The following is a 56,522-nucleotide window of genomic DNA, read 5'->3' on the forward strand; positions in this document are numbered from 1 at the left end:
TGCAATGATCATAAAAGGTGTTACCTATGTCTCTAGACAAGTGTTACCTATGTCCCTGTGCTGAACAGGTATCGGTGCCCATCCATTTGACGATCTGGCCGGCGCCGTCGCGCACCGGCAGGGCGCGCGCCAGGATCCAGCGGTATTCGCCGCTGCGGTGGCGCAGCCGGTAAGTCATTTCGTAGGGTTCGCCGCGCGCCACGCTGCGGTTCCAGATCTCGCGGCCGGCCAGGCGGTCGTCCGGGTGCAGCACCGCCTCGGCCCAGGCCGTGCCCTCGGCCTCGTCCGGCGCCAGGCCGACGAATTCATGGAACTGGTCGTTGTGGTAATCGATGCTGCCGTCGGGCAGGGCGGTCCAGACCATCTGCGGCATCGCATTGGTGATGGTGCGGAAGCGCTCCTGGCTGGCCAGCAGCTCGTCCTCGAACTGCTTGCGCTCGGTGACGTCGCGGGTCGTGCCGGCCACCGCTTCGACTTCGCCGTCCAGCCCCAGCACCGGCACGAAGATGTAGTCGTAGATGCGGCGGCCGAAGGTGCCGTTGAAAGGCACCTCGCCGCGGATGGCCCGCCTGGTGGCCTTGACCTGCTCGATCTCGCGGCCGTGCATCTCGGCGTGCCAGGCCGGGTAGCCGAGTTCGAGGCAGTTCTTGCCGATCGCTTCATCCCACGATTTGCCCCACATCTGCAGCAGCACGGCGTTGGCGTAGACGAAGCGGTGGTCGAGTCCGAACACGTAGACCAGGTCCGGCGTGGACGACAGGACGGCCTCGTACAGGCGGTGCCGGCGCCCGGTGTCGGCTTCGCGCAGGTGGCGCTGCACGACCAGCGCGGCCAGGTCGGCGAAATAGGCGATGTCGTCGGCCAGGGCCGGGGCCGGCGCGCAGGGAGCGCGGTGATAGAAGGCCAGGGTGCCGATCACGCCGTCGCCGGGCGCATGCAGCGGATAGGACCAGCAGGCCTGGACGCCGTGCGCCGCCGCCAGCGGCAGCCAGGGCGCCATGCGCGGCTCGGCCGCGATATCCTCGACGATCACGGCCTGGCGCAGATGGGCGGCGCGGCCGCAGGCGGCTTCCCTGGCGCCGACCGGCACCCGCGCCAGCGCGGCGGCGAGCGCGCCGTCCATGCCGATCGAGGCCGCCAGTTCGAGCTCGGCGCCACCGCGTTCGGCCACGTAGATGGTGGCCATGGTCGCGTCGCCGGTCAGCCGGCAGGCCGCCTGAAGCAGGCTGGCCAGCAGGTCGTCGAAAGGGGCGCCGCGCGCGGCGAGCGACAGGACGTCTTTCAAATTCTCCAGGTTCAAGCGTTCCTGCATGTTCCCCATCGTGCCTTTGCCTCTGGTCGCATGGGCCACCTGTGCAATAGATAAAAGGAAAACATTTTATCCCTTAGCCAGCCTGGACGGCGCGCGCCCGGACAAAGCCTGCAGGAAAGAGCCGTTGCGGACGGGCGACACCGGAGCATGCGCCAAAACAATAGATCTGGATATGCTGAAGCATTCGTGTCGTGGGTTTAAGCGCGGGCGTATTATCATTTCGTAATTCAATGCACATGAAAGGACTGTCATGAACCACGATAAAGGCGTCCGCCTCTCACGTTTGTCGCAGCAGAAGCAGCGCGCCCGCCGTGTCCGTATCGGCGTGGTACTGGTGCTGTGCGCCCTGCCGGTGGCGATGGCCCTGGCTAAAACCGGCCTGAACCTGGTCCAGACCGCGCCGCTCTGAGCGGCCATCCGCGCCGGCGCGACTTTTCTTCCGAACCGTACTATGATGTCAAGACAACACATCATCCGTCCAGGAAAGAAGGAGACCACGCCATGCGCGCTTTGAACAATCACGACGATGCCCGAAACCAGGGCGGCCTTGCCAGAAGCCTGGGCCGGGTCTTGCTGGGCACGGGCGCGATCCTGACGATCCCGCTGGTGGCCATGCGTTTTACCCGCGAAGTGAACTGGGGCGTGTTCGATTTCCTCGTCGCCGGCATCTTGCTGGCCGGCATCGGCAGCCTCTACGTCCTGCTCACCCGCAAGCTGCGCACTGCAACCCAGCGCCGCGCCATCGGCGGCGGCCTGCTGCTGACCCTCCTGCTGACCTGGGCCGAGCTGGCCGTCGGCATCTTCGGCAGCCCGATCGCAGGCAGCTGAGCGGGCAGCTGAGCGGACAGCCCAGCGGCCCGGTCCTCCTTACGCCGCCGGCTGCAGGCCGAAACCCACCGCCAGCCGGTTCCAGCTGTTGATGGCCGAGATGGCCAGGCCCAGGTCGACCATCTCGCGCTCGCTGAAATGCTCCTTCAAGGCCGCATAATCCGCGTCCAGCGCCGGCTGCCCGGACAGGCGCGTCAGCGCTTCCGTCCACGCCAGCGCCGCGCGCTCGCGCGGGCTGAAGAAGGGCGTCTCGCGCCACACGGCCACCGCGTACAGGCGGCGTTCGGACTCGCCGGCCGCGCGCGCATCCCTGGCGTGCATGTCGACGCAGTAGCCGCAGCCGTTGATTTGGGAGGCGCGCAGCTTGACCAGTTCGAGCAGGCTGTGTTCGAGACCGGATTCGCGCACATAGTTTTCGACGCCCAGCAGGGCTTTGTAGGCGGCGGGCGAGGCTTTGGCAAAATCGAGGCGTTGCATGGTGTGCTCCTTCAGTTTGGTTGGCTTACCATGCCTAGTCGAATGAATACGCCGTTTTGTGACAGCCCGCACCGCTGTCACAAAACGCGGCCCGGCCTCGTCTAATCTTCATGGACACACAAACCGACATTTTCCAGGCCCTGCGCCCGCGCCTGTTCGGCATCGCCTACCGCATGCTGGGCGTGCGCGCCGACGCCGAGGACATCGTGCAGGAAGCCTGGCTGCGCTGGCAGCAGGGCGGCGGCCTCGAGGCCCGCATCCCCGAGGCCTGGCTGGTGACCGTGGTGACGCGCCTGAGCATTGACCGCCTGCGCAGCGCCATGGTCGAGCGCGAGCGCTACGTCGGCCCCTGGCTGCCGGAGCCGCTGATCGACGAGGCGGCGCCGGCGCCCGAGGCGGCGCTGGAAGCGGCAGGCGACATCTCGACCGCTTTCCTGCTGATGCTGGAACGGCTCGGCCCCGAGGAGCGCGCCGTGTTCCTGCTGCACCAGGTGTTCGAATTCGAGTACGGCGAAGTGGCGGCGATGGTCGGCAAGACCGAGGCGGCCTGCCGCAAGATCCTGCAGCGCGCGCGCGAGCGGGTGCGCGCCGGGCGCCCGCGCTTCGAGGTCGGCCGCGAGCAGCACCTGGCGCTGCTGGCCAGGTTCATCGAGGCTTCGCGTTCGGGGGTGCCGGCGCGCGTGCAGGAACTCTTGACGGCGGACGCCACTTATATGGGCGATGGCGGCGGCAAGGCCAAGACCACGGTGCGGGCGGTGCTGGGCGCGGACCGGGTGGCGCGCCTGGTGGTCGGCATCGAACGCAAGTGGACCGGACGCGGCCACCACGAAATGATCGAGGTGAACGGCGGCCCCGGCCTGCTGACCTGGCGCGACGGGCTGCCGGACTCGGTCACCTCGCTGGACGTGCGCGAGGGCCGCATCGCCGCCATCTACGTGGTGCGCAATCCGGACAAGCTCGCGCAGTTGCACCAACTGGCCGGCCGGCGCGGCGCTCAGTCGTCGTAGCTGCTCTCGCGCACGATCAGCTGCACCGGCAGGGTGGATTCGGCGGTCTGCTTTTCGAGCAGGAGTTCGACCCCCGCGGCGCCCAGCGCTTCCTTGTCGATGGCGATGCTGGACAGCGGCGGGATGGCCTGGGCGGCGGCGCTGATGTCGTCGAAGCCGACGATGGCGATGTCGGACGGCACCTTCAGGCCGGCGTCAAGGCAGGTCTGCATGGCCGTCAGCGCGGTGCTGTCGTTGTAGCAGAACAGCGCGTCCGGGCGCGGGTTCAGGGCCAGCAGGCGCCGGGTCGCCGCAACCACGCCCTCGGCCGGGTCGCCGCTGGCCGGGATGTGGACTTCCAGTTCCGGATCCGCCAGCATGCGCGCATCGAACAGGGCCTTGCGGTAGCCGCGCGCGCGCTGGTGGATGCTGAAGTGGGCCAGCGAGCCGGAGATCATGGCGATGCGGCGCCGGCCGGTGCGGATCAGGTGGCGCGTGGCCAGGTAGCCGCCCAGGTGATGGTCCGGATTGATCGAGCTGAAGCCCGGCAGGTGCATGTCGACCAGCACCAGCGGCTTGCCGCTGTCGCGCAGCACGGCCACCAGCTCGGGCTCGAAATAGCCGGCGCACAGGATGGCGTCCGGCTGCTGGGCGCGCAGCAGCTCGGCCACCGGCTCGGCCGGGTTCACCACGTAGAAGGACAGCGCCACGCCGGCGCGCCGGCAGGCCTGTTCCGCGCCCTGCAGCACCGGCGAATAAAAGGGGCTGGACGACAGGGTCTTGTGCTGCTGGTGCAGCAGGAAGGCGATGCGGCGGATCGCGCCCAGGCGCAGGCGGCCGAAGTCGTAGCCCAGCTCGCGCGCGGTGGAGAGGATGCGCGCGCGGGTCGGTTCGCCCAGCCCCGGCTGGTTCTTCAGCGCGCGCGACACCGTGCCGATCGAGCAGTTGGCGGCGCGCGCGAGGTCGCGGATCGTGACCGTCATTTCATTGCTTCTCCTCCGCGGCGGTCGAGAAGGAGTAGGGCGCGTCTTCTTCCTTCGTGCCGCGGGTCTGGTTGGGCTTGTCCGACATGCTGAAGTCCAGCTTCGCGCCACGCATCAGTTCCGCATGGCTCACCCAGTTGCGCTCCACCTTCTTGCCGTCGATGCGCAGCGCGTCCACGTAGCGCCGCGCATCGCTGTTGCCAGGGGCTTTGATGCTGACCTGGCGGCCGTTCTCGAGGTGCAGCACGGCTTCCGGGAACAGCGGCGCGCCCAGCGCGTATTGCGGGCGGCTCGGCGTGACCGGGTAGAAGCCCAGGCTGGAGAACACGTACCAGGCCGAGGTCTGGCCATTGTCCTCGTCGCCGCAATAGCCGTCCGGGGTGGCGCGGTACAGGCGGTTCATCACCTCGCGCGCCCAGTACTGGGTCTTCCAGGGCGCGCCGGCATAGTCGTACAGGTAGATCATGTGCTGGATCGGCTGGTTGCCGTGGGCGTACTGGCCCATGCCGGCGATCTGCATCTCGCGGATTTCGTGGATCACCTGCCCATAGTAGCTGTCGTCGAACACCGGCGGCAAGCTCCATACCGCGTCCAGCTTGCCGACGAAGGCCTTGCGGCCGCCCATCAGCTGGACCAGGCCGGCCACGTCGTGGAACACCGACCAGGTGTAATGCCAGCTGTTCCCCTCGGTGAAGGCGTCGCCCCACTTGAAGGGGTTGAAGGGCGCCTGGAAGCTGCCGTCGCGGTTCTTCCCGCGCATCAGGCCCGTCTCCGGGTCGAACAGCTTGCGGTAGTTGCGGGCGCGCTCCGCGTAGATGGCGATTTCCGACTGCGGCTTGCCGAGCGCCTTGCCGAGCTGGTAGATGGCGAAGTCGTCGTACGCGTATTCGAGCGTGCGGGCGGCGTTCTCCTTGATGCCGGCGTCGTAGGGCACGTAGCCGAGGCGATTGTAGTCCTCGACACCGGCGCGGCCCACGGCTTCCATCGGCCCGGCGTTGTTGGCGCCATGGACCAGGGCCTGCCACAGGGTCTCGATGTCGTAGCCGCGCAGGCCCTTCAGCCAGGCTTCCGCCACCACCGAGGCCGAGTTGTTGCCGACCATGACGTTGGCGTAACCGGGACTGGACCATTCGGGCAGCCAGCCGCCTTCCTTGAAGTCGTTGGCCAGGCCTTCCTGCATTTCCTTGTTCACCGACGGGTACATCAGGTTGAGGAAGGGATAGAGGGCGCGGAAGGTGTCCCAGAAGCCGGTGCCGGCGAACATGCGGCCCGCCATGACCTTGCCGTTGTAGGGGCTCCAGTGGATTGGCTGGCCGGCGGCGTCCAGTTCGTAGATCTTGTTCGGGAACTGCACCATGCGGTAAAGGCTGGAATAAAAGGTGCGCTGCTGGTCGATGCTGCCGCCTTTCACTTCGACTTTGCCCAGCACCTCGTTCCAGCGTTTCGCCGCCTTGGCGCGGGTGGCGTCGAAGTCGTCATTGCCGATTTCGCGCGCCAGGTTGCGCTCGGCCTGCTCCAGGCTGATGAAGGAAGAGGCCACGCGCGCGCCGACCTTCTCGCCGTCGCGGGTCGCGAAACCGACGATGGCGCCGGCGTGCTGCACTTCCGCCTCCTGCGCATCGGCGATCAGCTTGTCGCCGTCCCACACCTCGGCGGAGCTGAAAGGCTTGTCGAACTGGATCACGAACCAATTGCGGAAGCCCGGCATCGGCTTGCCCGCGTGGCGGGTCGAGTAGCCGACGATCTTGCGCTCGGCCGGGATCAGTTTGACGAAGGAACCCTTGTCGAGGGCGTCGATCACGACCCAGGCCTGGTCCGTCTTCGGGAAGGTGAAGCGGAACTGGGCCGCGCGCTCGGTCGGCGTCAGTTCGGCGGTGACGTCGCTGTCGGCCAGGTAGACGCGGTAGTAGTCCGGCTTGGCCAGCTCCGCCTTGTGCGAGAACCAGCTGGCGCGATCGTCCTGGGTGAAGCGCTTCTTGCCGGTCAGGGGCATGATGGCGAACTGGCCGTAGTCGTTCATCCAGGGCGAGGGCTGGTGGGTCTGCTTGAAGCCGCGGATGCGGTCGGCGTCATAGGTGTAGGCCCAGCCGTTGCCCATCTTGCCGGTCTGCGGGGTCCAGTAGTTCATGCCCCAGGGGATGCCGACCGAGGGGTAGGTATTCCCGTTCGAGAGCTCCGGCTTGCTGGCCGTGCCCATCAGCGGATTGACGTAATCCAGCGGCGCATGGTCGAGCGGCGCGGCGTGGGCGGCAAGGGCGGCAAGGCCGGCAAGGCCGAAGGCGGCGGTGAAGACGAGTCGTTTCATTGGTAGGCCGTTTGCGTGTAGGGACGGGCGCTCTTCGCCTTGCCCCAGTTGGTGTCGGGCGTTGCCTGCATGGTGAACACGAGTTCACCGCCCGCCAGGATGTCTTCGTGGCGCAGGTAGCTGCGCGCCAAAGGCTTGCCGTTGAGCGTGACGCTGCCGACATAGCCGTTGGCGTCAAGCAGGTTCACCGCGCGCACCGTGAAGCGCTTGCCGTTCGGGAGATTCAGCGTGGCGCGTTCGACGAAGGGGCGGCCGATCACGTACTCGTTGGTCCCCGGGGCCACCGGATAGAAGCCCATCGCGGTGAAGGCCAGCCAGGCCGAGGTCTGGCCCAGGTCGTCGTTGCCGGCCAGGCCGTCCGGCGCGTCCTTGTACTGGCTGGCGACGATCTGCGCCAGGCGGCCCTGGGTCTTCCACGGCGCGCCGGCGTAGTTGTACAGGTAGGCCACGTGGTGCGAAGGCTCGTTGCCGTGGGCGTAGTGGCCGATCAGGCCCGAGATGTCTTCCATGTGGGCGTAGACGTTGGCGTCGATCTTCGCATCGAAGACCTGGTCGATCTTGTTTACCAGGCCGGCGTCGCCGCCCAGGAATCTCACCAGGCCCGCGTTATCGTGCGGCATATACCAGGAATACTGCCAGGCGCTGCCTTCCGTATAGTCGCTGCCGAAGTTCGACTGCACCGGGTTGAAGGGCGTGCGGAACTCGCCGCTCGACTTGCGTGCGCGGACGAAGCCGGTCTTGGGGTCGAACACGTTGCGCCAGTTCTGCGCGCGCTTGTAATAACGCGCGGCCACGTCCTGCTTGCCCATCTTCTCGGCCATGCGCGCGATGGTCCAGTCGTCGAAGGCATACTCGACGGTCTTGGAGGCCGCTTCCGGTTCCAGGTCGATCGGCACGTAGCCGTACTTCATGTAGTGCTGCAGGCCGCCGTAAGGGCCGTACTCGGCGCTGGCCGTCATCGCGGCGAGAGCCTGCTCGGGTTCGAAGCCGCGGATGCCCTTCATGTAGGCGTCGGCGATCACCGGCACCGCGTGGTAGCCGATCATGCACCAGGTCTCCAGCCCGGCAAACTGCCACACCGGCAGGATGCCGTAGGGGCTGGCCTGCTGCGAGGCGATCAGCGAGCGCACGAAGTCGGCGTTGCGCTGCTCCGGCTGGATCAGGGTCAGCAGCGGGTGCAGGGCGCGATAGGTGTCCCACAGCGAGAAGGTCGAGTGGAAGCGGAAGCCCTCGGCCTGGTGCACCTGGTTGTCGGGGCCGCGGTACTTGCCGTCGCGGTCCATGAACAGGCTGGGCGCCAGCAGGCTGTGATACAGGCTGGTGTAGACCATGCGCTTCATCGGCGCGGGGGCATCGACGTCGACCGCGCCCAGCGCCTGTTCCCAGGCCTCGTGCGCGCGCTTGCGCTCGGCGTCGAAGTCCCAGCCCGGCATCTCGTCCAGGTTGGCCAGGGCGCCTTCTTCGCTGACGGCGGACACCGCCACCTTGACCAGTAGCGGCGTGTCGCCCATCTGTCCGAAGTCGAGCGCGGCTTCGAGCGCCTTGCCCTCGACCAGCACTTTTTCAGCGGGATTCTTGCCGGGCGAGGCGAAGCCGCGGTATTCGACGCCTTCCTCGCGGTTCATCAGCTGGTGGCCGTGGAGCGGCTTCGAGAAACGGATCGCGAAATAGAGCTGGCGGCCGGGCGCCCAGCCGCGCGTTTCGCGCATGCCGGTGATGGTGTCCTGGCCGCGCAGGCGCAGGCGCGACCACAGATTCTTGCCGCTCCAGTCGTAGATGCTGCTTCTCAGGTCGAGCACCACGCGGGCCTCCGCACCGGGCTTGAAGCGGTAGCGGTGCAGGCCCACGCGCTCGCTGGCGGTCAGTTCGACGTCGACTTCGTTGTCGAGCAGCTTGACCGCGTAGTAGCCCGGCTCCGCCTGCTCGTCCTTGTGCGAAAAGCGCGAGCGGTAGCCGCTGAAAGGGCGTTCCGGGTAGCCCGGTTCGAGTTTCAGTTCGCCGCTGGTGGGCATCAGCAGCACGTCGCCGAGGTCGGAATGGCCGGCGCCGGAAAAATGGGTGTGCGAGAAGCCGAGGATGGAATCGTCCTCGTAGCGGTAGCCGGCGGCCCAGGGGTAGCTCTGCTTGAAATGCCGGACCTGGGTGTCGGGGCTCAGCTGGATCATGCCGAAGGGGCGGGTGGCCCCGGGGAAGGTGTGGCCATCGCCCCCGGTGCCGACGAAGACATTGACTTCGGCGGTTCTGGCGCCCGGCGCGGCCTGCTGCGCCTGAGCGATGCCGGCGCACAGCAGGCCCGCGGCCAGGCAGAGGGCCGTCAGATGTTTTTGTTTACCCATGGTGTCTCCTTGGTGTAATTCAGGAAACATAGCCTGAAACTTATCAAGCAGCAATAGCGCTTCGGTCCAGCCTGCGCTGTTTATAGTGTTTACTAAACAAAATCGCAGCTGCATGGAAGTGGCCGCCGCAGGACTGATGAGTGGCATAATGCCGCCCCATGTCCAGTCGCCCGCCAGCCCACGCCACGATCCGCACCATGCGCGAAGCCGACCTGCACGCCGTCCTCGCGGTGCAGGCCGCATGCTATCCGCCGGCGATGCGGGAAGCGGCCGGGGTGGTGCTGGCGCGCCTGCGCACGGCCCCCGGCACGGTGCTGGTCGCCTGCGACGCGGAGGGCGTGTGCGCCTACCTGTTCGCCTATCACTCCCGGCTCGGCGCGGTGACGCCGCTGGGCGCCGGGTTCGACGCCGCGCCGGATGCCGATACCCTGTACCTCCACGACCTCGCGGTGGCGCCGCGCGCGCTCGGCCAGGGGCTGGCGCGCCGGCTCGTCGCCTCGCTGCTGGAGGCAAACGCGGCGCTGCCCTGGGCCGCACTGGTCGCGGTGCAGGATTCGCGCCGCTTCTGGGAAGGCCAGGGCTTTGCTGTACGGGAGGCCGGGGAAGGGGGCGCGCGCCGGCTGGCCACTTACCCCGGCGGCGCGATCTACATGGCGCGCGGCGCGGACCGGCCGGCGCCGCGATGACCGAAAGACATCACCCAATATTCGAACGACATTACCCAATAATCGATCGACATCGTTTCGGCCGCCCCGGCTGTTTCGGGGGCCGCATTGGCCCCGGATTTCGTTGTTTTTTGTCGGCTTCCAAGCCCAAAATCCATTGGCTTAGGCTAATATTGTCGTTGGGCAAGTATTTTTCGGGATTCCATATGTCGAGCTTCAAGCGAACCACCGTGCGGGAGCGCGGCTTTACCCTGATCGAACTGATGATCGTGGTGGCCATCCTCGGTATCCTGGGCGCCGTCGCCATTCCCGCCTACGGCAATTATGTGATGCGCGCGCGCCTGGCGGATGCGTATTCCGGCCTCGGCAGCGTGCAGACCGCCGCCGAGGAATACTGGTCGAACAACCGGACCTATGCCGGCTTCGACCGCCTGCCGGCCGCCAGCGCCAATTTCTCCTACACCCTCACCAGCGGTACCGCTTCGGCCTATGTCGTCACGGCGGCGGGCAGGGGCGCGGCGCTGGGCTTTTCGTTCACGATCGACCAGAACGGCGCCCGCACGACGCCGCGCGCGCCCACCGGCTGGACCACCAGCACCAGCTGCTGGATCGACCGCAAGGATGGCCGGTGCGTGCAGTAATGCCGCCACCGCCGCGCGCCGGCGGATTCACCCTGGTCGAGGCCACCGTGGTGGTCGCGATCCTCGCCGTCCTCGCCAGCGCCGGCATCCCCAGCATGTCGGCCTGGCTGCTGGGCCGCAAGGCGAGCGCCGCCGCCGGCTACTACGCCGACGGCTTCGCCTTCGCGCGCAGCCAGGCGATCGGCCACAACAGCGCAAGCCGGCTGGTGCTGGACGATAACGCCGCCAGCGGCCAGCAGCAATGGCGTGTCGACCTCTGCTATCCCTCCACCGACGACGCCTGCGACGACGACAGCACCGGCTGGTCCACCGCCGCCGCGGCGGCCGCCGGCGACCCGCGCGGCGCCCTGGGCGACAAGTCGGTCGTACGCAGCGCCAACGGCCTGCCGTCGGCGCGTTCCGTGTCGCTGCTGGTCGGGCCGTCCGGCGCCAACGCCGTGTACTTCACCGCGCTCGGCTGGGTCGACACCCGCATCTCGCCGCAGATTTCCCGCATCACCCTGTCGCCCACGGACGACCGCGCCGGCGCCTTTGCCCCGGTCGCGGTGTCGCTGACCCTGGCCGGCGTGGCCATGCGCTGCAATCCGGCAGCGGTGGCGCCCGACCGCCGCAGGTGCCCGCGATGACGCCGGCCCGCCGTCTACGCCGCCGCGCGCAGCAGGGCTTCGCGCTGGTCGAGGCCCTGGTCGCGGTGGCGCTGCTGGCCATCGGCCTGATCGGCATGCTGGGCCTGCAGGCGCGCTCGGTTTCGGCGCTGGAGGATTCCGCCATGCGCACCGAAGCCACGCTGGCCGCGGAAAGCCTGCTCGGCATCATGGCCACCGACCAGGCCAACCTGGCCGCCTACGCGGTGGCCGAGGGCGCCGCGCCGGGGGCCCAGCTGAAGCCCTGGCACGACGCCACCAAGGCCCGTATTCCGAGCGCCACGATCGGCGTGACCGTCACCCCCGGGGCCGCGGCTGCAGGCACCCGCGTCGACATCAGGATCGCCTGGACCCGCAAGGCGGGCGCCGCGAACCAGCACCGTGTCACTTCCTACATTGCGGGCAGCAAGACATGACAGGCCGTATGCGCTCACCTGAACAGGGATTCTCGCTGGTCGAGCTGATGGTCAGCATCGTCATCGGCATGCTGGCGCTGGTGTTCGCGCTGCGCCTGATGAGCGGCTCCGAACGCACCCAGCGCAATGGCGTGGGCAGCTCGGACGCCATGCAGAACGGGATGCTGGCGCTGTTTTCCATGAGCGGCGACGCGGCCCAGGCCGGATATGGCTTGAACGATCCGATCATCGCCGGTTGCGACACCGTGTTCAGCGACGCCAGGCACTATGCGCTGGCGTCGGTGACTGTCGGCGGCGTGACGCTCAATCCGCTGGCGCCGGTGATCATCGAAAAGGAAGTGGGCGGGGCGAGCGCCGCACCTGCCACCGACGGCGAGAATCCGGACCGCGTCAATTTCTATGCCGGCAGTTCGATCACCGGCACCGGCACCATGCGCCTGCTGTCGGCCTACACCGCCGGCACCCGCATCGTGGTCGACCGCGTGCCCTACGGCTTCCGCCAGGGCGACGTGATCGTGGTCGCGCCCGAGCAGCTGGGCGGCAAGTGCGCGCTGGCCCAGATCTCGTCCGATCCGGACGCGCTGGCGGCGCTCCCGGCCCAGCAGTCGGTGGACGTGGTGCAGAACAGCGCTTACCGCTACAACAGCGGCGCCCTCGGCGCCAGCTTCGGCGCCGGGGTCTCGCGCGTGTTCAACCTCGGCCCGGCAAGATCGCTGTCCTTCCATACCTGGTCGGTCGCGAACGGCTTCCTGCAGCTGCGCTCGACCGACATGGACGGCGCCGCGGAGAATCCCGCCGCGGTGGCCGGCGACATCGTCTCGATCAAGGCGCAGTACGGCTTCGACAACCGCGTGGGCGCCAACTTCACGCCGGACGCCGGCATGCAGGTCAAGGTCTGGTCGTCCACCATGATCAATGCCGATGGCGACGGCGTGACCGGCGGCGCCGGCGACACCCTGCGCATCGCGGCGGTGCGCCTGGCCGTGGTCGCGCGCAGCCGCACGCCGGATGCGGCGCCCGCGGGCGGCAACTGCACCGCCACCACCGCGCCGCTGACGGTGTTCGCCGGCGGCAGCGCCGGCGCGGCCGCGGTCCCGGTCAAGGTCAAGCTCGGCGTCCCCGGCGATACGGTCGACTGGCGCTGCTACCGTTACCGGGTGTTCGAGACCATCGTCCCGCTGCGTAACTTCGTCTGGAGGCCATGATGAACAAGCCGCCGAAACAGCCGGCCTCGCGCATCCGCCGCCGCGCGCGCGAGCAGGGCGTCGCCCTGCCGGTCATGCTGATCATCCTGGCGGTCATGCTGGTCGGCAGCGTCTACCTGCTGAAGTCCAGCCACTCGACCGCGCTGGCGACCGGCAACCTGGCGTATGACGCCACCCTCAACCGCGCCGCCGACCTCGGCCTGCACCAGGGATTCCAGTGGCTGAGCAGCACCGCCGCCGCCAACAAGGCCGCGCTCGACGCCGACGACCCGGACGACGGCTACCACGCCTCGCTGAGTACCAAGGTCACCCCGCATGACGACGGGTTCTGGGACGACGCGAAAACCATCACGGACGCCGGCGGCAACAGCATCCAGTACGTCGTGCACCGGCTGTGCGCGCGCGATGGCCGTTACGACATCAAGGACAACCGTTGCGTGCAGACCTCGTCGGTGCGCGGCAGCCTCGGCAACGCCGTGGCGCTGGGCGAGAGCCTGGCATCGGACGCGCCCAGCTTCGACGGCGCGCCGCAACTCCATTATGTGATCGCCTCGCGCATCAACGGGCCGCGGGGTGCCAACGTGATCAACCAGATGATCGTGCTGATCGGTGTGTAAGTTTGGGTCTCCCATGAAAAAACTCCTCGCTTTCTTCTTCCTGGTCCTGCTTGGCGCCGGCGCCGGCGCGGCCCCGACCAGCATCGCCCAGCTGCCGCTGCTGAACATCACCGGCAGCGGCAACGTCAAGCCCAACCTGATGCTCCTGTACGATAACTCGGGTTCGATGGCCTCGATGTTCACGCCGGACTTCGTGGACGACTCGACGAGCTGCCGCAACAACACCACGCTGGCCAACGGCAGGACCGCCTGCAAGCCGGGCCATCCGCCCTTCAACAGCGCCGATTTCAATCGCCAGTACTACGACCCGAAGGTGCAGTACACGCCGCCGGTCGACGCCCAGGGCAATGCGTATGCGTCGATGACGAAGACGCAGACGACGTCCTGGACCATTGTTCCAACCGACGGCTTCGGCATCAACAAGACCAATCTGCTCGGACAGAGCGAGAGCAACACCAATCTCACCAGCGACTTCCCCGAGATCGGCTGGTGCAAGTCGGGTACGACGACCTGCATCTACGGCAACCCGACCTACGCCTATCCGGACGGCACCTACAAGAGTTCCAGCAATTACACCGGCACGGCGCCTTACTACTACACCATCAACGTTGCCGAATACTGCAAGGAAGCGAGCCTCGTCACGTGCAAGACCGTCTCGGTCGGCACGCCGCCGCCGGCCGGCTACCCGTTCCCTGCCAAGGTGCGCTTCTGTAACAGTACCGCACTGACGGACTGCCAGGCGAAGTACGTCGGCAGCTACATCTACCCGCGTTTTTCCAGCGCCACCAGCACCGTCACCGCCGCCTACGGCACCGTCACCATTGGCGCATCGGACACGAGCAACGACCTGGTGATCAACAAGATCACGGTGACCGAATCCGGGGGCACCGTGACCATCACCGGCGGCGCGGTGACCGCGGTCGGCGGCACCACGACCCTGTCCAAGCAGGGTGCGCTGGCCAACTCGCTGGCGGCTTCGATCGTCGGCAAGACCGGCCTGTCCAGGCAATACTTGGCCTGCGTGCGCAGCCCGACCAGCAGCGATGTGCCGGCCTGCTCGGCCTACGGCATCAACCTGCCCACCAACAACGTGATCGCCATCGTGCCGATCGTGTGCCCGGCCGGGGCCGACAAGACCAGCGCCGACTGCACGGTGGTGGCCGACGGTAGCCGCAATGGCTGGGCGGTGAACGTCGACGCCCAGGTCAAGTCGACCGGCAAGAAAACCACCGACGTCATCCCGTCCACCACCACCGCCCTCGGCGCCGGCGCCCCGGTGTTCGTGCGCACCGACATCGTGTCGACCAATACCAGCTATCCGAAGGCGCCGGCCCGCACCGACTGCGCCGGCGCGACCTGCACCTACGACGAAGAGATGACCAACTTCGCCAACTGGTACGCCTATTACAAGACGCGCAACCAGATGATGAAGACGGCGGTCGGCCAGGCCTTCCAGGCCCTGAATGGCAACTACAACGTCGGCATCGTCTCGCTGTCGAGCGCCGCGGCCGAGTCGTCCAGCGGATTCACCTATCCCGCCGAGTTTTCCGGCACCAACCGCAGCGCCTGGTACACCGCGCTGTACAAGATGAACGGCTCGAACTCGACGCCGCTGCGCCTGGCCCTGAACGCGATCGGCAAGATGTACGCCAACCAGGGCAACATGAAACGCGCGGCGGGCTCGGAAGTGATCCAGTATCCCTGCCAGCAGAACTTCGCCTTCGTCACCACCGACGGCTACTGGAACGGTGGCGCTGCGAGCAACGTCGCCAACAACGACAACAAGGAAAACCTGCCGCGCTTCTGCAGCAAACGCCTGGGTTGCGTCGACACCCGCGCCCAGACCGATGCCTCGCTGGCCGACGTGGCCCTGCACTGGTACAACGGCGGCAGCAGCACCGGCACCACCTCGCTGCGCACCGACATCGACCCGATGACCAAGGACGGCGTGGTGCCGGCCGCCGCGGGCGACAACCAGCACCTGCACATGAACACCTATGCCCTTGGCCTGGGCGTGGACGGGGTCATGACCTTCGACCCGAAGTACGACACCGGCGCGACCGAGGGATCGGATTTCTACAAGCTGGTCACCGGCGTCACCACCGGCTGCCCCTGGAACAACAAGGGCGCCTACGTGTGGCCGGATCCGGACACCGGCAACGACAGCGGCAGCGCGGCCCTGCAGGAGCGCGTCGACGACCTCTGGCACGCGGCCATCAACGGCCACGGCAAATACTTCAGCGCGTCCGATCCGACCCAGGTGGTGGACGGCTTGTCGAAGGCCCTGGCCAACATCGAGGTGCACGTCGGCGCCGCCGCCGCATCCGCGACCTCGACCCCCAACATCACGCTCGAGGACAACGACATTTTCTCCGCGACCTTCACCACCGTGAAATGGTTCGGCGTGCTCACCGACCGCAAGCTGGACCCGGTCAGCGGCGAAGTGATCAAGACCATCACCTGGCACTCCAGCAATACCCTCGGCGCCAAGGTGGCGGCTGCCACCGACACCCGCAAGCTCAAGATGCTGGACGTCGACAACGGCGGCCTCAAGGAGTTCTTGTACGCCAACCTGAACGCCACCGAAAAGGCCTGGTTCGACAACAAGTGCGGCGCCCTGGCCCAATGCACCAACCTGTCGGCCGCCGACCGCCTGATCGTCAACAACGGCAGCAATATCGTCGACTGGCTGCGTGGCCGCCAGCAGTACGCGGACGATACCCGCCTGCGCGCCTACACGCTGTCCAGCACCAAGGACGACGGCGTGACCCAGGTGCTGCCGATCGTCCTCGGCGACATCGCCGCGTCCAAGCCGGCCTACCAGCGCGATCCGCGCAAGAACTACACGGCCGCCGGCTATGCGGACTTCAAGGTCGCCAAGGCCGGCCGCACGCCGGCGGTGTTCGTGGCCGCCAACGACGGCATGCTGCACGCCTTCGATGCCGCCAACGGCAACGAGCTGTGGGGCTACCTGCCGCGCGCCACCATGAAGAAGCTGCACCTTCAGGCCAGCACGACCTACAGCACCAACCACCAGTTCAGCACCGACGGCTCGCCCGAGATCTCGGACGTCAAGATCGGCACCGAATGGCGCTCGGTGCTGGTGGCGGGGCTGAACGCCGGCGGCCGCGGCTACTATGCGATCGACGTGACCAACCCGGCCACGCCGGTCGCCCTGTGGGAGCTGTGCGCCGACGCCAGCGTCTGCAGCGGCAGCAGCTACGATGCCGACATCGGCCTGTCCTTCGGCAACCCGCAGTTCGGCACCTGGAAGGATGCGTCCGGCGTCGAGCACTGGGTCGTGTTCCTGACCTCCGGCTACAACAACATCCCGGGCACCGGCTTCGGCGGCGACGGCAAGGGCTACCTGTACGTGGTCGATGTCGCCAGCGGCCGTGTGCTGAGCAAGAAGAGCACGGGCGTGGGCAGCACCACCACGCCTTCGGGCCTGGCCAAGATCACGGCCATTACCAACAATCCGCTCAGCGATCCGCTGGTGACCTATGTGTATGGCGGCGACAACCAGGGCAAGATGTGGCGCTTCGACTTCACCACCCAGGGCGACCCGACGGTGGTGCAGATGGGCGACGCCGGCACCGCCCAGCCGGTGACCAGCCGGCCGGAAGTGACGATGTGCCAGGTCTCGAACACCGACAAGCTGGGCGTCACGACCGTCAGCGCGCAGAAGATCGTCATTTTCGGCACCGGGCGCCTGCTCGACCTGCCGGACATCGACGACACCTCCACCCAGAGCGTCTACGTGCTGAAGGACAGCAATACCGGCATCGGCGCGGCCAGCTGGCGCAATCCGCTCTCGATGGACAAGCAGACCCTGGCCCACCCGGCCAACACCTCGGTGTACACGATCAGCGGCCCGGCCGTCAGCCTGGGTCCCAAGGCCGGCTGGTTCTTCGACCTCGACCAGAACGCCGGCGAGCGCGTCAACCTCGATCCGAAAGTGGCGGCCGGCACCCTGACCGTGGTGTCGAACATGCCTTCGTCCTCGTCCTCCTGCAAGGTCGGCGGCAGCAGCAATGTGTACCAGCTGAACGTCTGCACGGGAATGCCGGTGAACAGCCAGCAGGGCGTCGGCGCGATCGCCGGGTCCACGCTGTCGGGTAATTCGGCGGCGGTCGGCTTCATCATCGTCCGCCTGCCTTCGGGCGCCCTGAAGATGGTCACCACCACCGCCGACGGCAACACCATCACCTCCAGCGTGGCGCGCGCCACCGACGTCGAGGCGCACCGCGCCGGCTGGCGCCGCGTGCGCGACTAAGCCGCGCAGGAACGCCCTTAACGCTCGACGCGGGTGAGGACCTGCGTCGACACCGAGCCGTCCGCCGCGGTCAGGCGCAGCTGCACCGGCAGCCAGTCCTGGGACGGCGCCAGCCACAGTTCGAGGCGCGCCTGGCCGGGCGCCGCCGCCTGCGCCAGATGCCAGGCCGGCAGGGTGCCGATGCCGGTGGCGACGTCTTCCTGCCCCAGCACCTGGTACTGGCTGATAACCACCGCGGCGGCATCGGCCACGGCGATCCGGATCACGTCCTGCATCTGCTCGGTGCTGGCGCGGCCGATCGCGGCCAGCTGCACCAGCACCGAAGCGCGGTCCTGCATGCCGATCACGGCCTGCGCGCTGGCGCCGCCGGCCGCGAACCGTACTTCTCCCGTCTCTGGATCGAAGCTGGTGCGCAGCGCCCGGTCGCCCTGGGTTTCGCTGGCCTGCAGCGGCACGATGCCGGCGTCGCCGCCCATGCCGCGGCTGGACAGGCGGCCTGCCAGGCCGTCGATGTCGAGCGTGTAGCTGGCGCCGTCGCTGCGCCAGTCGAGGTAGGCCGGCCTGTCCGGCGCCGGCCGTCCCTGCAGCAGCAGCTCGTAGCGCAGGCGCGCCGAGGGGGGCAGGGAGACCCGGTAGCGGCCCGGCATCTGCACCAGCAGGCGCGCACCGGGGACTGGCTGGGCAGTGGCAGGGGCGCTTGCGGTATTCGACCCTGGCATGGCTGGCGCCGGCGGCGCGGCCTGGCGCGGGCGGGCAGGGGGCGCCGCTGGTCTCACGGGCGCGGCGGCGGGCGCCGGCGCGGGCCGCGTGGCTTGCTGTCCGGGTTCGGGTTCCGGTGCGCGCTGCGTGGCGGCGGCGCTGCCGTGCGCGTGCGGCGCCAGGCCCACCAGGCGCAGCGCCAGCGGCGCCGGCGCCATGGGCGGCGCCAGCGGGCCGGGCTGGCGCTGCGCAGCCAGTTCCAGCAAGGCGCCATGCAGCGCCACCGACACCGCGCACAGGACGAGGAGACGGCGGTTGCGCGACAGGAAAGCGGTGGACTTCATCCCGCTAGTGTACCGCCTGGCGCCGCCGCCGCCCATCCGTGCGCCCCGGCCGCCGCCGGCGAGCGATCATGCATCCATGAACCTGCCCCGCAAGCACACCCTCCCGCCGCACCAGGTGCGGCGCTACCTCGAACCCGGCCCGGTGGTGCTGGTGTCCTCCAGCTGGCAGGGCCGGCGCGACATCATGACCATGGGCTGGCACACCGTGATGGAATTCACGCCTTCGCTGGTCGGCTGCGTGATCGCGTCCGGCAACCACAGCTTCGAACTGGTGCGCGCCAGCGGCGAATGCGTGATCAACCTCCCGACCACGGCACTCACCGAGGCGGTGCTCGGGATCGGCTCGACCAGCGGCGCCGAGATCGACAAGTTCGACGCCTATGGACTGACGGCCCAGCCCTCGCGCCTGGTGGGCGCGCCGTCCATCCGCGAGTGCCACGCGCAGTTCGAATGCCGGCTGCACGACGACAGCCTGGTCGACAAATATAATTTTTTCGTCTGGGAGGTCGTGGCGGCGCGGGCCGCGGCCACGCCGGCCCATCCCGAGACCCTGCATTACCAGGGCGAGGGCATCTTCACGCTGTCCGGGCGCGTGGTCGACCTCTCGCGGCCGGGTTTGAAATAAGCTTTTGCAAAGCAACTGAGGGTTTTGCGCGACAGAAGGGCCGCAGAATAGGTGCTTTCCTTGACGCAACAGGGTGAGTCCGGCACAGTTTGGCCTGCGTCCTTTGCCCCTTTCTCCTTCTACATGCCGATCGATTTCCAGCTCCCCGACAATCCGCCTGCCCAGGTCCAGCCACCCAGCGCCCCATCCTTCGACGACCAGTACGCGAAGGCGCGTGCGCTCGCCAATGGCGGCCAGCCCGAGCTGGCGCTGGCGGCGTATTCGGCCCTGCTGACGCGCTCGCCGGGCAATGCCGACGTCCTGCTGGGCCGCGGCATCGTCCATTCGCGCCTGGGACGCTGGAACGAGGCGGTGGCCGACCTGTCGGCTGCCGCGGCCGCCTCGCCGGACTATGCCGACGTCTGGGAAGCCCTGGGCAATACTTACCGCTGGAGCGAACAGCCGGCCAAGGCGCTGGAAGCCTACCAGCACCTGGCCGCCCTGCGCCCGAACGACCCGGCCGCCCTGGTGGCGCGGGCCCGTGCGCAGCGCGCTCTCGGCCATGCGCCCGAGGCGCGTGCGGACCTGGAACGCGCCCGCGTTCTGGGCGGTGATGCGGCCGAGATCGACGCCCTGCTGGCCGAGCTGCTGCCACGGCCGGTCTTGCCGTCCGCGGGCACGCCCGACGCCGTCGGCGCCGCCGGTTACGATTGGGCCGCCGGCCTGTCCTCGAGCTGGACGGACGTCGGCATCGGTCCGCGCTGGAACGATCAAACGGTCAGCCTGCGCCATTACATGAAGGCCGGCTCGCTGGGCTTCGAGACCCTGCGCGCGCACCGCTTCGGCCAGCAGGACCATGCCTGGGCGCTGGACGGCTACGCCAGCCTGTGGCAGGGCGCCTATGCCAACCTGCGCTACCAGCACTCGGCCGGCAGCCGCCTGTTTCCGGCCAACTCGGGCCGGGTCGAGGTCTGGCAGGCGCTCGGTTCGGGCTGGGAAGCCTCGCTCAGCGATGACGTGCTGGGCTTCGACTCGCGCGTCAACATCTACGGCATCAGCATCGCCAAGTACAGCGGCAACTTCTACATCCAGCTGCGGCACCAGAACATCGTCTCGCAGGATTCGCGCAGCACCGGCGAGCGCCTGCTGGCGCGCTGGTATTACACCGGCGACGCCGACAACTACCTCGAGCTGAGCGCCAACAGCGGCCGCAGCGACGATCCTCTCAGCCTGGTGGGCGGGCGCGCCCGCTCGGGCGGCGGCGGCGTCGCCTGGGTGCGCTACTTCACGCCGCAATGGGGCGGGAAGATCGGCGCCAGCTTCTCGCGCGCGGCGTCCGGCGGCGCCGGTGCCGGCGACGAGCGCGGGATCACGTTCGCGCTGTACCGCCGATGGTAGCCGTCGCCGAGAAGCCGCCGGCGCCGGTCAGGGAGACCGGTCCGCTGCGCCGCGCGCTGGGCGCGGCCCTCTCCGACGTCCTGAGCTGCCTGCCGGCCCTGATGCTGGCCTGGCTCTGCCTGCGCATCGCCGAAACCTCGCACGTGGCCGGCACGGTCAAGGTATCCATCCTGTTCGGCCCCGCGCTGGCCAACGACCTGCTGTCGCTGCTGCGCTACGGCTTCCTGTTGGTGCTGGGCGCGACGCTGCTGGCGCCGATCCCCGCGCGGCGCTGGCGCCTCGCATTGCTGGGCCTGTGCTGGTCGGCGCTGCTGGCCTGCCAGGCCGGCCTGGTGCAATACGAGTGGATCGCCGGCGTGCCGCTGGGCGCCGACCTGTTCGGCTATTCCCGCGCCGAGGTCGCGACCACGGTCGGCGGCGGTTGGCGCGTCCATCCGCCGCTGGTGGTGGCGCTGCTGTCCGCCCTGGCCGTGCTGTGGGTGGCGCTGAATGCCTGCAGCCGCGCATGGTGGCCGCGCGCCGGCGCGCGCCCGGCCCTGATCGCGGGCGCGGTCAGCTTGCTGGGCTTCGCCTTCCTGCCCGATCACTTTGCGCCGCCGGCCGCCCAGAGTGAAGCCAGCATCGACTACCTGCTGAACAAGACGGCCTATTTTGCCGACCGCAACCTGGCCCACGTGGCGGGCACCGGCGGCGCCGGCGAGCTTGCACACGGCAAGGGCGAGCTGCCCTGGACCGGCAAGGACCCGCGCTATCCCTTCGCGCGTGCCGAGCGCACCCCCGACACCCTGGGCCCGCTGCTCGAGCGGCGTCCTGGCTCGCCGCCGCCGAACCTGGTCTTCATCATCGTCGAAGGACTGGGCCGCACCTTCTCCGGGCCGGGCGCGCGCCTGGGCAGCTTCACGCCCTTCCTCGACGAACTGGCCGGGCGCAGCCTGTACTTCGAGAACTTCCTGGCGGGGCAGGGCCGCACCTTCGGCGTGCTGACCACGGTGTTCGGTTCGCTGCCCTTCGGCGACAACGGCCTGGCGGCGCTGGGCGACCGGATGCCGCGCCACGCCTCGCTGCTGAGCGTATTGAAGGCCCAGGGCTACCGCCTGAATTTCTACAGCGGCTCCAACCTGGAGTTCGACAACGAAGGCAAGTACCTGCGCCAGGAAGGCGTCGAGCGCTTCGTCAGCGAACGCGATTACGGCCCGCCGGCCCAGCGCAGCAACGAATGGGGCTATCCGGACGGCGAACTGGTCGACATGGCGCTGCGGCGCCAGGCGCAGGACCGCGAGCAGGCGCCCACGGTCTCGATCATCCAGACCACCAGCATGCACGATCCCTTCAGCTTCCCGGACAAGCCGCGCTACCTGGAAAAGGTGGGGCAGCGCCTGGCCCGGCTGGGCATCGCCGGCAATGCGAATCCGGGCTATGCGGCCCAGCGCGAGATCTTCGCCTCCATTCTCTACACCGACGATGCGCTGCGCCGCTACTTCGAGGGCGCCGCGAAGCTGCCCGGCTTCGAGAACACCATCTTCATCATCACCGGCGACCACCGCCTGCCCGAGCTGCCGATGGACACCCGCATCGAGCGCTACCACGTGCCGCTGATCGTGTATTCGCCGATGCTGAAGGCGCCGCGCGCGGTCAAGGCGGTGTCCTCGCAGTTCGATCTCGCGCCCTCGCTGCTGGCCTACCTGTCTAATAATCACGGGCTGCAATCGCCGTCCCAGGTGAACTGGCTCGGCACCGGGCTCGATACCGACACCAGCTTCCGCAACCTGCACGTGATCCCGCTGAAGCAGACCAAGACGGAACTCAGCGACTTCGTTTCCGGCTCGGTCTACCTGGCCCAGGGCCGGCTGTACGCGCTGGCCGACGGCCTGCTGACCGACCGCGCGCCCGACGGCAAGGCGTTGGCCACGGCGCGCAGCCAGTTCGAGGGCTTCCTGCAGGCCAACCGCGTGGCCGCACGCGCAGCCGCCCTGGCGCCACCGGCCGCCATCGACCAGCTGGCGCCTTACCGCAGCGAGGCGCGCGAACTGCGCAGCGTCGCGCTGGCGGCCGAGGGCGGGGTCGGCGTTTCCGGCGTCAAGCGCGCCGCCGCCGCGGGTCCGGACGGCGCCGCCGTGATCGAAGCGACCATGAGCAACCAGTCCACCGCGACCTCCCAGCCCTTCGTGCCGCTGCTGGTGATCAGCGACGCCGGCGGGCTGGAAGTCGGCGAGGCGGCCGGCGAGCTGCAGACGCTGGCGCCGGGCGCCGCGCTGAAGGTGGCGCTGCCGGCCAGGCTGGGCAAGCTGCCGCACGGGACTTATTTCGTCTCGATGATTCCCTCGCACCCGGAGACCGGCCGTTCGATCGGCATCGGCCAGTACCACGTGGAGATGAAGCTGTGATGCGCGGCCTGGCGCTGGCCGCGCTGCTCGTGCTTGGCGGCGCGCAGGCCGCCGACTTGCCCGCCACCGCGGCCGGCCCGCGCGCGATCTGGACCTGGGAAGGCGAGTCCTACGCCATGCTGGAGAGCGAGGGCGCGGCCGCCCAGGGCATCGCCTTCCTGAAATCGAAGGCGATCGGCACCATCTACCTGTACGCCGATGCCTGGCGCGGCCGCAACCTGATCGCATCCCAGCCCCAGGCCTACCGCCGGCTGCTGCGCCGCATGCACGCGTCCGGGCTCAAGGTCTACGCGCTGCTGGGTTCGGGCTACCTGAACACGGAACGCTACGTGCTGCCGCGCCACCGCGACGAAGCCGTGGCCATGCTCCAGCGTGTGCTCGACTACAACAAGGCGGCCGCGCCGGAAGAACGCTTCGACGGCATCAACCTCGACATCGAGCCCCACATCCTGGCCGAGTGGTCGACCCGCAAGATGGAACTGCTGGCCAGCTTCGTCGAGATGTCGGATGCGCTGATGCGGGTAAAAGCCGCCTCCGGCCAGGCCCTGCCGATGGGCCCGGCGATCCCGTTCTGGCTGGACGGCATCCAGCTCGAGTGGAAGGGCCGGCGCAAGCCGGTCAGCCAGCACGTCCAGGACATCTACGATTTCGTCGCGCTGATGGACTACCGCGACCATGCGGAGGGCGGCGACGGCCTGGTCAGCCATGCGATGGACGAACTCGGCTACGGCGAGGCGATCGGCCGCCCGGTCATGATCGGGATCGAGACCATGCCGAACGCGCTGAAAAAGGTGTCTTTCCACCACCTGGGGGAGGCCGATCTCGAACGCGAGCTGGCGGCGACATCGCGCAGCGTGGGGCGGATGTCTTCCTTCGGCGGTTACGTGGTCCACCACTACGCGGCTTATCGCCGCTGGCTGGGCCTGGACTAAGCGCTCCGCATGCGGCCGTGGGCACGGCGTGCCCACCCTACGAAGGCCCGCGCACCACCAGCACCGGGATCGCGCACGTCTCCAATACCCGAGTCGTTTCGGTGCCCAGCAGGCGTGCCCGCAGGCCGCCGTGGCCGTGCGAGCCCATCACGATCAGGTCGCACAGGCGGTCGCGCGCCGTCTCGACGATGGCCGCGGCCGGACTTTCGCTGTGGACCAGCAGGGTTTCGCAGGGCACGCCGGCTTCCGCGGCGCGGCGTGCGATCCAGGCCAGGGCGTCATCGCCGGCCTGTTCGCGTACGAGCAGCCAGGCGGCGCGCACGGTATCGTCTTCGGCCAGCGGGTTCAGGCGCTCGGGCGGGCCCGCATGCAGGCCGAGGGCGGCAGTGCAGAGTTCGGTGCCGTCGGTGGGCACCAGGATGCGCTTGTACATGATAAATGGCGACCGGGACCTTCAGCGGTGCACCAGCACCGGCACCCTGCTGTGTACCAGCACCTTCTGGGTCTCGCTGCCCAGCAGCAGGCCTTTCAGGCCGCGGCGCCCATGCGAGGCCATCACGATCAGGTCACAGCCAAGGCGCTCCGCGGCGGCGACGATGGCGGCATAGGGGTCGTCGTCGACGGCGTGCTCGAGACGGCAGGGCAGGCCGGCTTCGCGCGCCGCGCCGTCGATGGCGGCCAGGATGCTGCGGGCGCGGCCCTCGCCGGCGGCGGCGAATTGCTCGGGTGTGTCTTCGATCATGTCGCTGTTCGTGCTCAGCACATGGAATTCGGGTGTGACCGTCAGGCCCACCACCTCGGCGCCCACCTCGCGGGCGAATTCGACCCCGGCCAGGATGGCGCGCTGGGAGGTTTCGGACCCGTCGCTCGGGATCAGGATACGTTTATACATGGCCGTCCTTCTATAGATGCGCCGCCCGAAGCCAGGCGGCTCACTCAGGATCGCGCATATGCTTCCTGCATGGGTTGAGATGCATCAAACGCGAATTCGCCCTCGACGGCGACACGGCCGCCGGAGGCCACCGTAAAGCGCCCCTCCGCCAGGCTGGCCGCCAGCGCGGCCTCGCCGCCGAGTTCGATCGGCGCCCGGAAACGCCCGCCAAGCGCCGCCACCGGGCGGCCGCCGGCGCGTTCCAGCTCGGCGCAGGCGCGGCCCAGTGTGTGCATGCCGTGGATGATCGGCGCCTTCAGGCCCATCGGGCGCGCCGACCAGGGCCACAAGTGGATCGGGTTCCAGTCGCCGGACAGGGCGGCATAGCGGCGGCCGCTGGTGGCGGACAGGCGCCAGCCAGCCACGGGCGCCAGCGCCGGCGCCGCCCTTGCGGAGGCGCGCGGACCGTCGCCGCTGCGCTTTCCGCGCACCACCAGGTAGGTGCTGCTGCAGGCAAACACCAGCTCGCCGTCCTGGGTCGCCCGGGTGTCCAGCACCGCGTGTACGGCGCCGTTGGCGGCAGGCGTCCCGACGCGGACCTCGGTCGCCAGTTCCAGCGGGCGCCCGGCCACCGGCTGCATGCCGGCGCGCAGCGCATTGTCGACGTGGATCGCCCCGACCAGGCGGAAGGGAAAGGCCGCGCCCAGCATGGTCGCCAGGTGGGCGCGCTGGGCCAGCAGGTAGTAATAGGTGAGCGGTATCCGCGTTCCCGCAAAGCCCAGCGCGCGCCGGTAGCGCGCCACCTCGTCGGCGCCGATTTGTTCGAGCAGGTAGCGGGTCGCAATCGGCCCGGCGCCGGCGCTGCGGGCAGGGCGCTTGAACAGGGTCCGCAGCAGGGTGGCGGCGGAAAGTGTCGGCAGTTTCTCAGGCATGGCCACCATTCTGCAGGAAAACCGTATTGTTTACAGGGAATACTTGTGAGCTACAACTATCCCTTGTAACATATCGTTTTTGATATAAAGAATCACCTGTATAGACGAGGATGGAATGAAGAAGTATCTATTTGCCTTGAGCGCATTGTCCGCCGCCGGCCTGGCGCCGGCCCAGGAAGTCGTCCGCATCGGCCACGTGGCCGCCATGACGGGACCGGTGGCCCACTTCGGCAAGGACAGCGAAAACGGCGTGCGCATGGCGATCGAGGCCTTGAACGCGCGTGGCGCCACGATTGCCGGACGCAAGGTGAAATGGGTGCTGGCGCCCGAAGATGACGCCGGCGAGCCGAAACAGGCGACCGCCGCCGCCCAGAAGCTGGCCGATGCGAAAGTCAACGGCGTGATCGGGCACGAGACGTCGGGCACCACGATCCCGGCCTCGAAGATCTACTTCGATGCCGGCATCCCGCAGATCACCGCGTCGTCGACCAATCCGGCGTACACGAAGCAGGGCTTCAACACCACCTTCCGCGTGGTCGCCAACGACATCCAGCTGGGCCGCGCGCTCGGCCGCTATGCGGTCAAGAGCATGGCCGCCAAACGCGTCGCCGTGATCGACGACCGCACCGCCTACGGCCAGGGCCTGGTGACCGAGTTCGTCAACGGCCTGCGCCAGCAGGGCGTGAATGTGGTGGCGAAGGAGTTCACCAACGACAAGGCGACCGATTTCTCGGCGATCCTGACCCGCATCCGCGCCAGCAATCCCGACCTGGTGTTCTTCGGCGGGATGAACGCGGTGGCCGGCCCGATGCTGCGCCAGATGAAGCAGCTGGGCCTGAACGTCAAGATGATGGGTGGCGACGGCATCTGCTCGGACGAGATGCACAAGCTGTCCGGCGGCACCATGGCCGACGGCCAGGTGGTGTGCGCGGAAGCGGGCGGCGTCGAGGCGGCCGGCAAGGCCGCCATGGACAAGTTCCGCGCCGATTACAAGAAACGCTTCGGCATCGACGTCCAGATCATCGCGCCGTATTCGTATGACGCGACCCTGATCCTGGCCGAGGCGATGAACCGGGCCGGTTCCGCGGCGCCCGCGAAATACCTGCCGGCGCTGGCGAAGCTCCGCTACAAGGGCGTGACCGGCAACATCGCCTTCGATCCGCACGGCGACATCCGCGACGGCACCATCACCCTCTACACCTTCAAGGGCGGTCACCGCACCGAGATCGCGGTCACGAAGTAATGAGCGAAGTAATCAGTCGGCGCGCGGAGCGCAGCACTTCTTCGGACAGCGCGGGGTCGCCCTTGGCGGCGCCGCGCGCCACGGCCTGGGCGCCGACCAGGGCCGCCACCACCGTCAGCGCGCGCGCCCGGGTGTCGCCGCCCGGCCCCATGCCGCGTTCGAAAGCGGCCGCCATCGAAAGAATCCCTTCTCCGAAACGTGCGCTGAGCGCGCTGTCCTGGCGCCCGATCTCGCTGGCCGAGGCGGCCACCGGGCAGTTGGCAGCGTAGTCGTCGCGCCCGGCGGGCGACAGGAAATCGTCGAGGAAGCGCGACAGGCCGGCCAGGCCATCGGCGCTGGCCTCGTCCAGGCCGGCGCAGGACTGCTCGAGTCCATGCGAGAGCGCGGCCAGCGCCAGCGCCTCCTTCGAGCGGAAGTGGGCGTACAGCGCGCCGTGCGTGAGCCCGGCCGCCTTGCTGATTTCCGCCACGCCCACGCCATCGATGCCGCGCTCGCGTATCAGTTTGCTGGCGGCGCGGACCAGGGCAACCCGGTTCTCGGCGGCTTTTTCCTTGCTGATTCTCATAGCGCCGCAGTATAAGCCGCGCCCGGCGCTGCGCGATGTCGCGAAATTGGCGACAAGCGTGCGGCGATTCTGTCCGGCAAGCGGGAACGGCGCGCCGGGCAAAGCTGCTACCCTTTCGGCACCCAGGCCAGAGGGGAGGAGCAAGCGAGATGCCCGTGCAGGACCCAGGACCCGATGCGCCGTACTACGTCGTGCTGAACGCCGGCTCGGGCCGCACCGATACCGAGCTGCGCTGCGCCACCATCCGCGAGGTGCTGGCAGGCGCCGGGCGCCGTTGCGAGATCGAGCTCGTGCACGAGGGCGCGCGCATGCCCGACACCGCCGCCAGGGTGGCGCAAAAGGCCGCGGCCGACGGCGCCATCCTCGTCGCGGCCGGCGGCGACGGCACCCTGAACGCGGTCGCGCACGAGGCGGTGCGCCAGGGCTGCGTGTTCGGCGTGCTGCCCCAGGGCACCTTCAATTATTTCGGCCGCACCCACGGCATACCGGAAGACCTGCGCGAGGCCGTGCATGCGCTGCTGCGCGCCCGCGTGCGCCACGTGCAGGTGGGCGCCGTGAACGGACGCAACTTCCTGGTGAACGCCAGCGTCGGGCTGTATCCGCGTTTGCTGGAAGAGCGCGAGCTCGACAAGCGCCAGTACGGCCGCAGCCGCGTGGTGGCGATCCTGTCGGCGCTGAAGACGGCGCTGGGCCGGCACCGCAACCTGCGCATCGAACTGGACCTGGACGGCCGCGCCCACCGCCTGCGGACTCCGACCCTCTTCTTCGGCAACAACCGCCTGCAAATGGCGCAGGTCGGCATGCAGCCGCTCGATCATGCGGTGCAGGAGGGCCGGCTGGCGGCGATCGCCCCGCGCCCGGTCGGCAAATGGCGCATGCTCGCGCTGCTGCTGCGCGGCGCCCTCGGGCGCCTGGGCGAGGCCGAAGACGTGACCGCCTTCGCGTTCCGCAACATGACGGTGCGGGCGCCATTTTTGTCCGGGCGGCGCAGGATCAAGGTGGCGGCCGACGGTGAAGTCTGCATGCTGGAACTGCCGCTGCGTTTCGAGGCGCTGGAAGGCAGGCTGGCGCTGCTGGTGGCGGACCCGCCGGAGGCGTCGTCAGGCCCCGGCTTCGGCGGCGAGGACGGCGCTGCGTTCTGGGCGGCTGCCCAGTAGCTTGCGCAGTTCCGCCAGCGGCAGCGGGCGTCCCAGCAGATAACCCTGGGCCTCGTCGCAGGAAGCCGCGCGCAGGAAGTCCAGCACCTCGGTGGTTTCCACGCCTTCCGCCACCACCTGCATCTGCAGCGCGTGCGCCATGTCGACGAAGGCTTTCACGAAATCGAAGGCGCTGATGCGGCCGTCGTCCTGCAGCACGAAGGAGCGGTCCAGCTTGAGCACGTCGATCGGCAGGCGGCGCAGGTAGGCCAGGCCGGAATAGCCGGTGCCGAAGTCGTCGACGGCCAGCTTCACGCCCAGGGCCTGCAGCTCGCCGAGCATGGCGGCGGTGCGTTCCAGGTCTTCGATCAGGGCGCTCTCGGTCAGCTCCAGTTCCAGCGCGACCGGGGCCAGGCCGGCGTCGGCGAGGGCCTCGCGCACCTCGGCCGCAAAGCCCGGCTGGGCCAGCTGGCGCGCCGAGACGTTGACCGAGACCCGGATCGGCTTTGCGTACTCGTCGATCAGGCGGCGGGTCTGGCGGCAGGCTTCGCGCAGCACCCAGCGTCCGATCGGATTGACCAGGCCGGTCTCCTCGGCGATGCCGATGAACTGCTGCGGCGGCACCATGCCCTGCTGCGGATGGCGCCAGCGGATCAGCGCCTCCATGCCCACGATCTCCATGCTGCGCAGGTCGACCCGCGGCTGGTAGTGCAGCTCGAATTCCTCGCGCGCCAGCGCCGGCCGCAGCGACAGCTCGAGCGCCATGCGGGCGCGCGCCGCCACCGTCATCGCCGGCTCGAAGAAGCGGTAGCGGTTGCGGCCTTCGGCCTTGGCGCGGTACATCGCCGTGTCCGCGGTCTGGAACAGCAGCTCGCGCGTGGCCGCATCGCGCGGGTACATGCTGATGCCGATCGAGGCGCCCACCACCACGTCCTGGGCACCGACCGTGACCGGCAGGGTCAATACTTCGAGCAGCTTGGCGCCGATGGCCGCGGCGGGACAGGCTGCCCCCGCGCTGCCGCCGCCGATTTCGGCCGCGACCACGAATTCGTCGCCGCCCAGGCGCGCCACCACGTCGGCCGGGCGCAGCACCCCTCGCAGGCGCGCGGCGACTTCGCACAGCAGCACATCCCCATGCTCGTGGCCGAAGGAGTCGTTGACTTCCTTGAAGCGGTCGAGGTCGAGGAACATCACCGCCACCGAACGGCCCGGCGCGCAGTCGTCGAGCATGCGCTGCAGGCGTTCGTGCAGCAGGGCGCGGTTCGGCAGGCCGGTCAGGGTGTCGTGGGTGGCAAGGTGGTGCAACTGGCGTTCGGCGTCCTCGCGCTCGGTCAGGTCGCGGATGATCGCCTGGAAGAATTCCTGGCCGTTCTCCTCGAAGCGCGAGACGTGGACTTCGGCCGGGAAGGTGCTGCCGTCCTTGCGCCGCTTGACGATGCGCAGCAGGTGGGTCTGGCCGCGCAGCAGGCTTTCGTACAGCTCGGCGCCGTAGCTGAAGTTGCTGTCGATCGCGCGCGCCGACATTCCCAGCAGCTCGTCCTCGCGGTAGCCGAAATGGGCACAGGCGCGGCCGTTGGCGGCGACGATGCGCAGCTCGCGGTCGGTGATCAGGATGCTGTCGCCAGCCTGCTGGAACAGGTTGCGGAAGCGCTGCTCGCTCTTGCGCAAGGCTTCTTCGGCGAGGCGCTTCTCGGTGATGTCGTGAAAGTAGACCGACAGGCCGTCCGCGGTCGGGAAGGCGCGTGCTTCGACCCAGGTTGCGGTCGGCGCCCAGTAATCCTCGAACACGGCGGGCTGGCCGCTTTCCATCGCTTGCAGATAGCGGTCGAGGATGGCGGTGCCTTTCAGGTCCGGCACCACCTCCAGCAAGGGCTTGCCGATGCTGCTGCCGAGGTCCACGCCGACGAAGCTGGCGGCCTTGCCGTTGGCGTACATCACGCGCCAGTCACGGTCGACGGCGAAGAAGGCGTCGCCTATGCTTTCCAGCATCGCGTTCATGCGCTCGCGCGAGCGTTTCAGCTCTTCCAGGGCGTCGTCGATGCGCAGCTGCGGGTCTGCGGCGAGGGAATTCAGGGCCGGCGCGTTCATGGTGGGGAGGGGGAGTGGTGGTATGCGTGCAGGGAAGGCTTGCGAGACCAGTATATGCATTCCGCATGGAAACATCCAGCGCTTGCGGCGTGGATACGACAGTTCAAGAACTGTGGACCTTACCGCGGGAAGGAGTGCGCGGCGGACATTGCGCCCGCCGCTGAAGGAAGGATTGACTTCTGTTGCATGTGTCGCTGTTGCTGCTTGCCCTGTTGCCGATTCAGATTTCCTCCTTGCTGACGATTGCCAAGATTGGCCTGAGCGCGCTGGGAATTACCCTGGGCTGGAGTACTGCCCGGCTGGCCGGCCTTGACCGATTACTGCTTGGCATTCACTCCTCCTTGTCCGTGCCGAAAACTTCATGGTAGTCCGCTTACTGATAGCGACAATCGGAAAATAGGCGGAGGACATGTAGGACATCTCGGACAGGACATTGACAAACTGTCCAAAGCATGGCGCAATCCGGGGTCGGCCGAACGGCCATCAGCGGGAAGACGATGAGCAGAAGCAGGGCAGGTAAAGGACGCGGAACGGGCCGGGCAACGCTGGAGGAAGTGGCGCGCCTGGCGGGCGTGTCGACCATGACCGCCTCGCGCGCGCTCAGCCGGCCGCAGCTGGTCTCGGATGCGACCCGGGCCAAGGTCGAGCGGGCCGTGCTGGAACTCGGCTATGTGCCGAACCGCGCGGCGCAGGCGCTGGCATCGCGCCAGTCGCACGTGATCGCGGTGCTGGTGCCTTCGCTGTCGAACGCGGTGTTCACCGCGGTGCTGGACGGGATCCAGGACGCGGTCGAGGCCAGCCACTACCAGCTCCTGATCGGCAATACACACTATTCGGACGCCGAGGAAGAAAAGCTGCTGCGCACCTACCTGCAATCGGACCCGGACGGCATCCTGCTGCCCGGCCTGAGCCACAGTCCCGAAGTGGCCAGCATGCTCGAGACCCTGCGCGTGCCGGTGGTGGCCATGATGGACCTGGCGGAGACGCCGTCGATGCTGTCGGTCGGCTTTTCCCAGCTCGACGCCGGCATGGCGCTGACGCGCCACCTGTTGGGGAAAGGCTACCGCCGCATCGCCTTCGTCGGCGCCCAGCTCGACGAGCGCACCCTGCGCCGCGCCGACGGCTGGCGCCAGGCGATGACTGAAGCCGGCCTGTTCGACCAGCGCCTCGAAATCATGACGCCCGCACCCTCCACCGTCGCCCTCGGCGCGGCGCTGATGCGGCGCGTGCTGGCCGAGCTGCCGGATGCCGACGCCGTCTTTTTCTGCAACGACGACCTGGCGCACGGCGCGATCTTCCATTGCCAGCGCGCCGGCATTCCGGTGCCGGGGCGGATCGCGGTGGCCGGCTTCAACGACCTGCCGGCCTCCAGCCTGATGCTGCCTTCGCTGACCACGGTCGACACGCCGCGCTACCAGGTCGGCTACCAGGCCGCCTCGCTGCTGCTGGACCTTATCGCCGGCAAGGCGCCGGCAGCGCGCCGCATCGACCTCGGCTTCACCCTGCGCGAGCGCGAGAGCACATGAGCGCCTGGGTGATCATGGGGGTGAGCGGCTGCGGCAAGAGCGAGGTCGGCAAGCGCCTGGCCGATGCCCTGGACGCCGAATTCATCGAGGGCGACCGCTTTCATTCGGACGACAACGTGCGCAAGATGTCGGCCGGGATCGCGCTGACGGACGCCGACCGTGAAGGCTGGCTGGCGCGGCTGGCCGGCGAGCTGGCGCGCGCCTGCGCCGGCGGCCGGGAGGTGGTGCTGGCCTGCTCGGCGCTCAAGCGGGCGTATCGCGATACCCTGCGCGGCTCGGGCTGTGATCTGCGCTTCGTGCACCTGGATGGGAGCCGCGAGCTCATCGCTGCGCGCATGGGGGCGCGGGCGGGGCATTACATGCCTGTGTCGCTGCTGGATAGCCAGTTGCGGGACCTGGAGCCGCTGCAGGAGGATGAGGCGGGGATGGTGGTGGATATTGAAGAATCGCCGGAGCGGATGCTCGAGCGGATACAGCTGGCACGTCGTGCCCGCCTACACGGGAGCGACGGCATCTAGGGCCAGCGGCAAGCGCAAGGTGAACACACAACCCCGGCCCGCCCCCTCGCTGCGCGCCTCGACACTCCCACCATGCAGCGCGGTCAACTCCTTCACCAGGGCCAGCCCCAGTCCCAGTCCGCCCTGGGCCCGGTCGATTCCGGTCGGCCCCTGCACCAGCGCGTCGAAGATCATCGGCAGGGTATCGGCGTCGATGCCGACCCCGGTGTCCGCGACCTCGATCACGGCTTCCGCGCCGGACTCGCGGGCGCGCACGGCAATCGCGCCGCCGGCCGGGGTGTACTTGATCGCGTTGTGCAGCAGGTTGTCAAAGATCTGTTCGAGGCGGGTCGGATCGGCGAGGATCCACAGGCTGCCGGCGTCGACCTGCCAGGCGTGGGCGCCGGCGTCGGCCAGCCTGCGCGTCTCGCAGCACTGGCGCAGCAGGGCGCCGGCGTCGATGCGGTCGCGCCGCAGCTTCACCTTGCCGGACAGGATGCGGCGCACGTCCAGCAAGTCGTCGACGATGCGGGTCAGGTGGCGTACCTGGCGCCGGCCGATCTCGCGCGCATGGGCGGCCAGCGCCGGCTTCACGCCGGGCAGGTCGAGCACCTGGACCGCGCCGGCGATGGCCGCCAGCGGATTGCGCAGCTCGTGGCTCAGCATCGCGAGGAAGGCGTCCTTGGCGATGCTCTGTGCCTCGGCCTGGCGCCGCGCTGCCTGTTCGCTGCACAGCAGGGCTTCGCGCTCGTCCTGCAGGCGCTGGCGCGCGGCGCGCTCGCACGTGAGCTCGCGGCTGGTGTGGCGCAGGCCGTCAAGCAGCATGTCGACTTCGGCCACCATGGTCGATGCCGTCGGCGGCTCGGCGCCGCCGGCCAGGGCCTGGGCGGCCACGCGTGCCTGGTCGAGCGATACCGACAGGCGCTTGGCCAGGAACACGGCGATGGCGATCGCCAGCCCCATCACGCCCAGCAGCGCCAGCGCCGCATACAGGGTCGCGGTGCGCGCCTTCGCCTCGATCTCGGGCGCCGGCACGCCGATGGCCAGCGTCCAGCCGCTCAGCGGCGCGCGGGTGTAGACGCTGTAGACGTCGATGCCGTCATGCGTCGCGTGGCGCAGCACGCCGTTCGGCTCGCGCCGCGAGGCCTGGTACAGCTCGGGACGCACCGGCTTGCCGACCAGTTGCTCGGCATTGCGGTTGCGCGCGATCGAGATGCCGTTGGCGTCGAAGATGGTGACGACCCAGCCGCTGCCGATGGCCTTGTCCTTGAATACCCGCCCGAAGTAGCTGGCGTCGAAGACCTGGCTCACGACATAGGGCTCGCCATGGACGCCCGGCACCGGCACGTCGACCGAGATCGCGGGCCGGTGGGCCAGGGTGCCGATGAAGTAGCCCGACACCCGGGTCTTCTGCGCGGCATAGACGTCGCCGACCCACTTGGCCGAATACTCGGGCAGCGGTGCGCCCCAGGGCACCAGGGTGTTCAGCATGGGCGTGCCGCTGGCGTGCATCAGCAGCGTCCAGGACCAGGGCGTGGCACGGTTCATGGCGCTGGCTTCGCGGTGCAGCTGGGCGAAGTCGTGGCGGCGCAGCGCTTCGGCGCTGACGATGCCGCGCAGCGAAGCTTCGGCGACGGCGATCTCGCGGTCGATCGCCAGCGCCCCGACGCGGCCGGTTTCCTGCACGCCGCGGATGCGCGATTCGCGCTCCGAATGCAGCAGCCTCGACAGACCTACCGATGCGACCAGGGTCACCGGGAGCAGGATCGCGGTGGCCATCAGGATCAGGTAGGTGCGGGCTTTCATCGGGCCGTATTCTACTTGCAACATTCGCGGCCTGCTCGGCTTTCGATGGTGCGCCCCTTTTGCGCGCTTCCGGCTAGCATGCTCGCACCTCACACCCACGCATGAGCGAAGGAGAACGGCATGGCGAAAGTACTGGTCTTGTATTACTCCACCTATGGCCACATCGAACAGATGGCGGAGGCGGTCGCCGACGGCGCGCGCAAGGCCGGCGCCACGGTCGCACTCAAACGGGTGCCGGAGACGGTCCCGGAGCACATCGCGCGTCCGGCCCACTTCAAGCTCGACCAGCAGGCGCCCATCGCCACCGTCGACGAACTGCCGGACTATGACGCCATCATCATCGGCGCGCCGACGCGCTATGGCCGCATGCCTTCGCAGATGGCGGCCTTCCTCGACCAGACCGGCGGCCTGTGGGCGCGCGGCGCCCTGAACGGCAAGGTGGGCGCGGCCTTCACCTCGACCGCGACCCAGCACGGCGGCCAGGAGACCACCCAGTTCTCGATCCTCACGAATCTGCTGCACTTGGGGATGGTGGTGGTCGGCCTGCCGTACAGCTTCCAGGGCCAGATGACGCTGGACGAGATCACCGGCGGCAGTCCCTACGGCGCCAGCACCATCGCCGGCGGCCAGGGCCAGCGCCAGCCGAGCCAGCTGGAACTGGACGGGGCGCGCTTCCAGGGCGATCTGGTGGCGAAGACGGCGGCCAAGCTGTTCGGCTGACCATGAGGGTCGTCGTCCCCGCGAAGGCGGGGATCCAATGTCGTGTGCATTATGGATCTGCCCGCAAACCTGGGTTCTCGCCTGCGCGGGAACGACGGTCCCTACAAATTCCTGCCATCTCGTCCTTGTTTTGTAGGAAAATCCACGTCAGGTATTTTCTGTTTGACACTAATTTCGGCCCGGTGCTATAGTCCGGCAAAAGCCATGGGAACGTTTCCAATCCGGACACGCCCGCAAATGGCAGCCGATACATTGGAGACGAGATGGTTGCAGGTCGCTGCCTGGCGTTCGCCGCCTGGCTATGCGCCTCCGCTGCGGCGGCGCATGCCGGTCCGCGGGCCGAGGTGATCCACTGGTGGACGTCGGGAGGCGAGTCGGCCGCCGTGCGCCAGGTCGCGCAGGCCTACCGCGACGCCGGCGGCACCTGGATCGACAGCGCCATCGCCGGCGGCGACCAGTCGCGCGCCGTCACCGTCAACCGCATCATCGGCGGCAATCCGCCCACCGCCGCCCAGTTCAACACCTCGAAGCAGTTCCTCGACATCATCGAGGAAGACATGCTCAACGACGTCGACGACATCGCGCGCCGCGAGAACTGGGACCAGCTGCTGCCCGAACCCATCGTCGGCGTCATCAAGGTCAAGGGCCACTGGTATGCCGCGCCGATGAACATCCACATGCAGACCTGGCTGTGGTATTCGAAGGCCGCCTTCGCAAAGGCCGGCATCGCGAAGGAGCCGGCCAGCGTGGCCGAACTGTTCGCCGCCCTCGACAAGCTGAAGGCCGCGGGCCTGATCCCGCTGGCGCACGGCGGCCAGTCCTGGCAGGAAGTGATCCTGTTCTCGAGCATGCTGTCGAACATCGGCGGGCGCGAGCTGTACCTGAAAGTGATCCGCGACCGCGACCAGGCGGCCATCAATTCCGCCGCCTTCCGCAATGTGCTGCTGGCCTACAAGCGCCTGCAGACCTATGTCGATCCGGCTTCGCCCGGCCGCAACTGGAACGACGCCACCGCGCTGGTGATTGCGGGCCGCGCCGGCATCCAGATCATGGGCGACTGGGCCAAGGGCGAGTTCACCAACGCGGGTCAAGCCGCCGGCAAGCAGTACGGCTGCATCCCGGGCCTCTCTGCCAATAGTCCCTACCTGATCCAGGGCGACGTGTTCGTGTTCCCGAAAACCGACGATGCGGACGCCATCCAGGCCCAGAAGCTGATGGCCAGCGTGGTCGAACAGCCGGCCGTGCAACTGCAGTTCAGCAAGCTGAAAGGCTCGCTGCCGGTGCGTACCGACCTCGACGCCAGCCAGTTGGACGATTGCGCGCAGAAGGGCATGGCCATCCTGCGCGACCGTTCGCGCCCGGTCGGCGTGACCGAGGTGTATCTGACGCCCGACCAGAACGGCGCCCTGCAGGACGTGTTGACCGCCTACTGGAATACCAATATGCCGGTCGAAAAGGCGCAGAAGAGCATCGCCTCGGCGCTGCGCTACTAAGGGGGAACCGCGATGACCGCCAAAGCCCAGCTCCGCAAGATCACGCCGTACACGGCGCTGCTGCCGATGTTCGTCACGGTCCTCGTCGGCTACATCGGCGCTGGCCTGTGGACGCTGGGGATGTCGCTGACGGCCTCGCGCACCTTCCCGTCCAGCCACTTCATCGGCCTGGCCCAGTACCAGCGCCTGTTCGACAACGAGCGCTGGATGCTCTCGCTGAACAACCTGGCCGTGTATGGCCTGCTGTTCGTGCTGGCCTGCCTGGTGATCGGCTTCCTGCTGGCGGTCTTCATCGACCAGAACGTGACCGGGGAGGGCGTGCTGCGCACCGTCTTCCTGTATCCGTATGCGATGTCCTTCGTTGCCACCGGCCTGGTCTGGCAATGGCTGCTGCAGCCGGGCGACGGCATCGATTCCGCGATCCGCGCCCTGGGCCGGGCCGTGTTCGGCTGGCAGGACTTCACCCTGGGCTGGATCGTCGACCAGGACCTGGCCATCTACACGATCGTGATCGCCACCGTGTGGCAGGCCTCCGGCCTGGTGATGGCGCTGATGCTGGCCGGCCTGCGCGGCGTCGATCCGGAAATCTGGAAGGCCGCGCGTCTGGACGGCATCCCGGCCTGGCGCGTCTACCTGCAGATCGTGCTGCCGATGATGTGGCCGACCGTAGCCACGGTCCTGCTGCTGCTGGCGACCGCCGTCGTCAAGCTGTACGACGCCGTGGTCGCGATGACCCAGGGCGGCCCGGGCACGGCCAGCGAAGTGCCGGCCAAGTTCATCATGGACCACCTGTTCCTGCGCTCGAACGTCGGCCTGGCTTCGGCCGGCGCGGTCGTGCTGCTGGTGCCGGTGCTGGCGCTGGCCGCGCCCTATGCCTACGCACGCAGCCGCAAGGAGGCCGCATGAATCTCAACAGCATCGCCCAGCGCCTGCCGGCCGCCGCCGCCGGCGAGCAGGTCCCGGTCCGCACGCGCAGCCGGCGCCGGCTGCCGGCCCACCGCATCGGCATCTACGCCTTCCTGTTCATGGCCGCGCTGTTCTTCCTGCTGCCGCTCTACGTCATGGTCGTCACCTCGCTCAAGAGCATGGACGAGATCCGCCAGGGCGGGATCTTCGCGCTGCCCCTGAACGCCACGCTGGAACCCTGGCGCCAGGCCTGGAGCACGGTATGCACCGGCGCCGCCTGCGAGGGCCTGCGCACCGGCTTCCGGAACTCGGTGGCGATCGCGGTCCCGTCGACCGTGCTGCCGATCCTGATCGGCGCCGTCAACGGTTATGCGCTGTCGTTCTGGCGCCCGCGCTACGCGAACCTGCTGTTCGGCGTGCTGATGGCCGGCGCCTTCGTGCCGGTGCAGGTGATGATCTATCCGCTGGTGCGGGTGATGGCATTGGCCGGCGTGTTCGGCTCGCTGCCGGCCATCGTGCTGGTGCACCTCGTGTTCGGCATGCCGATGATGACCCTGCTGTTCCGGAATTACTACTGCTCGGTGCCGCACGAACTGTTCCAGGCGGCGCGCGTGGACGGCGCCGGGTTCTGGCGCATCTTCCTGCGCATCATGCTGCCGATTTCCTTGCCCATCATCGTGGTCGCGGCCATCATCCAGGTGACCGGCGTGTGGAACGACTACATCCTCGGCCTGGTGTTCGCGGGGCGCGAGAACCTGCCGATGACGGTCCAGCTGAACAACGTGATCAACACCACCACCGGCACCCGGCTGTACAACGTGAACATGGCGGCCACCATTCTCACCGCGCTGGTGCCGCTGACCCTGTATTTCGCCTCCGGGCGCTGGTTCGTGCGCGGCATCGCCGCCGGCGCAGTCAAAGGTTAAGGAAGAACATGGCCAACGTCAGCCTGCGCAAACTGAATATCGTCCTGGGCGGGAAGAGCATCATCCGCGACCTCGACCTGCAGGTCGAGCCGGGCGAATTCCTGGTGCTGCTGGGGCCTTCCGGCTGCGGCAAGTCGACCCTGCTGCACAGCATCGCCGGCCTGGTCGACCTGGATGCGGGCGCGATCGAGATCGGCGGCCGCGACATGACCGGCGCCGACCCCAGCGAGCGCGGGATCGGCATGGTGTTCCAGTCGTATGCGCTGTACCCGACCATGAGCGTGGAAGACAATATGTCCTTCGGCCTGAAGATATCCGGCACGCCGAAGGCCGAGATCAAGCGCCGCGTCACGCATGCGGCCGGGATGCTGCAGCTCGATGCGCTGCTGTCGCGCAAGCCTTCGCAGCTGTCCGGCGGCCAGCGCCAGCGGGTTGCGATCGGGCGCGCGCTGGTGCGCCAGGCCCAGGTCTTCCTGTTCGACGAGCCGCTGTCCAACCTCGACGCCAAGCTGCGCGCGGAACTGCGCCGCGAACTGAAGCTGCTGCACCAGAACCTCGGTTCGACCATGATCTACGTGACCCACGACCAGGTCGAGGCCATGACCCTGGCCTCGCGCATCGTCGTGATGGATAAAGGCCAGGTGCAGCAGATCGGCACCCCGCTGGAAGTCTACGAGCGTCCCGCGAACCGCTTCGTGGCCGGTTTCCTCGGCGCCCCGGCGATGGCCTTCGTGGACGGCACACTGGATGGAGCAGGGCGCTTCACGGCCGGCGAATTGCGGGTCGATCCGGGCGCCGGCTGCTGCGCGCCCGGCGCCGCCGGCCGCAGCGCCGTGCTGGGCGTGCGGCCCGAGCACGTGGCGATCCGCGCCGACGGCGCGATGCGGGGCACGGTCTCGCTGGTCGAGCCGATGGGGAACCACCAGGTGGTGTGGATCCGCTGCGGCGCGCATACCCTGGCTTCGCTGGTCCACGGCGACGGCGCCTACTTGCCGGGACAGGAAGTGCGCTTCGGCGTCGATGCGAACCGGGTGTCGCTGTTCGACCCGGCCACGGGCAACCGCCTGTGAGCCCGCGATACGTTATGCTTCTGTTTTTTATCGATTTCGAATTTCGTGTAAGGATCCGTCTGTGGCCACTATCAAGGATGTAGCGAAGCTAGCCGGTGTCGGTCTGGGCACGGCCTCGCGCGTGGTCAGCGGCAAGGGCTCGGTGTCGCCGGCCACGCTCGCCAAGGTCAAGAAGGCCATCGACGAACTGGGTTTCCGGCCCTCGCACGCGGCGCGCGCGCTGCTGTCCGGGTCCAGCCGCATGATCGGCGTCTACATTCCGGTGTTGAGCGGGACCTTCTACACGCCCATCCTGCAGATCATCGACACCGAGCTGCGCGCCGCCGGCCTGCACATGGTGCTGGCCTTCGGCGTCGGCCTCGGCGACGAGCGGCGCCAGGCCATCGACGGCATCGAATTCCTGATCGAGCGCGGCTGCGACGGGCTGATCGTGATGACCGGCGCGCTGCTGGAAGAGGATATCGCCTCGCTGGGCATCAAGGCCGGCCAGCTGGTGGCGCTGAACCATAGTTTCGACAGCATCGCCGAGCAGTGTTTCACGGTCGACCACACGCTGGGCGGCCGGCTGGCGGCGCGCGCGCTGCTGGACCACAAGCACCGCCGCATCGCCCTGATCGAAGGCCCGCGCCGCCTCGCCGACAACGTGGCGCGCCTCGACGGCTTCGACAGCGAGCTGCGCGAGCAAGGCATCGACCCCGGCAAGATCTGGCGCGTCGAAAGCGATTTCTCGCCGGCCGGCGGCTGGGCCGCGGCCAAGGCGCTGCTGGAATCGGATTACCAGTGCAGCGCGCTGTTCTGCGCCAACGACGAGATGGCGGTGGGCGCGCTGTCCTATTTCCAGGAAGCCGGCGTGCGCGTGCCGCACGAGCTGTCGGTGATCGGCTACGACGACACGCCCAGCGCGGCTTTCTCGGCGCCGCGCCTGAGCTCGGTGCACATGCCCTGGCGCGAGATGACCCAGAACGGCGTCAACGCGCTGCTGAACCTGTGCTACGACATGAAGCGCCCGGTGACCCGCGACTTTCCGGTCAGCGTCACCCTGCGCGCCTCGCTGTCGAAGGCGGCCGGCGGGAGGCGCAAGGCGGCCTAGGCATGCAGCACCCGGCGCCGGCCAGGCGCTTTTTTTAGCGCCGGTACTGGAAAGCTTTCCAAAGAATTCGAAGACAAACACTGAAGAAGAACCAGATCATGAGCAAACCGACCCGCACCGAACCGCAAGCGCCCAGGCGCGCCGACTTCGCCTCCGATTTCCTGTGGGGCTGCGCCACCTCGTCCTACCAGATCGAGGGCGCGGCGCACGAGGACGGCCGCGTCGAATCGATCTGGGACCGCTTCGCCGCGACCCCGGGCCGCATCAAGGACGGCTCGAGCGGGGAGGTCGCCTGCGACCACTACCACCGCTGGCCGCAAGACTTCGACATCGGCCGCGACCTGGGGCTGAACGCCTACCGCTTTTCGATCGCCTGGCCGCGCATCTTTTCCGGGACCGGCAAGCTGAATGAAAAGGGCCTGGACTTCTATTCGCGCCTGGTCGACGGCATGCTGGAACGCGGCCTGCAGCCCTGGGCCACGCTGTATCACTGGGACCTGCCGCAGTACCTGCAGGACCGCGGCGGCTGGAACGAGCGCGCCACCGTCGACGCCTTCGTCGAACTGGCCGACGCCATGACCCGCAAGCTGGGCGACCGCGTCAAGCACTGGATCACCCACAACGAGCCGTGGTGCACGGCCATCATCGGCAATTTCGAAGGCTGGCATGCGCCGGGCCTGACCGATTTCAAGACCGCGCTGCAGGTCAGCCACCACGTGCTGCTCTCGCACGGCAAGGCGGTGCCGGTGATCCGCGCCAACGTGCCGGATGCGAAGGTCGGCATCTCGCTCAGCCTGCATCCGTTGCGCGCCGCCAGCCAGAACCCGCGCGACCTCGCGGCGATGGAACGGCATGACGGCCTGCGCTACCGCTGGTTCCTCGATCCGCTGTACGGCCGCGGCTACCCGGCCCGGACCCTGGAACTGGTGGGCGATAATGCGCCCACGGTGCTGGCGGGCGACCTCGACGCGATTGCCGTGCCCACCGATTTCCTGGGCGTGAACTACTACTTCCCGGAGACCATCGCCGACGATCCGGCCCATGCGCCGCTGGGCGCGCGGGTGCTGGAACCGCAATCCGAGGACATCACGGCGATGGGCTGGCCGGTCGAGCCGGCGGGCATGGCCGAGCTGCTGGCGCGGGTCGAGAACGACTACCATCCGGGCCCGATCTACGTGACCGAGAACGGCTCCTGCTACGAAGACAGCGTCAGCCCTGACGGCAGCGTGCACGACACCGAGCGCCGCCATTACCTGATGCGCCACCTGGGCGCGCTGCGCCAGGCGATCGCCGATGGCGTGCCGGTGAAAGGTTATTTCGCCTGGAGCCTGGTCGACAACTTCGAATGGGCCGAAGGCTACCGGAAGCGTTTCGGCCTGGTCCACATCGATTACACGACGCAGCAGCGGCGCCTGAAGGACAGCGCCAAGTGGTACCAGTCCTTCCTGCGGCAAGTGTGAAGCGGCGCGGGGCCTTTTTGTTGACAGCTTCATCAATGTCATTCACTATTGTCGGGTCCCGTTGGAATCGTTTCCAACGCAGCCTCAAAAAGAATATCGTGGAGACCTCCCGCATGCACAAGCCGCTCCGTTCCAGCGCCCTGGCGCTCGCCATCGCACTGGCCTTTCCCGCCTATGCCGCCCAGGCACCCGCCGCCAAACCCTTGACCGACTGGCCGCACGTGACCAGCGCCTTCAAGAAGGACCCCGCGATCGAGGCGCGCGTGGCCGAGATCCTTGGCAAGATGACGCTGGCGCAGAAGATCGGCCAGATGACCCAGCCCGAGATCAAGGCGGCGACCCCGGACGATGTGCGCCGCTACTACCTCGGCTCGGTGCTGAACGGCGGCGGCAGCTGGCCGAACAACGACAAGCACGCCAGGGCCGCCGACTGGCTGGCCATGGCGAACGCCTTCTACGATGCCTCGATGGCCACCGACATGGCGATCAAGGTGCCGGTCGTGTGGGGCACGGATGCGGTGCACGGCCACAACAACGTCTACGGCGCCACCATGTTCCCGCACAATATCGGCCTGGGCGCGGCGCGCGATCCCAAGCTGGTCGGCGAAATCGGCGCCGCCACCGCGAAGGCCGTGCGCGCCACCGGCATCGCCTGGGTGTTCGGCCCGACCCTGGCCGTGGTCCGCGACGACCGCTGGGGCCGCACCTACGAAAGCTATGCCGAGGAGCCGAGCCTGGTCCGGGAATATGCCGGCGCCTACGTGAAAGGCATGCAGGATACGTTCAGGCAGGACGCCAACACCATCGCCACCGCCAAGCACTTCATGGGCGACGGCGGCACCGACCAGGGCAAGGACCGCGGCGTCAACAAGTCCAGCGAACGCGAGATGATGAACATCCACGCCCAGGGCTATTACACGGCGCTGGCCGCCGGCGCCCAGACCGTGATGGCCTCCTTCAACAGCTGGGACGACGTCGCCGCCGGCCGCAACTACGGCAAGGTGCACGGCAGCCGCGCCATGCTGACCGATATCCTGAAGAACAAGATGGGCTTCGACGGCTTCGTCGTCACCGACTGGAACGGCAACGGCGAGGTGCCGGGCTGCACCGCGGCCAGCTGCGCCCAGGCGATCAACGCCGGCGTCGACATGGTGATGGTGACCGACGAGTGGAAGGCCTTCATCAGGAACACCATGGCCGACGTCGAAGCCGGCCGCATCCCGATGGCGCGCATCGACGACGCCGTCACCCGCATCCTGCGCGTCAAGCTGCGCGCCGGCCTGTTCGGCAAGCGGCCTTCGCGGAACGCCTATGCCGGCAAGGACGACGCGCTGCAGGCGCGCGAGCTGGCACGGCGCGCGGTGCGCGAATCGCTGGTGCTGCTGAAGAACGAAGGCCCGGCGCTGCCGCTGGCTGCCGGTAAAAAGATACTCGTGGTCGGCAAGGCCGCCGACAGCATGGCCAACCAGACCGGCGGCTGGGCGCTGACCTGGCAGGGCACCACCAACACGAATGCCGACTTCCCGAACGCGGACACGATCCTGGCCGGCATCCGCGCCGCCGCCGGCGAAGCCAGCGTGCGTTTCAGCCTGGACGGCAAGGACGTCAATCCGGCCGACTTCGATACCGTCATCGCCGTGATCGGCGAAGGCCCGTACGCGGAAGGCGACGGCGACATCGGCCCGTCCGGCACCCTGCGCCACAGCAGCCGCTATCCGGAAGACCTGGCCGTGCTGCAGCAGGTGGCGGGCAAGGGCAAGCCGGTGGTGACCGTGTTCCTGTCGGGCCGCCCGCTGTGGGTGAACGATTTGATGAACCTATCGGACACCTTCATCGCCGCCTGGCTGCCCGGCACCGAAGGCAAGGGCGTGTCCGACCTGCTGGTGGCGGGCAAGGGCGCCAAAGCCTACGACTTCAAGGGCAAGCTGTCCTTCTCCTGGCCGAAAACCGTCTGCCAGACCCCGCTCAACGTCGGCGACGCCAACTACGCGCCGCTATTCGCCTACGGCTATGGCCTCGGCAAGGGCGCCCGCTCGCAGCTGGGCAAGCTCGATACGAACTACCCCGCCGGCGGCTGCGGCGTCTCGAACGTGTTCCCGCTGTTCGGCCAGTCCGACCGCGCCAGCTTCCCGCTGCAGATCCGCAGCGGCGGCAAGGTCCAGCCGCTCGGCGCCGACCTGAACGCGACGGTCAGCCTGCCGGGCATCACCGTCGGCACCGCCCAGATCAACACCCAGCAGGACGCCAAGCTGGTCACCTGGACCGGCCCGGCTTCGCTGGAAGCGCATGGCGCCAAGCCGCTGGTGCTGCCGGCGGCTGCAGCAAAGGATGCGGTGCTGCGCTTCGACACCATGGTCGAGAAGGCGCCGGCCGGCAGGGTCGATATCGCGATGGGCGGCACGGCGCTCGACGCCACGGCCCTGTTCGCGCGCCTGGCCGGGAAGGGCAAGCAGTCGGTCAAGATCCCGCTGGCCTGCTTCACGGCGAAGGGCGCCGACCTGGCCAGGCTCGATACGCCGTTCAGCGTCAGCAGCAGCGGCGCCTTCGCCGCCGCCATCGGCAATATCGACGCGGTCGGCGGCGCTGCCGGCGACCAGGACGCCGTGCCTTGCGGGGCGCTGAAATGACGCTCCGCCTGCTTGCCGACATCGGCGGCACCAACGCCCGCTTCGCGCTGCAGCAGGCCGGCGGCACCGGCTTCGCCGACATCGAAGTGCTGGCCTGCGGCGACTACCCGGCGATCGACGATGCCGTGCGCGCCTACCTGGACGGTGCCGCGGCGCGCGGGCTGGCGACGGCAGGCGTCAAGCAGGCCGCGATCGCCATCGCCAACCCGGTCGAAGGCGACGAAGTCGGCATGACCAACCACTGCTGGCGCTTTTCGATCGGCGCATTGAAGGCGGGGCTGGGACTGGACACGCTGCTGGTGGTGAACGATTTCGCGGCGCTGGCGATGGCGCTGCCGCACCTGAAGGCCGAGCAGCGCGAGCGCATCGGCGGCGGTGAAGCGCAGCCGGGCAAGCCGATCGGCCTGATCGGCCCCGGCACCGGCCTCGGCGTGTCCGGCGTCGTCCCTTGCGGCGGGCGCTGGACCGCGCTGGCGGGCGAGGGCGGCCACGTCAGCTTTGCGCCGGTGACGAAGCAGGAGATGAAGATCCTGCAGGCGCTGTGGGAAGAGTACGGGCATGTGTCGGCCGAGCGCCTGCTGTCCGGCCTCGGCCTGGAGCTGATCCATCGCGCGCTGGCCGGGCAGCGCCTGAGCGCGCCGGAGATCACCGCCCGCGCGCTGGACGGCGGCAGCATCGCCTGCCGCGAGACGGTCGAGACCTTCTGCGCGGTGCTGGGCAGCGTGGCCGGCAACGTCGCGCTCACGCTGGGCGCCACCGGCGGGATGTACATCGGCGGCGGCATCGTGCCGCGCCTGGGCAGCCTGTTCACCGGATCGCGCTTCCGCGAACGCTTCGAGGGCAAGGGCCGGCTCTCGGGCTACCTGGCGCGCATTCCGACCTGGCTGATCACGGAAGAATATCCGGCGCTACGTGGGGTCGCGGCCATGCTGGACGATATTCAAAATTAAGAAAGAAGGAGACACCATGGCACAAACCGCACCGAATACAGCGATCCCGCCGGCGACCCACGCGACCGGCAGCAATACCGGACCGCTGGTGATCGTCACCATCCTGTTCTTCATGTGGGGTCTGCTGACCTCATTGAACGACGTCCTGATCCCGCACCTGAAGGCGATCTACACGCTCAGCTACGTGCAGGCGATGCTGGTCCAGTTCTGCTTCTTCGGCGCCTACTTCATCGTCTCGGTGCCGGCCGGCGCCCTGATCCGGCGCGTCGGCTACCAGAAGGGCGCCGTGACCGGCCTCTTGATCGCTGCAGCGGGTTGCGCGCTGTTTTACCCGGCCTCGAAAAGCGGTTACGGCCTGTTCCTGTTCGCCTTCTTCGTGCTGGCGAGCGGCATCACCATCCTGCAGGTGGCGGCGAATCCCTATGTGACCGTGCTCGGCCCGGCCAGCACCGCATCGAGCCGCCTCACGCTTACCCAGGCCTTCAATTCGCTCGGCACCACCATCGCGCCCTATGTGGGCGGGATCCTGATCCTGTCCGGCGCGGCGGTCGGCGCCGACCGGCTGGCGGCCATGAACGCCAGCGAGCTGGCGGCCTACCGCGCCCACGAAGCGGCCAGCGTGCAGGGGCCTTACCTGGCGCTGGCCGCGGCGCTGGCCATCCTGGCCGTGCTGTTCGCACTGGCCCGCCTGCCGAAGATCGAGCATGGCGAAGAGACCACCGCGGCCGCCAGCGGCAAGGCGTCGGCGCTGGCCTACCGCCACCTGGTGCTGGGCGCGGTCGCCATCTTCCTGTACGTGGGCGGCGAAGTTAGTATTGGCAGCTTCCTGGTCAACTTCCTGGGCGAGCAGCAGATCGCCGGCCTGGCGCCGGCGGTGGCGGCGGGTTACGTCAGCGTGTACTGGGGCGGCGCCCTGGTCGGCCGCTTCATCGGCTTTGCCGTGATGCGCTACGTCAGCCCGGGCAAGAGCCTGGCCTTCAATTCGCTGGTCGCCATCGTGCTGGTGCTGACCGGGATCTTCGGCAAGGGCGCGCTGGCGATGTGGGCGATCCTGGCGGTCGGCCTGTTCAACTCGATCATGTTCCCGACCATCTTCAGCATGGCCGTGCATGGCCTGGGCCGCCACACCGGCCAGGGCTCCGGCATCCTGTGCATGGCCATCGTCGGCGGCGCCATCGTGCCCTTCGTGCAGGGCGCGCTGGCCGACGCGATCGGCCTGCAGACTTCCTTCTTCATCCCGGCGGCCTGCTATGCCTTCATCCTGTATTTCGGCCTGAAGTACGCCAGACTACACCTCGAGGTGTCGGCGCCGGCCTGACCCGTTTCGTACTGTCCCTAGGGTAGTTCTTCCCAGCGGCGCGCCTGCGTGTCGCTGGGTTTTTTATTTGGTTTGCGGTAAGATAGCGGCACCCATTGGGGAGTAGCCTGCTCCTGCCGTTTTCAGGAGTTCCCGTATCAACATACTTGTCGCCTCTCCGGCGACGTGGTACGGGCAGCCGTCTCGGTTGGCAAGACCTTTGGCATCCTGCGCGCTTTTGACCGGGCCGCGCAGGCATGCCTTCGTGTTTGCCCGGCCAGCGAGAAATCAATGAATCTAGCCGCCACGCTCGCCATCGCGCTTGCCATGTCCACCGACGCTTTCGCCGTCGCCATCGGCAAGGGCGCGGCCCTGCACCGTCCCCAACTCAAGGAAGCCCTGCGCACGGGCCTGATCTTCGGCGTGATCGAAGGCCTGACGCCGCTGGTCGGCTGGGCCCTCGGCAAGGTGGCCGCCCCGTATGTGGAAGCCTGGGACCACTGGATCGCCTTCACGCTGCTGGGCGTGCTCGGCCTGCGCATGATCCACGCCAGCCTGACCGCCGACGAGGAAGAAGAAGAAAAGCCGAGCAGCCATGGCTTCTGGCTGCTGGCCATCACCGGCTTCGCCACCAGCATCGACGCGATGGTGGTCGGCGCCAGCCTGGCCTTCATCGACGCCAACATCTTCACCACGGCCGGCGCGATCGGGCTGGCGACCTTCACCATGGTCACCTTGGGCGTGATGCTGGGCCGGGGCCTGGGCCAGCTGGTCGGCAAGCGCGCGGAGCTGGTTGGCGGGCTGGTGCTGATCGCGATCGGCGGCGTGATTTTGTATGAGCACCTGAGCGTGGGCTGAGACAGTCAGGGGCGCATCAGACTGCCGTGGCGGACTTGCCGGATTTCTTCCGTTTGGAAACGCCACCAATCTCCGCTGCGTGGTGCATCGCCGATACGTCGATCACGAAAACCTTCAAGCGGTCGATCGCGTGCTCAGGGATTTGTTTGTACAAGGCCTTCAAAAGCGCTTCCGGCGTGTCCGGAAGCGGCTCCGGTTTGGGAGGCGCCATCAGCCTCGGGGTTGTTGGTCCGCGCATGCCATCTGCGCCAAACCAGAATACGCCATATATACCGTAACCATTGACCTTCTCATGCTTCGTATAGCGGTCGAGCTGTGACATGATTGCAGTCCACAAATCGTCGTGTGAATCGCGTTTCAGTTCGACGACAACTTTCCCTTTTTTGCATGTGAAAGCGATGTCGGTTCGCTGATCTGCCGGCATGGCCTCTTCCGGCGCCATGTCGATGGAATCCGCAAGCATGGGTTCCAGCAAGCCCATGAGCACGTCCCGGCAACTCTCTTCGGGCTTCGGCGAATACACACTGCCGTGTGGGCCCTCGTTCCAGAACCATTTATGGATATTCATCGGCGATCCGTCGATCCGTGCCTGGACCGACTTCATGTAGTCCATGACAAGGTCCTGCAGCTCCTGCTGGTCCGCAGGCGGGCCATTGCGCAGGCTTCGCTCGACACGCTTCCAGTCGTGCTGGTGGTCTTGGCTATCAATCGCAGCGCGCAACTGCTGTTTCAAGACCGGCTCCAGGATGTTCTTCAGGCCGGCGAGGTCCGGGTCGGCATGCATGTCGTTCAGGGCGTTGGTGGCGTCCGGGCCAGAACGCTGTTCCAGCGCGCGCAGGAAGATCCCGATGCAGTAATGTACCCACGAGAGATTAACGTCCGGCGAGCCCTTCGCAAGCTCGAATTTGAACCTGGCGTACATCAAGCGGACCAGCCCAGCAAGGTGGAAGGCTTCCATTCGTTCAACGGCGGGACCCATGATGTGCGAGAACCTCATCAACCATGCCAGCGCCGCCCCGAGGCCGGGGCGGTCGACGTAGCTGTCGAACAGCGCAAAGTGTGTTTCGGGATCGAGCGCAATGCCGAAAGCCAGCCAGGAACGATACGCTGTCGAGTCGATATTTTCCGGCGTGCGGGCAAGGACATCCCCGACGAGCTGTCGGACCATGTTTCGGTCCTCGAGGTACACGAGCACTTCCATCAGTTCGAGACCGGCAGAGTCGGGGAGCGTCGGAAATTGCCTGAGTAAGGTCAACACGGCCTGCTGATGGCCTGTCATATAGACGAGTGCCTCGGCGGCGTACGCAGCGAGCGCGCCTTGCCCGCCGCAAGCCGTGACAAGCTGCGCGTTTGTTTCGACGGCGAGCTGGGGGTGATCGCGCCCGATCCGGTCAGCCCAGGCTCTTGTTGCTCCGCTGCTTTTGCCGGACTGGTACAAATCCTGCCGCGTCATGCAATCCGCCATGAGGCGCGCGCCTACCAACTCGGGCCGCAAGGGAGGACAGTCAGCCGCTTCCGACAGGGCGAGCCCGGCGGATACGGCGTAGCAGGCGTCGGATGTCACGCCGTCCTGCGCCATTCGCAAGACCTCGCGCTCGGGCAGCACATCAGCGCGAGCGGCGTAGGAGATCAAGCCCGCACATATCTCAAGGGCGCGATCTTCGCCGAGGTGTCGCCGAAGGCGTTCGATCCCGGATGCGGAATCCGGGGAGGTCGAATCGATGCCGTAAAAAATGCGGCCGGCCTTCCACAGTTCCTTGCATTCCAGCTCAGCGAGCGGCAAGCTTTCCAAACGCCCGACCTGCAGCGCAAGGCGCTCCCGCCACAGAGATGCGGTGCGGTCCCCGGTGTCCGTCACGGCACGGGGCGGATCGGCGGGCCTCGGGAGCGCGGCGCCGGCATCGGGCGCGATGGGCGCCGCCAGGCGCGACGCGGCAGCCTCTAGTTCCCCGCGAGGGCGGCCGCCGGCGGCCGCCAGTGCACGCCCGATCCGCGCGGACATCAGGTCGGCCGTTACGGCACCGGCAGAAATTGCCATCAACTCGGTCACCGCGTCCCAGCCCGCCTGTCCTTCAGCCAGTTCGCCGACAATCAGGTCTGCGAGTCGATCGCACAGGCCGGTAGTATTGATCAGGCGAGATAACAGCACCGAATCGGATTCGGGCGCGAGACGCCATTCCAGCACAAAGCGGTGTCGAGCGCGGAGCCAGGCGCGCAAGCGCTCCGCCGACGGGCAGCATACCAGTGCTTCCGCCACCAAGTGATCGATCGTCCACAGTATCGGTGGGGACTGCAAGGTGCGCAGGCCCTTCGGTTTGCGCGCGGCGGCGTCGACAAATTCGTCCAAGAGTGCCGTGAGATCTTTGTGCGGTATCACGAGCGACACGTAGGGCGCCCTGTTCAGAACGATTCCTTTCTGTGGTTCCATCAAATCCGAGAGCAGGCTCAGGACGTCGGCACGGCTACGATGCTGGCCGTAGAGAAATGGGAGGATCTTCCCACGCAGGCGCAGGCCTGTTTCGGTGCTGCCGAGCGTACCGTAACCCGCGTTCAGCTCGTCGAACGGTATGACGGGCAGCCGGAGGAGCGCGTGCAGGCTGTCGTAGCGGAGCTCATGGCGCATCACCGGATCGAACAAAACGGCAAGCAGGGCGTCCATCAGTTCAGGTCTCGGTTCGCCATGGGCGACGGCTTTCAGCGTCAGGGAAAGCAGCCGCGGTTCGGCGCTGCCGTGAGCCATGGTTTTGTGGAAGGCGGGCACCATGCCTTCGCAAGACAAGGTTCCAATGTTGAGGTTCGACCAGAGATGTCGATCCGACTTCTCGTTGGCATTCGCCGGCTGCGCAAGTTCGCTGAGCAGGCGCTGTTTGTTGGCGAGCCTGAGAAGGCTGGCGTCTGCGTAGGCGAGGACTCCGACAGGGTCCGCGGCGATCAGTTCAGCGGCTTCGTCCGGCCTGGCCTTGTCGAGCAGGACCGCGAGCCAGGCATGGATCCCGCGCAGCGGAGTTGGTGGCAGACCACGGATGCAGATGAGCGCGCGCACCCGGCTTAGCGGCAAGCCTTTGACGACCTGGCCGGCGAGCCATTCGGCGGCGAGGAATTCGGCGATCGACTTGTGACTGGCGTCCATGCTCCCCCTTGCGTCTGTCGACGCGAACACGAGACGTCCCAGTGCCGCCTGCGCTTTCGCAGGCTCCCAAAGTCCGCTGTTCCCATAAAACGGCGTCCTGTCGGAGCCCGGGTGATTAACCGAGATACCGGCCACGTCACTCAGTAGCCGCAGGGCGCACAGCGCGCCGGCCGTGCCGCGCAGCTGTTCCGCGAAGTACTCGATACCGACGAGGTAGACGCTCGAATTATGTTCGGTGAGAAGCTTGTCGATCGCGACATCGAACAATGCGTGGCGGCCGGCAGGCCATTGTTCGCCCGCGACAGCCTTTACCAGCAACACGAGACTCAGGGGATTTTCAAGTAATTCTTGCAGGCCGTGTGCTTTCGCCTTGTTGATGAAAGCGTGGGGCTCGGCGACCCGCTTTTCCTGCAGGAGCGCCATTTGCTCACCCTCGTCGAGGGGTTGGAGTGCCAGCAGGCGGTATTCTGCATAGCCATTGAGCCCGCCCGGCTTGTCGAGGCCGAAGCTGCTGTGCCAATCGACGGCGCGGCAGGCAATCCGGACCTTTGCCGGCTTCAAAGCATTGATTGCCTTGAAGAGTGCGCGGATGGTTTTCCGTGGATCGGCGTGTTTCCGGTTTTCGTCTAGGCCGTCGATGTAGAGCGTCGCGTCCGGGGTGATATCGATATCCGGGTCGCTTAGAAAATCGACAGCCTGCAGCAGATGAGCACTCTCGTCGCGTGCCATGAACTCCGTGAACAGACTGGTCTTCCCTGCACCCGGATCGCCCAGCACGATAAGCCTGGGATGCTCGTGGTGATCCGAAAAGCGGGATACCGGCTCGGGCTGCTCTGCGCCCGCTTCGATACGCCGGACCCGACGATCGTGAATCTTTGGAGGTGAAGGCGGGGTCGAATCGACAGAGGTGTTCATATTGGCTTGGTCGCGATGCTGAGCTGGCAATAAGTTACTCTAACCCGACGCCAGTCATTTGGCCACCTGGGCCATCGACGATCTGTCCTAAGTAGTTGATTGACACTGTTATCGGCCGCCGCATCGAGCTCGACAGCCCCGACGTGCTGGCGCAGGCGATGGTCAAGCTGCGCAATGCAAGGCCGAGCGTCGTGTCGGCGCGGCAGTAGCCGTGCTAGAATCGCCCTGTCGAAAAAGGCAGCGGCGGTTCACGGTAAGCCCGCCCGCTTCCCACGCACGGAAGTTCTGTTCCTTCATCTCGCATGCATGAGAACCCACGACGAACCCGAGACATTTATTGTTCGGGCTCGTCTGCGTTTTTCGCATCGCTTCTTCGCGACGCCGATGAGCCCCCTTGACCTGGAGCTCAAATGCAAGCAACGCATATTCATTACGACGCCGTCGTTTCCGGCGCCGGCCCCGTCGGCCTTTTCCTCTCCTGCGAACTGGCGCTGGCCGGCTGTTCGGTGCTGGTGTTCGAACGCGAGGCCGATCCCCATTCGCTATTCAAGCAGCTGCCCTTCGGCATACGCGGTCTGTCCGCGCCCACCATCGAAGCCCTGTACCGGCGCGGCCTGCTCAACGAACTCGAGGTGCCGCGGCGCCTGAAGAACCCCTTCGGCATCGGCGGCCCGCAAGCTGGCCAAGCGCTGCGCCAGGCCGGCCACTTCGCCGGCATCGGCTTCCAGGCCGAGCGCATCGATGCAACGCGCTGGCCATGGCGCCTGCCGGGTTCCCCGCCGGCCTCGCTGATCGCGGAGATGGCGGAACTCGAGACCGTGCTGGCGCGCCGGGCGCAGATGCTGGGCGTCGAAATCCGGCGCGGCTGCATGGTCAGCGGCTATACGCAGGACGACGATGGCGTCGATGTTCGTGCGGGTGCGCTGCAGATCCGCGCGCGCTGGCTGGTCGGCTGCGACGGCGCCCGCAGCAGCGTGCGCAAGGCCGGCGGCTTCGACTTCGCCGGCACCGAGCCCGAATTTACCGGCTACTCGGCACGCGCCGACGTGGCCGATCCCTCGTTACTCGGCCAAGGGCGCCAGCTGACGCCGCGCGGCATGGTCTTCCAGTCCCAGCCGGGCTATCTGGCGATCCAGGAATTCGACGGCGGCGCCGGCCACGACGGCGCACCGGTCACGCGCGAACGCCTCCAGCAAGTGCTGCGCCGCGTGTCCGGCGTCGATGTCGGCATCTCGGTCCTGCATGCGGCCAGCACCTGGACCGACCGCGCGCGCCAGGCCACGCGCTACCGCCAGGGCCGCGTGCTGCTGGCCGGCGACGCCGCCCACATCCATGCGCCGCTGGGCGGCCAGGGCTTGAACCTCGGGATCGGCGACGCCATGAACCTGGGCTGGAAGCTGGCCGCCACCATCAAGGGCAGGGCGCCGGCTGGGCTGCTCGATACCTACGAGGCCGAGCGCCATCCGGTCGGCGCAAAAGTGCTGGATTGGTCGCGCGCCCAGGTGCTGCTGATGCGGCCGGAACCGGCATCACGCGCCTTGCGCGCAATCGTGGAGGATTTGATGGACACGGTGGACGGCGCCACATACATGGCGGGCCGCGTCTGGGGCATGGCGACACGCTACGATCTCGGCGGCGACCATCCCTTGATCGGACAGAGCGCACCGGACTTCGAGCTCGGCGACGGCAGCCGCCTGGGCCAGCACATGCACGACGGACGCGCGATCCTGCTCGATTTCAGCGGCGACGCGGCGACGCAAAGCCAGGCCGCGGCATACGGCCTCCCGTTCAGGCATGTGCAGGCCCGGCCGAACGAGGACTTCGGCCTGGGCGCCTTGCTGATCCGGCCAGATGGCATCGTCGCCGGCGCCTGGGACTTGTGACGCCCAGTCACAAATCCCCGCCCATGCCTACAGCTTGGCGCCGCAGTAGCGCTCCACATACGCCTGGTGCGCAGGCAGCTGCGCCACCGTGCGCTCGACGCGCGTGCGGATGCTCTCCAGGAAGGCGCCGAGCTCCTCGTCGCCCATCAGGTCGGCGCTCGGGTGGTGCTGCTCGGGCGTGATGCCCTGGCCCAGCATCACCTGGATCCACGAGTTCTCGCCGAACAGTTCGTTCACCACGCGGAAGGCGCGGCCCGTCTCCTGGAACATGTCGATGCGGTGCTGCAGCTGGGCCGGCACCGGCATTTCCGCGGCCTGCTTCCAGTAGGGCGTGTCGCGGCGCTCGGTCACCTTGTAATGCAGGATGATGAAGTCGCGGATGAATTCGATCTCGGACCAGGTCTGGGCATTGAACTCGTCGACGTCGCTCCGGCGGATGCCCTGCGACGGGAAGTTCTGCAGCAGGCGGACGATGGAGCGCTGGATCAGGTGGATGCTGGTCGATTCGATCGGCTCCAGGAAGCCGCTGGACAGGCCGATCGCCACGCAGTTGTGCGACCAGGTCTGGGTCCGTTGGCCCGGCTTGAAGCGGATCACGCGCGGCTCGGTCAGGGGCTTGCCTTCGATATTCCCGAGCAGGGTGGCCTTCGCGGTGTCGTCGTCGATGAAGCGGCTTGCGTAGACGATGCCGTTGCCGACACGGTTCTGCAGCGGGATGCGCCACTGCCAGCCCCAGTCGTGGGCGATCGAGCGCGTCATCGGCAGGGCCGGGCCCATGGACTCGGTCTGGACCGCGATCGCGCTGTCGTTGAACAGCCAGTGCGACCAGTCCTGGTATTCGATGCCCAGGGTCTGGCCCAGCAGCAGCGAGCGGAAGCCGGTGCAGTCGATGAACAGGTCGCCTTCGATGCGCTTGCCGGAATCGAGCAGCAGGGCGGCGATGTCGCCATTGGCGGCCTGCTCGACGCTGGCGATCCTGGCCTCGATGCGCTCGACGCCGAAGTGTTCGCTGAAGCGGCGCAGGAAGCGCGCGTAGCGGCCGGCATCGAGGTGGTAGGCGTAATGGATGCCGTCGTTCGGCAGGTGGGCGAATTTGTGTTCCAGGCCCGCGCGCAGTTCCAGGCAGTAGTCGCCGTAGTCGCGCGCCAGGCCGCGCTCGCGTCCCTTCATCCAGAAATGCTGGAAGCCGGCGGTCCAGTGGTCGGTGCCGGTGGTGCCGAAGGAGTGGATGTAATCCTTGCCGCGGTCGCGCCATCCCTCGAAGCTGATGCCCAGCTTGAAGGTGGCCTGGGTGGCGGCCATGAATTCCTGCTCGTTGATGTCGAGCAGGCGGTGGAAATGGACCAGGGTCGGGATGGTCGCCTCGCCCACGCCCACGGTGCCGATCTCGTCGGACTCGACCAGGACGATGTCGAGAGCTTTGCCGAGGGTGCGCGAAAGCGCAGCCGCCGTCATCCAGCCGGCGGTGCCGCCGCCGGCGATCACGACGCGGCGGATGTGCTTGTGCTGTTGTTCCATGGTGTCTCCTGCAGGTCAGCTTGTTATCGGTTGTTATCGCTTGAGCCGGTTCAGCAGCGTCTCGCGCAGCGCACGTGCGCGCTCCTCGTCGAGCGGCGCCAGCGCATGGCGCGCGTGCGGCGGCAAGTGGGCTTCGTTTTCCTCGGCGGGCTCGAAGATGTAGTGGCGGAAGAGCTCCTGCCAGGCGCGGCGCTGTTCGAGCGGCAGTTCGCGCGTCGTCAGCAGGGCCAGCATCAGGGCGTTGGTCGGCGTGTCCATGTACGCCGGCGACTGCCGCCACCAGTAATTCACCAGTACGTTGAAGGGCGTGAGCGCTTCCACGTGGTGCCACCACATCGAGGGGATGAAGATGGCGTCGCCGGCGTCCAGCTCCGCCACCTGGGCATGCCGCAGCGCCTCGCGGAAGCGCGGGAAGCGCTCGTCGTCGGGTTCCGCGAAGTCGACCAGGCTGATGGCCTGGCCGGCCGGGTTGAAGTCGAGCGGGCCGACATACAGATTCGCCAGCTGCTCCGGCGGGAACAGGGTGAAGCGGCGGCGTCCGGCCGCCACCACCGCCAGGTTGTCGGGCAGGTCGTAGTGGGCGGCGATGCGGGTCTGGTTGCCGATCCAGATGCTGGCCAGCGCATTGCGCGGGCCCAGGTCGATGTCGTTGTTGGCGCGCAGGCCGGGCAGCACGGTGTCGACCGTGGTCGAGCCGACGTAGATGGCGGCCGGGCGCGGATTCTCGCGGTAGCCTTTCATCTCGTCGAGCACGGCGTCCAGGCGCGCGCGCGCCGAGTAGTAATTGAAGCCGCTCAGGTCCTGGTTGTAGAAGAAGCGGCCGCGAATTTCGGGCTTGCCCAGCATCGCGCCCACCGTGGCGCCCTGGTAGAAGCGGCGCAGGTAGGCGTCGGCGGCGTCGATCGAGCTGCGGGCGGCCTCGACCAGCGGCCAGTGCGCCGCCAGGCCGCGCACGATATACGG

General features: G+C 67.7%; 46 protein-coding genes and 1 riboswitch (1 of these 47 running past the window's edge). Of the genes, 31 read left to right on the plus strand and 15 right to left on the minus strand.

The features are described 5' to 3' along the window. Positions 1-43: 43 nt before the first annotated feature. Positions 44-1,312 (minus strand): PAS domain S-box protein, encoded by a 1,269-nt coding sequence (locus tag ACFPO9_RS00005; protein WP_379765157.1) that lies wholly within the window; start codon positions 1,310-1,312, stop codon positions 44-46. Positions 1,313-1,562: 250 nt separating this feature from the next. Between ACFPO9_RS00005 and ACFPO9_RS00010 the strand changes: the two genes are divergently transcribed. Together ACFPO9_RS00010 and ACFPO9_RS00015 are read left to right on the plus strand one after the other, a co-directional pair. Beyond that, complete coding sequence (locus ACFPO9_RS00010; RefSeq protein ID WP_379765159.1) at positions 1,563-1,721, plus strand: hypothetical protein; 159 nt, start codon at positions 1,563-1,565, stop codon at positions 1,719-1,721. A 92-nt stretch (positions 1,722-1,813) separates the two neighbouring features. Then, positions 1,814-2,140, plus strand: coding sequence for a hypothetical protein (locus ACFPO9_RS00015; RefSeq protein ID WP_379765161.1), 327 nt, complete (start codon positions 1,814-1,816; stop codon positions 2,138-2,140). A gap of 39 nt (positions 2,141-2,179) precedes the next feature. Here ACFPO9_RS00015 and ACFPO9_RS00020 read toward each other — a convergent pair whose 3' ends face one another. Further along, positions 2,180-2,617, minus strand: coding sequence for a carboxymuconolactone decarboxylase family protein (locus ACFPO9_RS00020; protein WP_379765163.1), 438 nt, complete (start codon positions 2,615-2,617; stop codon positions 2,180-2,182). Positions 2,618-2,727: 110 nt separating this feature from the next. On the opposite strand from ACFPO9_RS00020, the gene sigJ reads away from it, so the two are divergent. Beyond that, on the plus strand, positions 2,728-3,624 hold the full coding sequence (gene sigJ, locus ACFPO9_RS00025) for an RNA polymerase sigma factor SigJ (protein ID WP_379765165.1): 897 nt from the start codon (positions 2,728-2,730) through the stop codon (positions 3,622-3,624). Here sigJ and ACFPO9_RS00030 read toward each other — a convergent pair. The 3 genes from ACFPO9_RS00030 to ACFPO9_RS00040 are packed head-to-tail and all read right to left on the minus strand — an operon-like array spanning position 3,612 to position 9,227. Then, positions 3,612-4,586, minus strand: coding sequence for a LacI family DNA-binding transcriptional regulator (locus tag ACFPO9_RS00030; RefSeq protein WP_379765168.1), 975 nt, complete (start codon positions 4,584-4,586; stop codon positions 3,612-3,614). The genes sigJ and ACFPO9_RS00030 overlap by 13 nt on opposite strands. 1 nt (position 4,587) lies before the next feature. Then, positions 4,588-6,891 carry a GH92 family glycosyl hydrolase gene (locus ACFPO9_RS00035; protein ID WP_379765171.1) on the minus strand — a complete coding sequence of 768 codons (2,304 nt, stop codon included), beginning with the start codon at positions 6,889-6,891 and terminating at the stop codon, positions 4,588-4,590. Next, complete coding sequence (locus tag ACFPO9_RS00040; protein ID WP_379765174.1) at positions 6,888-9,227, minus strand: GH92 family glycosyl hydrolase; 2,340 nt, start codon at positions 9,225-9,227, stop codon at positions 6,888-6,890. Before ACFPO9_RS00040 ends, ACFPO9_RS00035 begins: the two co-directional genes overlap by 4 nt. A 197-nt stretch (positions 9,228-9,424) precedes the next feature. Here ACFPO9_RS00040 and ACFPO9_RS00045 point away from each other — a divergent pair, with 197 nt between their 5' ends. The 7 genes from ACFPO9_RS00045 to ACFPO9_RS00075 all read left to right on the plus strand — a co-directional run bounded on the left by ACFPO9_RS00045 (position 9,425) and on the right by ACFPO9_RS00075 (position 17,691). Next, the gene (locus ACFPO9_RS00045; RefSeq protein WP_379765177.1) at positions 9,425-9,913 is read left to right on the plus strand and encodes a GNAT family N-acetyltransferase; all 489 of its coding nucleotides are present in this window, start codon (positions 9,425-9,427) and stop codon (positions 9,911-9,913) included. Between the two features lie 185 nt (positions 9,914-10,098). Further along, positions 10,099-10,533 (plus strand): type IV pilin protein, encoded by a 435-nt coding sequence (locus ACFPO9_RS00050; RefSeq protein ID WP_379765179.1) that lies wholly within the window; start codon positions 10,099-10,101, stop codon positions 10,531-10,533. Continuing rightward, entirely contained in the window at positions 10,521-11,159 is a 639-nt protein-coding gene (locus ACFPO9_RS00055; protein WP_379765182.1) for a pilus assembly FimT family protein, read from the plus strand. The genes ACFPO9_RS00050 and ACFPO9_RS00055 overlap by 13 nt, the downstream gene beginning before the upstream one ends. After that, on the plus strand, positions 11,156-11,593 hold the full coding sequence (locus tag ACFPO9_RS00060; protein ID WP_379765185.1) for a type IV pilus modification PilV family protein: 438 nt from the start codon (positions 11,156-11,158) through the stop codon (positions 11,591-11,593). The genes ACFPO9_RS00055 and ACFPO9_RS00060 overlap by 4 nt, the downstream gene beginning before the upstream one ends. An 8-nt stretch (positions 11,594-11,601) precedes the next feature. Further along, positions 11,602-12,798 (plus strand): PilW family protein, encoded by a 1,197-nt coding sequence (locus ACFPO9_RS00065; protein WP_379765188.1) that lies wholly within the window; start codon positions 11,602-11,604, stop codon positions 12,796-12,798. After that, entirely contained in the window at positions 12,795-13,415 is a 621-nt protein-coding gene (locus tag ACFPO9_RS00070; RefSeq protein ID WP_379765191.1) for a pilus assembly PilX family protein, read from the plus strand. The genes ACFPO9_RS00065 and ACFPO9_RS00070 overlap by 4 nt, the downstream gene beginning before the upstream one ends. A gap of 13 nt (positions 13,416-13,428) precedes the next feature. After that, complete coding sequence (locus ACFPO9_RS00075; protein ID WP_379765194.1) at positions 13,429-17,691, plus strand: pilus assembly protein; 4,263 nt, start codon at positions 13,429-13,431, stop codon at positions 17,689-17,691. Positions 17,692-17,708: 17 nt separating this feature from the next. On the opposite strand, the gene ACFPO9_RS00080 is transcribed toward ACFPO9_RS00075, so the two are convergent. Continuing rightward, positions 17,709-18,734 carry a DUF3108 domain-containing protein gene (locus tag ACFPO9_RS00080; RefSeq protein ID WP_379765197.1) on the minus strand — a complete coding sequence of 342 codons (1,026 nt, stop codon included), beginning with the start codon at positions 18,732-18,734 and terminating at the stop codon, positions 17,709-17,711. Positions 18,735-18,810: 76 nt separating this feature from the next. Between ACFPO9_RS00080 and ACFPO9_RS00085 the strand changes: the two genes are divergently transcribed. The 4 genes from ACFPO9_RS00085 (at position 18,811) to ACFPO9_RS00100 (ending at position 24,052) form a co-directional block, all read left to right on the plus strand. Beyond that, the gene (locus ACFPO9_RS00085) at positions 18,811-19,359 is read left to right on the plus strand and encodes a flavin reductase family protein (protein ID WP_379767557.1); all 549 of its coding nucleotides are present in this window, start codon (positions 18,811-18,813) and stop codon (positions 19,357-19,359) included. Between the two features lie 123 nt (positions 19,360-19,482). Further along, positions 19,483-20,736 carry a YaiO family outer membrane beta-barrel protein gene (locus ACFPO9_RS00090; protein WP_379765200.1) on the plus strand — a complete coding sequence of 418 codons (1,254 nt, stop codon included), beginning with the start codon at positions 19,483-19,485 and terminating at the stop codon, positions 20,734-20,736. After that, on the plus strand, positions 20,730-23,120 hold the full coding sequence (locus ACFPO9_RS00095; RefSeq protein WP_379765203.1) for an LTA synthase family protein: 2,391 nt from the start codon (positions 20,730-20,732) through the stop codon (positions 23,118-23,120). Before ACFPO9_RS00090 ends, ACFPO9_RS00095 begins: the two co-directional genes overlap by 7 nt. Next, on the plus strand, positions 23,120-24,052 hold the full coding sequence (locus ACFPO9_RS00100; RefSeq protein WP_379767559.1) for a hypothetical protein: 933 nt from the start codon (positions 23,120-23,122) through the stop codon (positions 24,050-24,052). The genes ACFPO9_RS00095 and ACFPO9_RS00100 overlap by 1 nt, the downstream gene beginning before the upstream one ends. A gap of 37 nt (positions 24,053-24,089) precedes the next feature. Here the strand turns inward: ACFPO9_RS00100 and ACFPO9_RS00105 are convergent, their stop codons facing one another. The 3 genes from ACFPO9_RS00105 to ACFPO9_RS00115 are packed head-to-tail and all read right to left on the minus strand — an operon-like array spanning position 24,090 to position 25,855. Next, a complete protein-coding gene (locus ACFPO9_RS00105) occupies positions 24,090-24,485 on the minus strand; it encodes a universal stress protein (RefSeq protein ID WP_379765206.1) in 396 nt (131 codons plus the stop codon). A 21-nt stretch (positions 24,486-24,506) separates the two neighbouring features. After that, positions 24,507-24,944, minus strand: coding sequence for a universal stress protein (locus tag ACFPO9_RS00110; RefSeq protein ID WP_379765209.1), 438 nt, complete (start codon positions 24,942-24,944; stop codon positions 24,507-24,509). 44 nt (positions 24,945-24,988) lie between these two features. After that, positions 24,989-25,855, minus strand: coding sequence for a MaoC/PaaZ C-terminal domain-containing protein (locus tag ACFPO9_RS00115; protein ID WP_379765212.1), 867 nt, complete (start codon positions 25,853-25,855; stop codon positions 24,989-24,991). Positions 25,856-25,970: 115 nt separating this feature from the next. Here ACFPO9_RS00115 and ACFPO9_RS00120 point away from each other — a divergent pair, with 115 nt between their 5' ends. Next, positions 25,971-27,098, plus strand: a complete 1,128-nt coding sequence (locus tag ACFPO9_RS00120; RefSeq protein WP_379765215.1) for a branched-chain amino acid ABC transporter substrate-binding protein — start codon at positions 25,971-25,973, stop codon at positions 27,096-27,098. On the opposite strand, the gene ACFPO9_RS00125 is transcribed toward ACFPO9_RS00120, so the two are convergent. After that, positions 27,088-27,663, minus strand: coding sequence for a TetR/AcrR family transcriptional regulator (locus ACFPO9_RS00125; RefSeq protein WP_379765218.1), 576 nt, complete (start codon positions 27,661-27,663; stop codon positions 27,088-27,090). The genes ACFPO9_RS00120 and ACFPO9_RS00125 overlap by 11 nt on opposite strands. Before the next feature lie 149 nt (positions 27,664-27,812). Here ACFPO9_RS00125 and ACFPO9_RS00130 point away from each other — a divergent pair, with 149 nt between their 5' ends. Continuing rightward, positions 27,813-28,820, plus strand: coding sequence for a diacylglycerol/lipid kinase family protein (locus ACFPO9_RS00130; protein WP_379765221.1), 1,008 nt, complete (start codon positions 27,813-27,815; stop codon positions 28,818-28,820). Here ACFPO9_RS00130 and ACFPO9_RS00135 read toward each other — a convergent pair. After that, positions 28,764-30,887, minus strand: coding sequence for a putative bifunctional diguanylate cyclase/phosphodiesterase (locus ACFPO9_RS00135; RefSeq protein WP_379765224.1), 2,124 nt, complete (start codon positions 30,885-30,887; stop codon positions 28,764-28,766). The two genes, ACFPO9_RS00130 and ACFPO9_RS00135, sit on opposite strands and share 57 nt — an antisense overlap. A 182-nt stretch (positions 30,888-31,069) precedes the next feature. Here ACFPO9_RS00135 and ACFPO9_RS00140 point away from each other — a divergent pair, with 182 nt between their 5' ends. The 3 genes from ACFPO9_RS00140 to ACFPO9_RS00150 all read left to right on the plus strand — a co-directional run bounded on the left by ACFPO9_RS00140 (position 31,070) and on the right by ACFPO9_RS00150 (position 32,931). Further along, positions 31,070-31,255: a hypothetical protein gene (locus ACFPO9_RS00140; protein ID WP_379765227.1), complete on the plus strand. Its 186-nt coding sequence runs from the start codon at positions 31,070-31,072 to the stop codon at positions 31,253-31,255. Positions 31,256-31,384: 129 nt separating this feature from the next. After that, positions 31,385-32,413 (plus strand): HTH-type transcriptional regulator GntR, encoded by a 1,029-nt coding sequence (gene gntR, locus ACFPO9_RS00145; RefSeq protein ID WP_379765230.1) that lies wholly within the window; start codon positions 31,385-31,387, stop codon positions 32,411-32,413. After that, positions 32,410-32,931, plus strand: a complete 522-nt coding sequence (locus ACFPO9_RS00150; RefSeq protein ID WP_379765232.1) for a gluconokinase — start codon at positions 32,410-32,412, stop codon at positions 32,929-32,931. The genes gntR and ACFPO9_RS00150 overlap by 4 nt, the downstream gene beginning before the upstream one ends. Here the strand turns inward: ACFPO9_RS00150 and ACFPO9_RS00155 are convergent. After that, complete coding sequence (locus ACFPO9_RS00155) at positions 32,908-34,740, minus strand: sensor histidine kinase (protein WP_379765235.1); 1,833 nt, start codon at positions 34,738-34,740, stop codon at positions 32,908-32,910. The two genes, ACFPO9_RS00150 and ACFPO9_RS00155, sit on opposite strands and share 24 nt — an antisense overlap. A gap of 96 nt (positions 34,741-34,836) precedes the next feature. On the opposite strand from ACFPO9_RS00155, the gene wrbA reads away from it, so the two are divergent. The 11 genes from wrbA (at position 34,837) to mntP (ending at position 48,113) form a co-directional block, all read left to right on the plus strand. Then, on the plus strand, positions 34,837-35,436 hold the full coding sequence (gene wrbA / locus ACFPO9_RS00160; protein ID WP_379765238.1) for an NAD(P)H:quinone oxidoreductase: 600 nt from the start codon (positions 34,837-34,839) through the stop codon (positions 35,434-35,436). A gap of 263 nt (positions 35,437-35,699) precedes the next feature. Continuing rightward, complete coding sequence (locus tag ACFPO9_RS00165) at positions 35,700-36,929, plus strand: ABC transporter substrate-binding protein (RefSeq protein WP_379765241.1); 1,230 nt, start codon at positions 35,700-35,702, stop codon at positions 36,927-36,929. Between the two features lie 12 nt (positions 36,930-36,941). After that, on the plus strand, positions 36,942-37,835 hold the full coding sequence (locus ACFPO9_RS00170; protein WP_379765244.1) for a carbohydrate ABC transporter permease: 894 nt from the start codon (positions 36,942-36,944) through the stop codon (positions 37,833-37,835). After that, positions 37,832-38,761, plus strand: coding sequence for a carbohydrate ABC transporter permease (locus ACFPO9_RS00175; protein ID WP_379765247.1), 930 nt, complete (start codon positions 37,832-37,834; stop codon positions 38,759-38,761). Before ACFPO9_RS00170 ends, ACFPO9_RS00175 begins: the two co-directional genes overlap by 4 nt. Before the next feature lie 8 nt (positions 38,762-38,769). Continuing rightward, positions 38,770-39,831, plus strand: coding sequence for an ABC transporter ATP-binding protein (locus ACFPO9_RS00180; protein ID WP_379765250.1), 1,062 nt, complete (start codon positions 38,770-38,772; stop codon positions 39,829-39,831). A gap of 61 nt (positions 39,832-39,892) precedes the next feature. Next, positions 39,893-40,921: a LacI family DNA-binding transcriptional regulator gene (locus ACFPO9_RS00185; RefSeq protein WP_379765253.1), complete on the plus strand. Its 1,029-nt coding sequence runs from the start codon at positions 39,893-39,895 to the stop codon at positions 40,919-40,921. 98 nt (positions 40,922-41,019) lie between these two features. After that, on the plus strand, positions 41,020-42,381 hold the full coding sequence (locus ACFPO9_RS00190) for a GH1 family beta-glucosidase (protein WP_379765256.1): 1,362 nt from the start codon (positions 41,020-41,022) through the stop codon (positions 42,379-42,381). Positions 42,382-42,494: 113 nt separating this feature from the next. Further along, positions 42,495-45,008 (plus strand): glycoside hydrolase family 3 protein, encoded by a 2,514-nt coding sequence (locus ACFPO9_RS00195; RefSeq protein WP_379765259.1) that lies wholly within the window; start codon positions 42,495-42,497, stop codon positions 45,006-45,008. Further along, complete coding sequence (locus tag ACFPO9_RS00200) at positions 45,005-45,958, plus strand: glucokinase (RefSeq protein WP_379765263.1); 954 nt, start codon at positions 45,005-45,007, stop codon at positions 45,956-45,958. The genes ACFPO9_RS00195 and ACFPO9_RS00200 overlap by 4 nt, the downstream gene beginning before the upstream one ends. 16 nt (positions 45,959-45,974) lie before the next feature. Further along, on the plus strand, positions 45,975-47,276 hold the full coding sequence (fucP, locus tag ACFPO9_RS00205) for an L-fucose:H+ symporter permease (protein ID WP_379765266.1): 1,302 nt from the start codon (positions 45,975-45,977) through the stop codon (positions 47,274-47,276). An 85-nt stretch (positions 47,277-47,361) separates the two neighbouring features. Then, positions 47,362-47,537, plus strand: a riboswitch (yybP-ykoY riboswitch). Between the two features lie 9 nt (positions 47,538-47,546). Then, positions 47,547-48,113: a manganese efflux pump MntP gene (gene mntP / locus ACFPO9_RS00210; protein WP_379765269.1), complete on the plus strand. Its 567-nt coding sequence runs from the start codon at positions 47,547-47,549 to the stop codon at positions 48,111-48,113. Positions 48,114-48,129: 16 nt separating this feature from the next. Here the strand turns inward: mntP and ACFPO9_RS00215 are convergent, their stop codons facing one another. Beyond that, a complete protein-coding gene (locus ACFPO9_RS00215; protein ID WP_379765272.1) occupies positions 48,130-52,158 on the minus strand; it encodes an NACHT domain-containing protein in 4,029 nt (1,342 codons plus the stop codon). A gap of 410 nt (positions 52,159-52,568) precedes the next feature. Here ACFPO9_RS00215 and ACFPO9_RS00220 point away from each other — a divergent pair, with 410 nt between their 5' ends. Beyond that, on the plus strand, positions 52,569-54,041 hold the full coding sequence (locus ACFPO9_RS00220) for an FAD-dependent oxidoreductase (protein ID WP_379765275.1): 1,473 nt from the start codon (positions 52,569-52,571) through the stop codon (positions 54,039-54,041). 27 nt (positions 54,042-54,068) lie between these two features. Here the strand turns inward: ACFPO9_RS00220 and ACFPO9_RS00225 are convergent, their stop codons facing one another. Together ACFPO9_RS00225 and ACFPO9_RS00230 are read right to left on the minus strand one after the other, a co-directional pair. Then, complete coding sequence (locus tag ACFPO9_RS00225) at positions 54,069-55,559, minus strand: tryptophan halogenase family protein (RefSeq protein ID WP_379765278.1); 1,491 nt, start codon at positions 55,557-55,559, stop codon at positions 54,069-54,071. 33 nt (positions 55,560-55,592) lie between these two features. Continuing rightward, positions 55,593-56,522, minus strand: partial view of a cupin-like domain-containing protein gene (locus ACFPO9_RS00230; RefSeq protein ID WP_379765281.1) — the 3' portion only. 90 nt of this gene lie beyond the right edge of the window; only the last 930 of its 1,020 coding nucleotides appear in the window; its start codon lies off the right edge, out of view; the stop codon is at positions 55,593-55,595.

Origin of the sequence: Massilia aerilata, assembly GCF_042656905.1 — a bacterium.
Classification (GTDB): Bacteria; Pseudomonadota; Gammaproteobacteria; order Burkholderiales; family Burkholderiaceae_D; genus Telluria; species Telluria aerilata.

Bases quoted from the DNA above. Each gene is read 5' to 3' on its own strand.
- ACFPO9_RS00115 (WP_379765212.1), bottom strand. From the start codon at position 25,855: ATGCCTGAGAAACTGCCGACACTTTCCGCCGCCACCCTGCTGCGGACC.
- wrbA (WP_379765238.1), top strand. From the start codon at position 34,837: ATGGCGAAAGTACTGGTCTTGTATTACTCCACCTATGGCCACATCGAA.
- ACFPO9_RS00190 (WP_379765256.1), top strand. From the start codon at position 41,020: ATGAGCAAACCGACCCGCACCGAACCGCAAGCGCCCAGGCGCGCCGAC.
- ACFPO9_RS00060 (WP_379765185.1), top strand. From the start codon at position 11,156: ATGACGCCGGCCCGCCGTCTACGCCGCCGCGCGCAGCAGGGCTTCGCG.
- ACFPO9_RS00180 (WP_379765250.1), top strand. From the start codon at position 38,770: ATGGCCAACGTCAGCCTGCGCAAACTGAATATCGTCCTGGGCGGGAAG.
- ACFPO9_RS00080 (WP_379765197.1), bottom strand. From the start codon at position 18,734: ATGAAGTCCACCGCTTTCCTGTCGCGCAACCGCCGTCTCCTCGTCCTG.
- ACFPO9_RS00125 (WP_379765218.1), bottom strand. From the start codon at position 27,663: ATGAGAATCAGCAAGGAAAAAGCCGCCGAGAACCGGGTTGCCCTGGTC.
- ACFPO9_RS00090 (WP_379765200.1), top strand. From the start codon at position 19,483: ATGCCGATCGATTTCCAGCTCCCCGACAATCCGCCTGCCCAGGTCCAG.
- gntR (WP_379765230.1), top strand. From the start codon at position 31,385: ATGAGCAGAAGCAGGGCAGGTAAAGGACGCGGAACGGGCCGGGCAACG.
- ACFPO9_RS00005 (WP_379765157.1), bottom strand. From the start codon at position 1,312: ATGCAGGAACGCTTGAACCTGGAGAATTTGAAAGACGTCCTGTCGCTC.
- ACFPO9_RS00120 (WP_379765215.1), top strand. From the start codon at position 25,971: ATGAAGAAGTATCTATTTGCCTTGAGCGCATTGTCCGCCGCCGGCCTG.
- ACFPO9_RS00010 (WP_379765159.1), top strand. From the start codon at position 1,563: ATGAACCACGATAAAGGCGTCCGCCTCTCACGTTTGTCGCAGCAGAAG.
- ACFPO9_RS00200 (WP_379765263.1), top strand. From the start codon at position 45,005: ATGACGCTCCGCCTGCTTGCCGACATCGGCGGCACCAACGCCCGCTTC.
- ACFPO9_RS00030 (WP_379765168.1), bottom strand. From the start codon at position 4,586: ATGACGGTCACGATCCGCGACCTCGCGCGCGCCGCCAACTGCTCGATC.
- ACFPO9_RS00020 (WP_379765163.1), bottom strand. From the start codon at position 2,617: ATGCAACGCCTCGATTTTGCCAAAGCCTCGCCCGCCGCCTACAAAGCC.
- ACFPO9_RS00215 (WP_379765272.1), bottom strand. From the start codon at position 52,158: ATGAACACCTCTGTCGATTCGACCCCGCCTTCACCTCCAAAGATTCAC.
- ACFPO9_RS00130 (WP_379765221.1), top strand. From the start codon at position 27,813: ATGCCCGTGCAGGACCCAGGACCCGATGCGCCGTACTACGTCGTGCTG.
- ACFPO9_RS00150 (WP_379765232.1), top strand. From the start codon at position 32,410: ATGAGCGCCTGGGTGATCATGGGGGTGAGCGGCTGCGGCAAGAGCGAG.
- ACFPO9_RS00035 (WP_379765171.1), bottom strand. From the start codon at position 6,891: ATGAAACGACTCGTCTTCACCGCCGCCTTCGGCCTTGCCGGCCTTGCC.
- ACFPO9_RS00170 (WP_379765244.1), top strand. From the start codon at position 36,942: ATGACCGCCAAAGCCCAGCTCCGCAAGATCACGCCGTACACGGCGCTG.
- ACFPO9_RS00195 (WP_379765259.1), top strand. From the start codon at position 42,495: ATGCACAAGCCGCTCCGTTCCAGCGCCCTGGCGCTCGCCATCGCACTG.
- ACFPO9_RS00065 (WP_379765188.1), top strand. From the start codon at position 11,602: ATGCGCTCACCTGAACAGGGATTCTCGCTGGTCGAGCTGATGGTCAGC.
- ACFPO9_RS00155 (WP_379765235.1), bottom strand. From the start codon at position 34,740: ATGTTGCAAGTAGAATACGGCCCGATGAAAGCCCGCACCTACCTGATC.
- ACFPO9_RS00045 (WP_379765177.1), top strand. From the start codon at position 9,425: ATGCGCGAAGCCGACCTGCACGCCGTCCTCGCGGTGCAGGCCGCATGC.
- ACFPO9_RS00110 (WP_379765209.1), bottom strand. From the start codon at position 24,944: ATGTATAAACGTATCCTGATCCCGAGCGACGGGTCCGAAACCTCCCAG.
- ACFPO9_RS00075 (WP_379765194.1), top strand. From the start codon at position 13,429: ATGAAAAAACTCCTCGCTTTCTTCTTCCTGGTCCTGCTTGGCGCCGGC.
- ACFPO9_RS00040 (WP_379765174.1), bottom strand. From the start codon at position 9,227: ATGGGTAAACAAAAACATCTGACGGCCCTCTGCCTGGCCGCGGGCCTG.
- ACFPO9_RS00085 (WP_379767557.1), top strand. From the start codon at position 18,811: ATGAACCTGCCCCGCAAGCACACCCTCCCGCCGCACCAGGTGCGGCGC.
- ACFPO9_RS00135 (WP_379765224.1), bottom strand. From the start codon at position 30,887: ATGAACGCGCCGGCCCTGAATTCCCTCGCCGCAGACCCGCAGCTGCGC.
- ACFPO9_RS00015 (WP_379765161.1), top strand. From the start codon at position 1,814: ATGCGCGCTTTGAACAATCACGACGATGCCCGAAACCAGGGCGGCCTT.
- mntP (WP_379765269.1), top strand. From the start codon at position 47,547: ATGAATCTAGCCGCCACGCTCGCCATCGCGCTTGCCATGTCCACCGAC.
- ACFPO9_RS00165 (WP_379765241.1), top strand. From the start codon at position 35,700: ATGGTTGCAGGTCGCTGCCTGGCGTTCGCCGCCTGGCTATGCGCCTCC.
- ACFPO9_RS00175 (WP_379765247.1), top strand. From the start codon at position 37,832: ATGAATCTCAACAGCATCGCCCAGCGCCTGCCGGCCGCCGCCGCCGGC.
- sigJ (WP_379765165.1), top strand. From the start codon at position 2,728: ATGGACACACAAACCGACATTTTCCAGGCCCTGCGCCCGCGCCTGTTC.
- ACFPO9_RS00225 (WP_379765278.1), bottom strand. From the start codon at position 55,559: ATGGAACAACAGCACAAGCACATCCGCCGCGTCGTGATCGCCGGCGGC.
- ACFPO9_RS00095 (WP_379765203.1), top strand. From the start codon at position 20,730: ATGGTAGCCGTCGCCGAGAAGCCGCCGGCGCCGGTCAGGGAGACCGGT.
- ACFPO9_RS00220 (WP_379765275.1), top strand. From the start codon at position 52,569: ATGCAAGCAACGCATATTCATTACGACGCCGTCGTTTCCGGCGCCGGC.
- fucP (WP_379765266.1), top strand. From the start codon at position 45,975: ATGGCACAAACCGCACCGAATACAGCGATCCCGCCGGCGACCCACGCG.
- ACFPO9_RS00105 (WP_379765206.1), bottom strand. From the start codon at position 24,485: ATGTACAAGCGCATCCTGGTGCCCACCGACGGCACCGAACTCTGCACT.
- ACFPO9_RS00070 (WP_379765191.1), top strand. From the start codon at position 12,795: ATGATGAACAAGCCGCCGAAACAGCCGGCCTCGCGCATCCGCCGCCGC.
- ACFPO9_RS00100 (WP_379767559.1), top strand. From the start codon at position 23,120: ATGCGCGGCCTGGCGCTGGCCGCGCTGCTCGTGCTTGGCGGCGCGCAG.
- ACFPO9_RS00050 (WP_379765179.1), top strand. From the start codon at position 10,099: ATGTCGAGCTTCAAGCGAACCACCGTGCGGGAGCGCGGCTTTACCCTG.